The following is a 57671-nucleotide window of genomic DNA, read 5'->3' as shown; positions in this document are numbered from 1 at the left end:
ATTCACACGGAAGAGATTTTGGGGAATATATTTAGTAAGTTTTGTATCGGAAAGTAATAAATTTATACAAATTCACAAAAACATATGATAATTTTAGCTGAATGTTGATTTTAATGGCCTAGTTGGCTATGAACAAGCTTAATTTGTCTAAATTCGAATGGAGACATAATTCCAATTTTAACATTAGAGTCTCTCGATGTTCGAATGAATGATTCTCAGTAAATCATCAAAATCAGGTTGTCCTGAATAGTAAAGACTTTTCGTAGATTCATATCTTTCTTTAAATTTATCTCTAACTCGCGATTTGCCAATAGAAAGGCTTCGTTTTCCTTAATTGGGATATCAAAATCAGTTTTGGGGAACCTTAATTTTTTATGTTCTTGATACTGAGGAGTACCAATAAATTCTTAACTGTTCGTGTTGCAAAAGCATTGCTACATCATAGTATTGTCTAAGAAAATTTTGCTTGATTTCCCCGGATTCCAATTCATTTCTAAATTTTGTTGCTATTGTTTGAAGCTTTTCGATAAAGGTATATCTGGGTGATAGCAGGGTATATCAATTGCTCTATTATCAATTATCTCGGACTGAATTTGCGATATAGCCCTATCATAAGTCCAGGAAGAAATAGTAATCTTTTTATTGGGAGCCGCTTTATCAAATCCGACCTCGAGGAGAACTCCTTCTTTTGCTCCTGCTGTTGATGGAAAATAATTTTTATATAATAACCTTATTCCCCACTTAAATAAGTTTTATCATTATCAAATTCGTGATCCTAATTATTTTAGAAATACCCTCGATTTCAAACTCCTCGGACAAGTCATCATAAAATTTAATTCTCTTTGCTAATGTAGCTGGATTGGTATTATTGGGATTTAAATTTAATTCCAAACCCGTTGGCGGATGAATGTGAATATCAATGTCCTCTGAAAATCTTTCTATGATTTTATATCCTTTCGATAGGGATGTTCCTCCCTTCAATTCATATTCATATCCGTTTACTTTTAAAGCGTATAATACGTGCATAATCCAATAATCCTTTTCAATTAGTCCAGCATCTATATTCATTTCATCACTAAGAATACGGATAATATTTTTCAAATTCGGCATGATTATGTAAGTAAACCTTTTTCATGTAATATAAATTAAGCAAATGCAGCAGTAAGAAGTTTTTTTGTTCTTACATTACCATAAAGATTGAGATTGCGGTTCAGATTTCGTTTATTCATTTGCTGAGCCTTTAGCTTTACCTTTGTCAATACCATTTCCTGATCTTCTGCTAAATGGTCAAGATTATTTACTAATTCAACTATTAAATATTCTTCTGTTGCTTTTTTTGGAAAGGCAAACTTTTATGAAAATGAAAGAACGTTACCCAATTTTACTACGCCATGACGTTTCCGGTTATAAACTATTCGTTCATTGTACAATTGTGTAGTTCCTAAACCAAGGCTATTGTAGGCATTAAACGAGGTTATTAAAATGATCCTCTTTAAGAAAGGGCGCTTACAAGTTTTTTTCATCTGGAGGTACATTGCCAAAGACACTCTTTTCAGGAACATAGTAAAGCCCTTGAGATAATTTTTCTACGATGCCATCATCATGAAGTTGCTCCAAATGTCTATCTATCAATTTAGACCAAAGTAATAGATCTTCCCTCGGTAAACTGTACCTGGTTTAAGTTTTGCTTTTAATTCAAGTATTTTGCGTTCCATGTTTCTATGATTCACAAATTTACAGTATTTAAACCAAAATATATAAAATATAGTTCATAATTCATGCAAAAAATATTATAAATAACAGATAAACAAGCAAATATAATTATGTAGTGTTTCTTTATATAGAGAAGAAAGCTTGACCTTTCAGTAAAGAAATACAAAATTGTGCCTTATTTATACTAGTATAAAATGTTGATTATCAATATGTATTACTTTCTGTATCAGAAAGTCACTATACATTTGAAGTTTGAGGACGCAATTAGCGACCTCAGAAAGAGGTGGAATTGAGATGCTTCCCCCAAATATTTGATGAATCATAATATTTGAATCATTAGTTATACCCTAAATAACCTAAATTCAGGCATAATTGTAAACCCTACAATTTATATTTTAAAATTGCTTGATTGACTAGGGAGGGATGATATCACAATTTGTGATATCATCCTTGGGTAAACGTTCTAAATCTGATTCGTCTGAAGCTTTTGCTGAATTCGAGCTTTCGACGTTGGTGAATGTATTGAAATAAAAAAGCAAAGATTCACCTGTATTTAAAATATACAAGCATTTATATCGCTTTAGCAATTTCCATTGAATGCTTACCTGCATTTATTTGGTAAAAACGGTACATTCTTCACCATCGTTCGAATCTAGCCGAAAAATTTTATTTTATCGTATTTAAGAACGATATTGTGAAATATCGTCTATAAAGCGATATTTGCATAGACAAATATGATCTATGATTGCAGTCTTAACTGGAGATATTGTGTCCTCCCAGCCAGACCACAGCGCGTTTGGTTACCCCAGCTTAAGGGATCCTGAGCCAATATGGAACGGAGGGCAAGAACTGGGAAGTTTACAGAGGCGATAGTTTTTCAGATCGCGGTAAAAGCGAACTTGGCTTTGAAATTGGCTATTCACATCAAAGCGGGGATCAGGCTAAAGCCCGGATTGGATGTGCGCATAGGTATCGGTCTGGAAAGCAATCCTCGAAAATCGTTAAAATCACTGAAGCCTCCGGAGAGGCATTTATCAAATCCGGTCAATGTTTTGATAGCTTAAAAAAGCAAAATTTGGCTATTTTGTCGGGAGAAACGGATTTGGACAGGAGTTTGAATGTGATGTTCTCATTGGCTTTACTTACTATGAATGAATGGAGTGTTGCCGTAAGTAAAGTCATCGTCCAGAATCTGGAAAATCCCGGAAAGAGTCAATTAGAAATCGCTAAAAAAATGAAAAAATCTCAAAGCACGGTGAGTGAAGCTTTAAAAAGGGGAGGCTTTGACGAGGTGATGCAGATGGAAATTTATTTTCAGGAACAAATGGAACGCTTACCATGAACATATTACTCTTATTAATATTGGCGCATTTGCTTGGAGATTTCGTGCTGCAACCTGAGAAGTGGGTTAAAGACAAGGCAGCGCATCGGGGAAGATCTGTTTATTTGTATGTGCATATACTGGTCCATGCGCTATTGTTGCTAATCGTGCTTCAATTTAACTTCGATTATTGGCCGGTCATAGCCATCGTTGCAGGAACTCATTACCTGATCGATTTGATGAAGGTAACTTTAAGCGGAAAGTGGGGTGGCCAATTCTTATTTTTTGCTGACCAGATCCTGCATTTTGCTGTATTGTTTGCAGTTGCACATTATTATTTCTCAGTAAGTTTCTCAAATGATTTCTTGTTTGAAGATGCGACGATCTTGCTCATACTTGCCTTGGTTTGTATAACGCGGGTTTCCGCTGTGATCATGATGTTTTTGCTGGCTTCCTGGAAATTTGAAGACGCCGGTGCAGATGATCCCTCAAAAATGCAGGCAAGTACATAGGGATGTTGGAACGTTTATTTGTTTTTGGGTTTATTGTTTTAAATCAATGGCCTGCGATCGGATGGCTGATGGCTGCAAAATCGGTTTTCAGATTTAATGATCTCTCGCGGGCAAAGGACCGGAAACTCACCGAATATTTTCTGATAGGCACTTTGGTTAGTTTTGGATTGGCTATTGCATTTGCATTGTTGTATCAGTATTTTTTAAAGGAGATCTCATCACCTATAAACTGATATTTTTCAGCATTGATTTTATCAACAACTTAGATACAAATTTCATACACTCGCTCATCCTGGAAAAATTAAACTGGCTTGTGTTAGAGTAAGCGCGGGACCGAAAAATTATTTTAGTGGTTGATTTATTTATCTCGGATGATCCTGTATTCCAGTACTTTCGCTACTGCTTCCGTCCCAGAAGAGACATGTAATTTCTCATAGATATGGCAGATATGTGAATTCACTGTTGCATAAGATACGTTACATTCTTCTGCAATCTTTTTATAACTATAGCCTTCTACCAGGAATTTCAGTATTTCTGATTCGCGTGCAGTAAGGTTAAAGTCATTTTTTGGAATGTGATGGTGTTTATTGTTAAACAAGGTAAGGACCTGCTTGGCTACAGTAGGCGTCATCGGAGCTCCTCCTTCAAGGAAATTGGCTCTTTATCAATTTCAATCCTTCAATACCATCTACATGCGGCATATTAATATCCATGAGAATAATATCCGGTGTATTTGCTGCAATTTCTTTTAGTACATTGCGACAGTCATTATAGACATTTTTACAACTAAAGCCTGTCGTTGAATTGATTAACAATTGCAATAAATCCCTTCTGGGTTTGTTATCATCAAAAATGGATATTTTTAGATTTTGCACAAGACAAATTTAAGATGACAATCTGAGATGAACATCAATGATTTCATTGATTTATTTTTAAACTGAATAAATTATAAAATCGAATTCGATCAGTGTGCCTTTATTTGGAGTTGAGCTAATACTAAATTTGCCATTCAAATCTTCAGCCCGTTTCTGCATATTGTAAAGTCCGTTGCCACTAAAATTCTTTATGATGTCTTCATCGGGTTTATGCAATTGATTCCTTCAACATTCTGGCTGTATTCAAAACCCTTACCATCGTCTTTTTTATACTTATACTCAATCTTCTATTTAAATAGGCTATGTTGAGCCAGAAGTTCTTGCAGTTTGAGAATTTTGCAACATTGTTGATAGCTTCTTTTACAATAAGATAGACATTTTTTCGCTGCTGCATATTCAACTCGAGTAGATTGACCTGTGGCTGAATATCAAAATGAATCTGGATATTCTGAGGTTCAGGATTTCGAATGCGAAGGCCAGTGCGGTTGACGACACTATCGAAACGATCATTTTTCACATTTACGGCCCACACAATATCACTCATAGATTCCATAATATTCTCAGAATTATGATTGATGTTATTGAGTAATACATTTACTTCTGGTTCATTCGATTTAATTTTTTGCTGAATTAATGAACTGGCCAAAGAAATACTACTTAGTGTACTCCCGATTTCGTCGTGCAAATCTGCTGCAATGGATTTCGTATGGCTTGGATTTTAAAGCCTGGCGCAATCGGTATTGATAAAACAAATAAATTCCGCCCATAACAGTGATCAAAATGCAAATTCGGAACCACCAACTAGCCCACCAGGAGGGATGAATGATAATTTCTATACTTGCAGGTAATTCACTCCAAACGTTCGAACTATTCGCGGCCGAATACTCAAAGTATATTGGCCAGAACTGAGATTCGTATAGGTTGCTTCATTCGTTGTTCCTCATCAATCAGTCCTATTAAATCCATCCATTTTGTATTTATAGCGATTTCCAGAAGGATTGGTTAGGTCCAATACCGAGAACCCAAAACTTATCATCCTGTGATTGTATTGAAATTCGAGTCGCTTACAATGTTCAATAGGCAAAGGGAGTTTATAAGTTTCTATCGATTCTGATGAGTCACCCGTATTATAAAATATTTCTTTGTTTAATAATTTAATTCTATTGATTACTATTCGTGAAGGTTTCTTATTTTTATAATAGTTCTCCGGGTCAATACTTGTCCAGCCATTCACTCCTCCAAAAATCAATTTACCTTCATCAGAATTGAAATACTGTGTTCTGTTAAATTCATTTCCGGGAAGTCCATCTTTTGAAGTAAAATTTTGAATTTCTAAATTACGAGGATTAAATTGACAAAGTCCGTAATTTGTGCTTATCCAAAAGATTGCCATGCTGATCACTTTGAATGCCGTAAATGACATTATTAGGTAATCCATCCATTATCGAATATCTTGTGAATCGTTCGGATTGGATATCAAACTTATGCAACCCTCCTCCATCAGTTCCTACCCATAAATACCGTGTAGGTTCAACAGGATCAAAACAAAGTGACAATACATAATTAGAAGCAAGGCTGCTTTGATTATTCTTTTCAGCTTGAAATTTTTTTCCATGTTTCAGTTTTGGGATTAAAATTAAAGAGGCCATGTATTGTCGCAAGCCAAAATTGATTTCCTTCAGTAAATTTCCAATCACAAATAAAATTACGATCTCCCTGGTATTGGTTTATAGGAAAGTAAAGAAACTTAATATTATTAATGTTTTGTTCTTGACGATAAATTCTAGGCAACGTGTTTTCTTCAACAGAACACAACCATATATCTCCATTGAGATCCGAAAAAAGGACTGGATATGCATCTTTAGGATTAATTGCTTTCTTAACGTAACTATGATCATCAGGATCTATTTTTAGGGTATAATATTTTAACAGATGATCGGCGATGCACCAAAGTGAATTATGTCTATCAAGTGCAAATCTCCTATGCACCCAATTTTTTAGAAGACCTTCATTCTCCAGATTTAATTGATTGATAAAGTTTAAATCAAAATTCTTGAATTTGTTTCTGTATAATTTTCTTTCATTTTTATCATACAAAATAAATTGAGGCTCCCCTGTAATTAAAATTGACTGGAGCAGAACAAGTCATTTCGGGCACTCAATTTTATCAACCCATACCCATTCGTTCCACACCATATGTTATCATGCTTATCCTGGCATAAAAATTTCAAAGATAAATTATCCCATTTATTTTGAAATATTGGATTGATTTTTACAGTATCCAAGATTCCCTTCTCGGAATTAATACGAAGAAAATTCAAGAGCACCTTGGTTTTATCCAAATGCGATTGTTTCGATCGAAAAATAATTGATTTACTCTAGTCTCTGAACAGACAGAGACCTGAAAGTCAGGCATTAAGGATTGAGTGCAAAGGTCTATTTTCGAAATACAATTTTGAATCCAGGAAATAGAGATTTTGAAGTAATTGATATTTATCAACAGAAGTCTGCACATAAGGTGCAGCAGTTGGATGCAAAAGAATACTTTTTGCATCGATCAGATAAGATTCTTTATCAGTAGAAAAATTATAGCCATACACTACTTTATTTTCTGCATACCACAATGTACCATCTTTTGTAATAGCAAGTAGATTAAAACCATTTAAAGGGAGGTCAAGATTTTTTAATCCGGGATACAATTCAAGCAACTTCGTCTGAGGCAAGTAGGATAAAGTATTGTTGATGTTTTCGAAGAAATGACTTGTATTTTACTTCCTGTCAAATCATGAATAATAATTTGCCGGAAAAATCTTCAATGATCCTTGAAACATTATGAACCTGGTCATTTGATTGAATCGCTTTGTCATTTGAAATATGAATAAATCGTTCATGCTTTCGATCAAAGAGCTCCAAGTCCGGAAAATTCGTTGCCAACCCAAAGCAAGTTCCTTGAATCAACATAAACAGCCGTGATAAAATTCTCCGATATCGAATAAAGATTATCAGGATCGTTGCGAAAGACACGAAATGAATGTCCATCATAGCGGTTTAATCCATCTTTTGTTGCAATCCAAAGATATCCTTCCTGATCTTCGGCGATCCCATTAATCTGTCCTTGTGAAAGCCCTTGCTCCGGGCCAATCAACTCTATGTTTAGTTCGAGAGAATCTCTTATACTTAATAGTTTCTGAGCGGGTAAGCATTCAGTTAATATTAAACATAAGAAAAGACAATAAATTAAACGCATAGAATTTATTCATACAAAGATACATGATTATAGAATCAATGGTTAAGGTCTTAACTCAATGGAATCATTGATAAATATCGCAATTGATCTTGAACTTCAATGATTTCAATAATAGACTGCATACTGAATGCAAAGCAACTTTGTGACAACAAGTAAAATATCTATTTTTTAACTACATAAAAAATTTCAATATGAAAATGAAACTTTTGCACTTAGCAAATTTGATTGCTATTTTATGCTCAGTGATTCCTGTGACAGCGGAAAGCGTCAATCCTGTCGCAACACATAAAATGAGCTTGATAGCACCTCCTTACTATGGAGAACTATCTGTGAGTGTTGGGACTGCATCGCAAACGCTGACTACTCAAAATGTTTGGTATAAGCTCACTGGTTTTACAACCAATGGGGAGAGTTCTGAAACTACTCCGGATCATATCAATGATAAAATTACTGTAACCAATGGCGATTATTATCAGGTCAGCTTATCTGGAAATATTGTTGTAACAAAAAGCGAAGTGTTCAAACTGGCTATCTATGTTGATGGAGTTGCGCTTCCAGAAGCTACTCAACAATTTTTAGATAAAGACAATGATAATGAAAATGCATTATCAATTAAAGCCATTGCGTACATCGGTGCAGGAAAGGCCGTGGAGGTTTATGCTACATGTACATCAAAAATGGTAAGAATGTAATGATGCGGTACGCAACTTTAATCGTATCATCGGTTAAGGGTGAAACAGGTGCCCAAGGTCCACAAGGCGCAACCAAACCCAGGCGAACAGGGACCACAAGGTGAGCAAGGAATACAAGGCGAACAAGGAATCCAAGGCGAGCAAGGAGAGCAAGGCCCAACAGGCCCAGAAGGTCCAGCAGGCCCCCAAGGAGAACAAGGCGAGCAAGGAATCCAAGGCCCAACAGGCCCAGAAGGTCCAGCAGGGCCTCAAGGAGAACAAGGCGAGCAAGGTGAAACAGGTCCAGCGGGTCCACAAGGCCCCGCCGGTCCACAAGGTCCACAAGGAGATCTTGGTGCGACTGGCCCAGAAGGTCCAATTGGCCAGGAGGCCCCGGGGACTGGTGAATAGTGCCGGAGGGGGGGGCGGCCCCCCCCCCTCCCAACCGGGCCCCCGGGGAAATGTTGGTGCAACAGGCCCACAAGGTCCAATGGGTCCACAAGGTCCTCAAGGACCAGCTGGTTTACTCACTCCAGGTACAGCAGCAGGAAATACACCATACTGGAATGGTTCACAGTGGGTAGTCAATTCCAGTAATATTTTTACCAATGGAGGGAATGTTGGAATCGGAACATCTACACCTGGAGCAAAGCTGGAAGTAGCTGGAGCGGATGCCTTGATTAATGGTCTAAGAGTAGGAAAAGGCGGTGGTACAGGAAATGAAAATACTGCTGTTGGTAATGCCGCTTTACAAAATAACACAACAGGAAGCAGGAATACTACATTAGGTTCTGCATGTCTTTTAAATAACACAACAGGTTCTGATAATGTCGGGATTGGAAGAATGGCATTGCTTAGTAATACCATAGGGTCTTCCAATGTTGGAATTGGAGGTAATGCAATGCTATCCAACACGACCGGTAGTTTCAATATTGCAATAGGGAGTCAACCTCTTCCAGCAAACACTACTGGAAGCGCAAACATAGCAATGGGAAATGGTGCATTATATCGAAATACCACAGGTGGTGATAATATTGCTTTAGGATATTTTACCCTTTGGAACAATACAACAGGCAATAGCAATGTCGGCTTAGGTGCTTCTGTTCTTAATGCCAATACAACCGGAAGTCAAAATACCGGGACAGGTATTTTATCACTTGAAAGTAATACAACAGGTTATAATAATACAGCTAATGGTATTTTTTCATTGCAAAGTAATACAACAGGATTTAACAACACTGCTGTCGGTATTAACTCTTTGCGGTCAAACACCACTGGAAACAATAATACTGCTTTGGGTTCTGGAGCTAATGTTGCATCGGGCAATTTGAGCAATGCCACCGCTATAGGTGCTAATGCTGTGGTCAGTGCAAGCAACAGTCTAGTGCTTGGATCTGGTGCTAATGTAGGCATCGGTACAACATCACCTACTGCAAAATTTGAAGTAGTTGGAGGTGATGCATTAATTAATAGCGTTCGGGTTGGCAGAGGAAATGGAAATCTTATTGAAAATACTGCAGTGGGATACGAAGCTTTGCAAAATAGTGCCAGTGGAGAAACACTGCGATAGGTAAGCACACTTAAATCACTTACCACTGGATTTGGCAATACAGCTGTTGGATCAAGTTCGATGTCTGGTGCCGTTTCAGGTCATCAAAATACAGCATTAGGTTGGAGTCCCTCGAGGTAATGCAACAGGCGGTGCAAATACCGCAATCGGAAGCTGGACCCTATTAAGAAATACCTCAGGCGTAGGTAATATAGGTTTAGGAAACTATGCATTGATAAATAATGATAATGGAAATTGGAATGTTGCAGTTGGTTATGAGTCACTAGGAGGTAATACAAGTGGCACCGATAATGTGGCCGTAGGTAGAGCATCGCTATATAGCAATACAACAGGACAAAATAACTCTGTTTTAGGGGCAAGAGCTATGAGTTTTAATGAAACAGGCATTCTCAATACCGCCTGTGGTACACAGGCTCTGCAAGATAACGTTTCAGGAAGCAGAAACTCAGCCTTTGGATTCAGGGCTAATGTAGGAGCAGGTGATCTAACCGATGCAACTGCAATTGGTGCTGATGCAATTGTCGATGCTAGCAACAAAGTTCGCATTGGTAGTGGATATGTCACCAGTATCGGTGGTCAAGTTGGCTGGACTATTTACAGCGATGTAAGGGTAAAAGATCGGGTTAAGGAAAACGTTCCGGGGTTGAAATTTATTAATGCCTTGAAACCTGTGACCTTCCATTACAATATTGCTAAGCAGAATAAATTGATGGGAATTGAATCGAAGATTGAAAGTAGAGATCGCAGTGAAATTGAAGAAATTCCATTTACAGGATTCCTTGCTCAGGATGTCGATGCAGCAGCTCAAAGAATTGGATATAACTTTAGCGGTATAGACAGAACCGGAAAAATTATGGGTTTACGTTATGCTGATTTCGTAGTACCAATTGTAAAAGCGGTGCAAGAACTTTCCGATAAAGTAGAAACTATGAATGCTCCCGCAGTAGCTGATCAGGTAAAAATGACAGCTTTGGAAAATCAGGTCAATGATCAAAAACAAATCATCGGTGATCAACAAAAACAAATCGATGATTTGAATTCAAACTGGATCAAGTGCTCAATAAGTTGAACGCATTTGATGAATCTTTATCAAAATGTTGTACACAGGCCGAAGATCATCATAAAGTTCATGAAAGCGATGCACCAAGACTGGAGCAAAATGTTCCTAATCCATTTGGTCATTCTACTTACATCAAATTTTATATACCCAAAGCTTCTAAATCTGCGAAGTTGATGATTACGGATGAACGCGGAAGTGTGGTGATGGAATTTGATCAACTTGAAAAAGGTTTCGGTACGGTTAATATCCAATCTTCCAGCTTTGCAAGCGGTACGTACTATTATTCTTTGGTTATCGACGATAGAAAGGTTGAAACGAAGAGTATGATCTTTAATTATTAATAAGAGTTTTAACCTACTTCTTATAATCCTTTGAAACAAGCCGACTGAGTTCAGCCGGCTTGTTTTATTAAGTGCGTTAAGCGACTCTCTCGAATCTGACTGAAAGCATTAATACCAACTAATGTAGTTACTAAATACCGAAACAAGCCCTCTTCAAGGTGGCGAATTTTGGCATTAAAAATGTATATTTACAGATTATACAAGATAAAAATCGGGTGATAAGCAATTGTAGTCTGTGTTGGAGGATGTTTGTATCCTTTGCTTGAGTGTTATTTGGAGTCACTCTGCATTTGCACAATATTACAATGAACACCATATTGCTCCTGCACCCTGGCTGTACTGGCATGATGCAAATGAAATCATACTAGCCACACCTTCTGATACCAACATCAATATCGAAGTCCGTAAAAGTGATGGGTCTTATCTCGCGACACTCACTGCAAAAGAAGGTATGCCGGCAGTTTACAGACCGACAGGTAATTTCAGAGACTTTAACCGCCATACTTTAAATACCAAAATCACAGGGGCCGGAATTCATTTAAAAAGCGATCAGATCTTCTCGGTAAACCTTAGAAATGTAGCTTCTGACCAATTGGGTACAGATGCTTACATCAAAGGAAATGCTTCTTTAACCAGCCTTGGGAATCCGGGTATCGGACTTGCATTTAGGGTAGGTTATTATCGCGACGGACCCTTGTCATCGGAATTGCCGGTCTATACGATCATGGCAATTTATGACCAAACCCAAGTCTCGATTAACGGGGTGTCAACAATAGAATTGAATGCAGGGGAGAGTTACTTATTCAGAAGTGCTATCGGCTCGCTGGTAGAAGCTAGTAAACCTTGCGTCATGAATACCAGTGCATTTATGGACGCACCCGGAGGTTGTGGTGATGGTACTTTTGATCAGATTCCTCCTGTGAATAGTTTGGGGAATCGCTATTTTATCGTGCGCACTCAGGGAAATTCCATCAGCGAGCAATCTACCATAGTTGCTACAGAAGACAGCACGGTTGTAACAATCAATCGATATAATGCAAGCGGTGGTTTTTTAACATCAACAATGAATATCCTAGCATCTGCCGGAAATTTTTTGACGATCGCGAATGGCGATGGAACAACACCTTTTTCCGTGGCCGAAATTGTAAGTGATCAAAAACTGGCTGTATTTACCGGTTCAGCTCAATCTTGTGAAGTGGATATATCAACAAGCTTTCCAGTTTCTTCTCCCTGTAATGGATCTAATTTTATAGAAACAACCCAATTCAAAGCATATAGAGGAAATGACCTGCCTTATTTTTGTTATATCCTGCTCGAAGATGCGAATGCACAAGTCGATTTTAATGGCTCAGATTTAGAGATCGATTGTTGCGAACCGCAAACAAATCGGAAGAACCAACTGGTATATGATCAATTTCAACAGCAACCAGGTAGGCAATCCAAAAACTATTTCCATTTCGAGTTCCATAAAATTATATGTAGCCATCATACAAATTGGTGGTGGCTTTTCAATGTCGGCTACTTTTTCCAATCTCATTGACCAGCCAGCTCTGCCAAATGTTTTGTACCTGAAGCAAGGTGATTGTCCAACGGGTTCTGCTCTGCTTACGGCAGGCAGTAATGGCGCACAATATCAATGGTATCTGGATGGAAAGCTTATTTCCGGAGCCATCGATAGTTTCTTTCTGGCTACGCAAGCCGGCGTTTATCACATAAGCGAACTTTTACCTTGTGGCGAATATCAGGAATCGGCTCCGGTATCTGTTGTGTTTGACAGCATTCCTAACGGACGTTCGTATGTTGAAACTTGTGGTGTTTATACATGGCATGATTCTACTTATACGGAAAGTGGAACATATACGATCCTGACACAAAATGTCAAAGGTTGTGATAGCTTGGCAAATCTTGATTTGTTGATCCATAAAACTTCACAAACACCTTTATATGAAGTTTCTTGCGAAAAATTTACCTGGCCAGCCCAGGGTGAAACTTATGACCAAAGTGGAATCTATCGCGATACCCTTGTCAATCAATTTGGATGTGATAGTATTCTCATTTTGAATTTGAATATTCTTCAATCCAGCTTCGAAGTTCTCCATACAGAAGCCTGTAAATCTTATTATTGGCCCGTCTCCGGACTTCAATATGATCAAACGGGTGTTTACCGCGATACCCTGGTCAATAGTGTAGGTTGTGATTCAATTCTGGAATTGCAATTGGAAATATCGAAGCCATCTTTTCAAAACTTATCAATTCGATCATGCAAAGACTATACCTGGCCCGTCAATGGAAAAAAGTACGATCAAAGTGGGGCCTATACAGATACACTTTTGACAGTCGATGGCTGTGATTCCATTTTAATGCTTGATTTGGTGATCCTGAGTGAAAATAGAATTGAAGACACGATTCGAACTTGCGGTTCTTTCCGATGGCATGCTAACGATCGTGTGTATTCCAAAAGCGGAACTTATACCGAATTTTTTAAAAATACAAATGGTTGTGATTCCATGCGCGTCCTGCATTTGAATATACTGGAAATGAGCAGTGAAACCTTGCGGATCGGTCAATGTAATTATTACCAGTGGCCCCTCAATGGCCGCGATTTTTATAAAAGCGGGCTCTATAGGGATACCCTTCAAAATCATTTAGGTTGCGATTCTATAGTCTTGTTAGATCTGGCGATTTATCCGGATTATCAAAGGAGAGATACGCAAAGGCAATGTGGTGAATATTATTGGTATGCAGCAGATACATTTTTAAATACAAGTGGCGATTACCAACTCCGTCTAAAGACGCAACATGCTTGTGACTCTTTAATCGAGCTGCGCTTACAAATCGATCCACATTATTTATTCACCGATACCATCAGTGCATTGGACCGATATTTTTGGCCAGTTACGAAAACGCTCTATGAAAAAGAGGGTTTATATGAATCCAATTCCCAGACGGTAGATGGGTGTGATTCGCTACATGTCTTGATTTTAAAAATCAGAAAGCGCGGCGATGTTTTTATCCCCAATGTGTTTACACCCAATGGCGATGGGGTCAATGACCGGTTCATTGTTTTTGCAACGCCGGAGATCAAAGAAATTGAGCGTTTGCGCATTTTCGATCGTTGGGGGCAAATGGTTTTTGAGCAACTTGATTTTCCACCAAATGAATATGCTTATGGCTGGGACGGCTTGTTCCGAGGCCAAAAGTCTAATCCTGCCGTATTTGTTTGTACGGTAGAGTGGAAAGATAACGAAGGAGGATTTCACCTAATATCGGGAGATGTAACGCTCATTCGTTAAAATTATATTTTTTTATTTGTGATTTAGTAGGATTGACTTTTTGATAAAATGAGTGCCCGCAGGGCTGCCTAGCCATTAAGGCACTTAGACACTAAGGATAACAAAGAGAAATTCTTAGTGGTCCTTAGTGCCTTCGAGCCTTAGTGGCAGAAAATCGGAATTCAATTTGAAAATCAATTATAATTTTTATCCTTTAATAATTCCCAATGCACATTTATTTCCCGTTATCTTCAAGTTTATTATTAATAAGTGCTTTCTTTATTGCAGGATAATAATAAATAACTAACAACCATCAACTAACGACTAACAACCAACAACTTCCAACTATTCTATTTTACATAAACAGAGCGTTGAGCTTTTGAGTTTGTAGTATGTGAATTCCTTCTGAATCTATCTGGATAATTTTTTCGTCTTTGAGCTCCGTAAGATTGCGGATGAGTGTTTCTTTCGCTATTCCGCAATAGGAGGCAAAATCTTCGCGACTTAAATGTATTGTTGACTGGTTAAGTTTTAAATGTAAAGTATAAAGATGGTATGCAACTTTTTCTCGGACATTACCAAATGAATTGACAGCGAGCCTTGCCAAATGTTGCTGGCATTGCGCGGAGAAGTAATTTTGAAAGGAAGTCCACAAATTTTCAGAGAGTATCAATTCTTCCAGCGTTTTCCTGGAAATCGTTTTTATCAATGAGGGCTCTATGACTTCGCAATAACTGTGGTAATTATTTTGAAATAGGTGTGTGATACCTGCAAATCCGGGACCTGTATGAAAATCAAATATAAATTCTTTACCACCCACAGTTTCAATACCTTCTTTGACCATTCCGCTTTCTAGGAAATAGATGGTATTTACTTTTTCATCTGTGACCCATATTTTACTTTTCTTGCCGTATTCTTTTGGTTCAATACTTTCAATAAGAACTTTGACTTTTGAATAATTTTCAAGTTTTTCGAATGGAATAAGGCCTGCCAGACTTCTGGTTGTTCTGTTTTTGGAAAGTTCCTGATATTTAAGTAATTTTTTTTCAATAACTTCTAATAAATCTACATCATCAAAAGGTTTGATCAAATAATCTTCAGCGCCCAGATTCATTCCTTTTCGAAAATCTTCTTTCTCTGCTTTTGCGGTGAGAAATATCAGTGGGACGGATTGCAAAATAGGATCCTGTTGTAAAATTTTGAGAACTCCAAAACCATCAAGGTTGGGCATCATGATATCACACAGAATAATGTCAGGTTTAACTTTGCGCGCTTCCTGTACACCTAATAAGCCATCAGCTGCAGCGTATACTTCGTAATTTGATAATTCCAGAATCTCTGAAATGTTTTCGCGCATTTCATGATTATCTTCGATGATGAGTATTTTTCGTTTATTGTTCATGTTCTTTAAGTCTGATGGTGATTAGTGTGCCTTTATTTTCAGATGATTCAAACTGAAGTGTCCCTCCGATAGAGTCCAGGTATTTTCGAACGATGTTTAATCCCAAACCGGTGCCCTGAATATTTAAAACATTTGATGCCCTGTAGAATATATCAAAAATAAACTTTTGTTCCTCAAGGGGTATGCCGATTCCGTTATCTTGTACATCAATCTTGTAATAGGAACCTTCTTTGGAGAGAAACACTTTTATTTCTGCATTATCGCCGCTGTATTTGATGGCATTTGATATGAGATTGCTCATGATATGTCTTATGCATGCCTTGTCTGAATGAATTATATAATCGTTCTCTTCAATTTTAGAAGAAAATATTAGAATTTGGTCTGCCTTTTTTAGATAGTTAAAATCTTCAATTAATTCTTGTATAAATTCCCGGAGTGAAAAGTCTTCAAGTTTTAATAAAAACTTACCTTCTTCGATTCTCGTTAAGCTGAGAAATTCATTAAGGATTCCATTCAAATAATGAATATTGCTTTTAATTTTTTGAATATGCCTGTTGCGTTGTTCGAGCTGTGATTCTTGATGGTATTTATCAATTAAGCTCAGGGAACTTAGAATATTAGCCAGTGGAGTTCTGAATTCATGCGAGGCAACAGAAATAAACCGGGACTTGAGGAGATGAAGATTCATTTCTTTTTCCAAAGCATTCACCAATTCTTTTTCGCGGGCAATTAATTTATTTTCTGCCTGGGTCCGGTGAGTAATTTCGGATTCTAGATTTCGATTGATTTCATTGAGCTGATTTAGGCTTTCCTGCAACTGGCTGGTCCTGGACTCAACCATTTTTCAAGATTTTTATTGAGAAACCACAGATTTTTTTCGGCTTCTTTTTGTGCAGATAAGTCATGTATGATCCCTGTAAAGTAAATGTCTTCACCTATGGTAAAACGACTTACAGCAAGACGTAATGGAAATAGATTTCCATCTTTTCTTAGCCCCAGTACTTCTCTTCCAATTCCGATAATTTTTTTTTCACCTGTTTCAAGGTGATTTTTAATATATTGATGATGTTGACCGCTGTGTGGCTCAGGCATAAGCATATTTACGTTTTTCCCAACGAGTTCTTCTTCTTGAAACCCAAAAAGTGCAGCAGCGCTTGGGTTTAATAAAAGAATCACACCAAGCTTGTTGATGATGATGACACCATCGATAGCTGTTTCAAAAATGGAACGAAAAAAGTCACTATTTTGAAAGTGGTCGTGAAAATTAAATGGCGATTCTGAAGCTGACAAGGATCACAGTTTGAATTGACAAAGATCATTAAATTTCAGCTAACTATTGCTGAATTTTGCATAAAAAGAAGTATGAAGTTAAGAGAACATGTAAGTTTAATTATGTCAACCGATCTTATCACCCTTACTCCGGAGGATAATTTGCTATCTGTTAAGAATATATTTGACAAGCACGATTTTCACCACATTCCTGTCGTTCATTTTAAAGATTTGGTTGGACTCGTTTCTAAATCAGATTTTTTACTGTATTGCAATGCATTCCTGATGAATGAGAACTTAAACATCCTCGAAGACCAAAAATTGGCCTTTACAAAAGTAAAGCAGATTATGGTAAGTCGTTTAGGGAAATTGGAACCGGAGGATCGCATTGAAGTCGCAATTGATGTTTTTTTGACCAATTATTTGCATTGTTTGCCGGTAGTAAAAGGGAAAGAGCTCATGGGTTTAATTACGCCTTTTGATATTTTAAGATATATTTCAAAATGATTGTGAGTTTATATGGTTTGCCTGATGAGAAGTATTTCGAATGGAGAAAAATGGTATTGGAATACATGTCTGAATTAGATGTAGATTTTCAGTTTGAAGAGTGTACTTCATTGGAGAATATTCTTGGAAAGGGGATAAAAGATGTACCTTGTATGATGATTGGAAATACCATTGTTGATTACAAAAAATTAGCTACTTACAATTATGAAAACTTTTAAACACATTATTTGTCCTTTTGATTTTTCAAATTTTTCTGAAAAAGCCTTAGATTATGCAATCAAACTTACCAAATGCAGCGGTGAAAAATTGAGTATTGTGCATGTTATGGTCAACCCTTTTTTATTCGAAGGTGGAAATCCCTTATTACAAAGTAATGTCCTTGCCCAGGATCTTTTGGAAAAAATCAGACTAGATGAGCAATCTAAATTAGATGCGCTTAAACGAAAGATCTTAGCTGAATATCCCGAAATGGATGTTGACTTAATCATTGAGGAAGAAAATGATATTGGTGAGGCTATTATAGCTGCCCAACAAAGGTTAGGAGCTGATCTTATCGTAATTGGTTCCCATGGAAGAAAGGGAATTAAGCGCGTTTTTTTGGGAAGCGTGGCAGAATCTGTTCTTAGAGATTCGAGTTGTCCGGTTTTGGTTGTAAAATAATTTTATAACAATAAATATTAAGTCATGAGTTATTTAAGCAGATTTAACAGAGATTTTCCTGTTTTTAGTCCAATGACGAACTGGATCGATGATTTTTTTAGCGATGAAGCATTCAAATCATCTGAATTGACCGTACCTGCTGTAAATATCCTCGAAGGTATCAAACATTATACCCTCGAAATGGCAGTTCCGGGTATGGAGAAATCCGATTTTAAAATTTCGGTTGATGATCGCACAATGACGATTTCTGCTGAAAAGAAATCCGAGACTAAGGAAGATGAAAATGGTAAAATGAAGAGAGAGAATACAATTTCTCTAAATTTTCAAGAAGTTTTACATTGCCTTCAGTTGCCGATGTACAAAAAGTAGGCGCTGCTTACAACAATGGAGTATTAAGTATCCACATTCCAAAGTTGGATGTTGAAATTTCCGGAAATAGCAAAGAAATTGCAGTGCATTGATTTTAAAAATGATTTGTAGTAGGAAATATTTTCTGAAAGGGCCGTTAGTTTTACTGATGGCCTTTTTTATTTTTAAAAACCGCAAGGAGTGATATACAACAGATCTGTTGATTTCCAAATACTTCTGCCTGCTGCTGAAACTGTATTGTGAGAAAAGGCTAACACTTGGGTGTTGTTATTTATCAAGTACAATGCTTAGTCAATGTGGTTTTTAGTTTATTAAAATTTAAGCTGTAGAATTTTGACGGGACCCGAATGTGTAATTAATATTAAGTGTAATAAGAAAGTATACGTGACGAGGTCGCGATGATCAATACCATTTAAAGTAATCTAATAAAATAGGGTCTCCGAATATTTGAGATCAGGGCTATATTAATCTATTGGAGGATTGCATCTCTATCATAACCTCCGCGCTCAGTTATATCTTCATAAAACAACTCCGCTTCCGTATTTTGTTTTTCTAATGTCCAATCATCTGTTACTGTAGTTTCTATCCACAATTCGCCGGATTTGCGAAAGACTTGCGCATAAAGTCCAAAAATTTCTTCAAAACTTTTCTCCAGATGTGCAACAGAGTTGTAAGGATGAATTTCCAAATTCCCTTGTGTATGTTTGGTCCGGCAATCTTTAATCAATGTTTCTTTGGCTATCATGTGTTCCTTCCTGGAGCCACCGTGAATGGAATGAGGATGACTAAAAAATTCAAGTTTCAAAAATGGATATCTTAGATTGAATTTGTTTTGAACTTGTTCTAAAGTCATGGAATTTTCGACTTGTATTAACATAATGGTATTTTTATTCGTGAATTGCGAGTATCGGAATTTTTATATGATATGCAACTTGTTTACTGATACTTTCTGATGAGATTCTTTCCAGGATATTGTGTTTTTTGGGTATAAGTGTAAGGAGGTCAATGTCATTGTTTTCACAATATTCCTGAATTCCTTCCAGGATATCATTCTTCTGAATAATGTGGTAAGAAACGCTGTCTTGTGGAAGAGAAGGTGATAAGTCATTTTCGAATAACTTCTCTGCCAGGTCTGGAAATTCTGAAAGTTCTTCTACGACATTTAGTACATGAATTTTAGCATTGAATATTTTACTTAAATCAATCAAGGGTTCTAAAATATTTTTTTTAACCAACAGATCACCGTCATATGCGAATAGTATATTTTGAATCTGAACAAAATGAGATGATTTATGAATGCCTAAAATTGGTACAGGAGCATTGCGAAAGAGATGTGTAGTTGTGCTTCCCAAAATTCTTTCCGTTAAATATCCTGAGCCCTGTAGTCCCATGACAATGAGATTACAATTATTTTCTATAGCATAAGATTTAATCAAATCGGAAGGAATCCCATATTGGCACTCTATGGCAACTGAAATATCAGTCTTTAATTCAAATTTTACGTCTTTGATTAAATCAAACAATTGAGATATAAAGTTGGAACGTATTTTTTCCAGATTTTCAGGATCAGGTACATATACAAAAGCATCTAAAGAAACTACCGGAAGTTGATAAATGTGTAAAACGTGTATTTCCGCTTGAGCTTTGATTCCAAGACTGAGTCCATACTTCAACTGATTTTTGGAGCTCTCTGAAAAATCGATCGGTATAAGAATGCGGTTTATCATTTTGATTTATCTATATCATTCAAGGTCGGTCATAGAATTGACTGAATACAAAGTTAAGTTCTTTTCATGCATAAAGATTTGATTTTAGTCAGTTTTTTACATGATAGCCATCATGAAACAGGCCATTTATCTTTTGTAACTTTGATATAAATGAGGGTCATATTAAAAATGTCAACATATGAAGAATATACTCCTACCGATCGATTTTTCCAAAGGCGCTGAGATATCACTGCTTTTTGGATTACAACTTGCTCAAAAGGAAAAAGCGAAAGCAATTGTATTACATATAGTTTCACCTTATGGGGGATTGACTGAAGGGGTTTTTCAAATCTATGATTACGCGGTTTATCTCGATGAAAAGCGAAAAGCATTGCAGGATTATATTTCTAAATTTAGAACTAAAAATAACATTCAAAAAGTTGTTGTTGAAACCATTTGTGAAAGCGGAATAGCAGCTGAGGAGATTATTAATTATAGTATTAAAAATGATTCTTGCTTAATTGTTCTGGGGAGCAGAGGAACTGGTAATATTTCTAAAATATTATTAGGAAGCACCAGCCAGTCCGTGATGAGCATGTCAAAAACTCCGCTCATGATTATTCCTCAAGGTTTTAAATTCGAGTCTTTTAATAAGAAAGTATGTTTTGCTACCGATTTTCATTTAAAATTTAATAAAAAATCGTTACAGCTGTTTGATCAGTTTGATTTTCTAAATAAAGCAACAATTGAGTTTGTGCACGTGCACAGTGCGAAACAAGAAGTTTTTCGCGAAAAGCATGCCGAATTGGTGGCTTTGTTGTTTGGCAAACTGAAAATAATAATTAAATATATTTTATCTGATCAATTTGAGGAATCTATTGATGCCTATATGCAAGCTTCCGAATCAGGTCTGCTGGTCATGTTGCCGCATCAAAGGAATTTTTTGTATTATCTATTTTTTAGCGGACATACGCTCGCTGTTGTTAAAAAATTGCATTATCCGGTGCTGATATTGTATGAAGGATAGGGGAGGATGACTGCTTGACTTTTTGACTGCTTGGAAAAAGTTCAAGGGATTGTTTGATTGCTTGCGTTATAGAAAGTATTCTATTTACATAGATTAAAATAGTTTTCCTAAAAGTCAAATAGTCAAATAGTCAAAAAGTCAAGCAGTCAAGCAGTCAAAAAGTCAAGCAGTCAAAAAATCAAGTGGTCATTCCACCAAATTAGGCCTAAACAGTCCCGCTATTTCCCCAATTTATCCGATATTTGCCGCCCATGCATGAAGTATTAGCAGGTACGATCGTCATAAGTTTATTGCACGCATTGATCCCAAGCCATTGGATGCCCTTGGTGTCATTTGCCAGATTGCAAAAATGGACTGAAAGAGAAACCCTTAAAGTAAGTTTTTATTTAGCATTGTCACACGTGCTGAGCACTCTTTTGCTAGGACTGGCATTAGGTTTGTTGTTTTACCAATTGAGGTCTGATTTTGAATGGATCTTGCGTTGGTTGGGTCCTGGATTGTTGATCCTTTCGGGGATCTATTTTATTTATCGTCATCACACCCACCATCATTTTCATATAGACGATCATATGCTTGATCAAACCAAAACCAGGAAGCAAATAATTTATGCTTTACTGGCTTACATGTTTTTAGCACCTTGCCTGGAAGTTGAAGCTTATTTTGTAAATGCCGGATTACATAGTACCTGGTTACTTCTAACCTGCCTTTTGTGTTATTTTATCATTAGTATTTCCGGAATGATCGGATGGGTTTACATCGCATTAAAGGGATTTCAAAAATTTGACACCCATAAACTTGAACACAATGCAGGGATTATTACTGGTCTGACTATGGTCATTACTGGTCTTTTATCCATTTTTACGGGACATGGTTAATTAATGTAGTACAATTCTGAATCCAGATATTTTGTAAAATATGATTCTATTTGATCCATGGTTTTGGAAGAATGGATTTTTTAATCAAGATCATAAGATCTTTAAAAAAGTATAGATAAACAGCAAAATAAATAAAACAAGCAAGTGCATATGCATAGCTTGCACCAATGAGCCCTAATTCCTTTATTCCGAAATAAGAAAAGCAAAGCAGAAAGAAGTGGAAACTTATATCTGCTTTCAAGCCTGTTCTAAACATGGCTTTAGAAGCGATCAATAAGGCGAGAAGTCCCGCGCAAGTTTTGAAAAAATCACCTATCATTTGAAATGCAAATAGACTTTCCATAGGTCGAAAAGTATCTGCCAGAAAAATGCTGATGATTAAATTCCGGGATAGCCAAATGCCAAAACAAAGAATTAACATAATTCCTGCAATCCGAATAAATGCTTTTCGCATTTCCCTCACAAGTTCTGACCGCTCTGTAATTGCAGATAATTGAGGTATAAAATAGACAGACATCATTGTCGTTATTACCGTTAAGTACCGATCAGAAAGACTGAACATGGCTTGCCATAATCCGGCAGAATGGGTGTCTAATTCGTTTTCAACATTTTCGCGAATTAAAAACATAGATGACATCCAGGTAAATGAAGTGAGCGCAGCGAAGATTCCAAAGCGAATAAGTTTAAAGCTAATCTCGCGATCCACATGTAGTTTTAACCAGGAATTGTTCAGATATCCAGATTTTTTCAAACAAATATATCCAATGAATGTGACAAAGATGCCATAAAGTGAATTTGAAAACAAGGCAGCTGTTAGTTGGAATTTATAAACAAAGTAGGAAGTAAAAATCATGTTAAGCAATGCAGCTAAACAATTTACCAACGCCAGTTTTTTAATTTCACCGAGACCATTTAAAATGCCGGTGACCAATATTTGTGAAGAGATTAATATTAAAAAAACTCCGAATAAAATAAAAACCACCGAAACATTTAAACCATTAAATACTTTTTGTTCGATAAATGGAAACAAGAGAAGTATAAATAGCCCGCCGATGGCGCTCCCCATAAGGATTAGACTAAATGCAGTATTTATAATTTTGCGAAGCGCATCCGGATTATTTTTATTTTCGGAAATATATTTGATAATTCCGACAGAAATAGATGCAGTTGAAAATATGAGAACCATACCACTGATGTTTGCAAATTTTCCGATATATGCAGTTCCTTCCGGACCCAATAATTGAGCTGTTACTTTGGTGATGACCAAACCTGTAATGAGATTTATCATCGAAAAAATGCCACTGTATAAACTTGTTTTATAAAAATTCATTGGGTAATTACATGCGAGTTATCATTGTTAAGATTTTAAAGTGATTCATGATTTTGACTCAGTTTCATGGCAAGGAAAGGGGAGAGAGCTACATGGTCGTCGGGCAAGACATTTAAAATCTTATTCATCCATTTTGCGGCGGAATTATAGATGGATTTTGAATAATGGGTATTGTAAAATCCTTTGAGGGTCTCAAACTGAAAATCGGCATCCATTGCGGCTTTTTGATAATCTGAAACCGGCACCAGGCGTTCAACCCACACCCCGGTTATTGGATCGCAGGTATTTGTCGGGTGATCTATGGGACTGGGTAAGACCCCGGATTTTATAAAAGATTGAACTCTTTGTATAATTATGTCTTTTGTAAAGCCTCTGTTGTTTTTAGCGAGTAAGTTGAGTACATCATCATGCAGATCCGGGAATACTTCCTGTATGATTTCCTTGCGTAAGGCCATTCCACAATTTCGATTGTTTAAAGTGGGATTATCCATATCGCTGTTGCTTCCAAAATTTTCGTACTGTTTGTGTATTTTTTTATGGATGTATCTGACAATGGGATTATGAATATTTGCAGACGTAGTTATGAGAATGATAAATCCAGGTGTTGCTATTTGATGTAACTCTTTAAAGAATGTGCTGTAATCTGGGATATGTTCAATCACATTTCTAGATGCAAGGGCTGCTATTTGTAATTTTCGTTCTTTGCAAAATTCGACCAACTCATTGGTATCTCCAGTTACGAATTCGTCAGGCATGGCATTCAAAACAAAACCTAAATGTTTTATACCATCAATGTATTCAGGAGAAATGTCATGACAAAGGCAGGACAGTCCCAATCTTTTGACCAACATAGCAAATAAGCCTATACCAGCCCCATGATCGACAATCAGCGTTTGCGGTTGAAGGTTTTGCCGGCCATATAGTATATGGTAGAGCATAAAAGCATTACATTCACTGACATATTGGAGTTTTTTGAGATCAAAGCGTAGATAACTTTTTACAGCTTCATGTACATCCAATTGCAATATGTCTAATTGGCGAATATCCTTTTCCAACTGCCTTGCAACTTCTAAAATTTCTTGATATGAAAAATATTTTTTCAACAGCAGACTTAATGTTTATCAATAAAGGTTCTGTGCCATAATTCTGCAGTCATAATCCGCCACAATTCATTTTCACCAAAGAGTCTTGGATTCTTGTCGTACAGACTTTGAACTTTTTTTCCGTGGATCCAGGTCCGGCTTAAGAATGAATTTGAATGTAAAAGTTCTTGAATTGGTTTTTGCAAGTGTTTAAGTGTCCATTCCACAGTTGGGGTTCCAAATCCGATTTTATCTTTTCTATTTAATATGCTTTCAGGAACGATGTTTCGCATGGCTTTACGGAGTATATATTTTTGAACTCCATTGTGAATTTTGAACTCAGATGGAATGGCAAAGGATTGTTCTACCAACCGGTGATCTAAAAATGGTACGCGACTTTCAATAGAATTGGCCATTGAATTCCGGTCTTCCCAACGCAACATGTGTGGCAAATGACTGCGCGTAATAGCTGCTAATAAGGACTGTTCAAGAGAAATAGCTGTTGGATCAACCGTTTGTATAGCGATAAGTTTGGATTTATTTTTTTGTTCAATAAATTCACCAGGATACAATTCGGAAGTTGCATATTTTTTGTATTCCAGTTTTCTAAGTTTTTCGGGGCTCCCTTTTAATACTTGACTAGCAAGATAAATTTGTTTAGTGCTTGCTAAAATACCCTGGTCTTTAAATAGTTGAAATATATTACTTGCTAAGTGAGTCCATTGTCCGGTTTGGTAGAGTTGTGCTATATAGTATTTTAAAAAATATGGGTAACCGGCAAATAATTCGTCGCCTCCTTGTCCATTCAATAAAACGCTTATCCCCGCAGCTTTGACATTTTTGTAATTTTGAAATGCAGAAAAAGGGCTGGCCCCGCTGGTGGGAGCATCCTGGTAGTATATCCATTTTGCAATTTCTTCAAAACTCAAATCAGTACTTCCCGTAAAGTAGCTGGGTTTGAATCCTCCCTGGTCTATGACAGCTTTAATATATTTTCGTTCATCATACTTCGGACCTTCATAAAACACAGAAAAAGTATTGATCTCGCTATAGGTCATCTGTCTTGCAAGACAAGCAATCGAAGAAGAATCAATGCCACCGCTTAAAGCAATACCCAAAGGAACATCCGATCGCAATCGCAATCGGATCGCATCATTTAGCAATTCTTTGACTTTGTGGCTGCTATCTTCCAATGAACCATTTGACATTCCGAGCTGTAAAGTCCAATATTTTTTGACGGTGATTCCATTGGCGTCAACGAAAGCATAGGATCCTGCAGGTAACTGCTGAATTTCGGAAAAGAAACTTTCCGGGCGTTCAAATAATTTTACCTCCCTGAGAAACGCAGACATGACTTCCTCGTTGACCAGAGGTGAAACGAGTCCGCTAAGAATTAATTGTTTTTCTTCAGATGCCCATAAAAAGCGAGTTCCGTTAAAATGATACATCAGCGGCTTAATACCTAAACGGTCTCGAGCAACGAACAAACGTTTGTTCGTTTTATCGAATATGACCAGGGCAAACATACCAATGAATTTTTGAAGACAATGCTCGCCCCATTGTAGATATGATTTGAGCAGGACTTCCGTATCGCTTTGTGAGCGGAAAGTATGCCCCAAACTTTTAAGCTCTTCTTTAATTTCGAGGTAATTATATATTTGTCCATTAAAGCATATAAAGCAGGATTCGCTCTCTTCTGTCATCGGTTGGTGCCCTGCTGCCGATAAATCGATGATGGACAATCTCCTGAACCCCATACCGAGATTGCAAGTGGTTTCAGTTGGGATCATTGCATGTTGCCGGCGAATTTCATCGATACTATGTTCACTGCTGTGAAGTGACACTTCATGAGTGCTAAGATTCGCCACTAAAAATCCTTCATCGTCGGGACCTCTATGCTGTATGATCCGGGTCATCGAACTGAGTTGCCGGGTGTTGATGGGAGCTCCATCCAGATTATAAATTCCTGCTAATCCGCACATAGTGAATGGGCAAAGTTAATCAATCAAAAATTTCCTCCCGAAGCAAGAGTTCAAAGCATAGCTAAATTTGCTCCGGATTGCATTAATTTTAGCCTTCATTTGTGAAAAAGCTACTGATTATCAGTTATTACTGGCCACCTTCCGGTGGTTCCGGCGTGCAACGCTGGTTGTATTTCGTTAAATACTTAAGAAGCTTCGGGTGGGAGCCCATCATCTATACCGTAGAAAAGGGAGAATATCCATATCTGGACCCTGAATTGGGAAAACTCATACCGGAGGGTATTGAAGTCATAAGGAAGCCTATTTGGGAACCTTATTTTATTTTTAAAAAAATAAGAGGCGGAAATAAAGCTGTTGACCCCACGATTATGAGTGTTGGAAAGAAACAATCCATTTTTCACAAATTGGCGTTTTGGATCAGAGGTAATCTTTTCATTCCAGATCCACGAATATTTTGGTTGAAACCATCGGTTTCCTATTTATGCGATTATTTACAACAACATCCTGTTGATTTATTGGTAAGCACCGGGCCACCGCATAGCATGCATTTAATTGCGCAAAAGCTTAAAAGAAAACTTCAAATTCCATGGATTGCGGATTTTAGAGACCCATGGACCCAAATTTTTTATTTTGATACCTTGCGCTTGAGCAGTTTTGCCCGATATATACACCAACATTTGGAACGATCTGTGTTAAAAAATGCAGACGCAATTATCACGGTCAGTCCATCTTGTAAAGAAGGCTTAGAGCTCATCTGTAACAGAAATGTTGAAGTGATCACAAATGGTTATGAACCATTTGAAAAAATCGACTTAATAAAAAATGAAAAAGATAAGATCATTTTATTGTATTCGGGAGTCCTTACATTAGACCGAAATCCGGAATTGTTTTGGATAAAACTAAAGGAATATGTAGACCAACATCCTGAGCTCAAAGATCGTTTGGAATTGCAGTTCATAGGAAATGTCGATCCGGCTATTATTGAATACATCAAAAAATTTGGAATTTTTCATTTGGACCATTTTTCTCCTATGCCCCACAAGCAGCTGGAGCATTATTTGTGGAAAGCTGATTTACTTTTACTCATAGGGGTACCAGGTAACAATGGAGTGGTGACAGGTAAATTTTTTGAATATCTATTTTTGAATAAACCGATTTTATCTGTGGCTCCTGAGGAAAGTGATTTGGCAAGTTTATTAAACCAAACGCAATCGGGTTTTAATGCCGATTTTGAGGATCCTGTAAGGATGCAGGAAATGATTGAAAGCGCTTTCTGCGCATTACTAAATGATAGCTACAAGCCTGATGTAAAATCAGTTGCAGCGTATTCCAGAAAAAATCTGACTTCTCAATTGGCTGATTTGATGAATACCGTATTAATGGAGAAACAACAAGACTAATTTAGTTTTCAAATGATGTTTTTGTTCTGAAAACTGAAAATATTCTTTTAGTTTTATTTTTCTGCCAAAGCTTCAGACCGATATTCCTTGTAGGCCACAAACCCCATAAAAAGTATAAGTATCAAAGAGCAAATCATGGATAGTGTTTTACCCAGCATAAATGATTGTGGTTTGAATTCCAGGACAATTTCGTGATTTCCGGAAGGGATCATTGCAGCGCGTAAAATGTAATTCGCCCGGAGCAAAGTTGTTTCTTTTCCATCAATAAAAAGATTCCAACCTAAATCCGGTCCGTACCACACTTCAGAAAACACGGCCAATTGATCTGTAGGAGACGAAGATTTATAAACCAGTTTATTTGGCGAATAACTATTTAAACTAATGGTTGCAGATGGATCAGCACGGTGGTTGGTCAACTTCTCTTTAAATTCTTCGTGCACGACTGCAGTTTGCTTAGGATCGATTGCACTTACAGCCTGAATTTCTTCATCAGGCGTTTTTACCAATTTTAAATCATTTACAAACCATACCGGACCATTTGCATTTGGATTTGGAAAACTTATCTCTTTTCCAGGCTGGCCTAAAATAAAATACTTGGTGTTGAGCATGTTCATCACCTTGAGATTTGCCATGGCTTGTATGACTGCTGAATCTGATTGTGCTGTTTGCAACTGACTTGTCAATTGCTGGATCTCGCGATCCAGATGATGATCGATGATATCCTGGTAGCGTTGCAATTTAGCAGGATGGTAACCACCAACATGTTTATGATGGAATGAAGGAATTGAACTGTTAAAAGTATTGACCGTCAGATCTAAAACCCTGTGATAACTTTTGTCATTCAATATTTGCTGATCGACAGCACGAGGCTTATGTGTAGCTTCTTTTTTGGATTTACTAACAAAATCATCTTTGTGTACATATCGCGTGGCTACCCCTCCGAAGTCAATCAGTATGAATACGGCAATCGAGATGGCCAGGTATTTTATATTCAATTTATTTTTTAAGTTGAACCATAATGCAAGAGCAGTCAATGTTATAAAAATAAAGGAACGCAAAGCATCTGTTTGCAATAAACTTTTTCGATCTTCAATCATGGCAGGAAGGCTTAAACCCTGATTCACGTAGGTGGAATCTGTTGGATGTTCAAATCCAAATAAACTTCCTCCAATAAATGCCAATATCAAACACAATCCTGCTGTAATACCCGCACTGTAGTATAGACTTTTTTGATAGTGTTCAACAGGTTCATTCTTTTTGCTCCACTCATATAGTACAAGCATTCCTAAAACAGGAACAAAATAAGAAACAACAGAGAGCACACTGCTGGGAGCTCTGAATTTGCTGTAGAGCGGAATGAAGTCAAACATGAATTTGTTTAAGATCTCGAAGTGTTTTCCCATCGATAACAAGATTCCAAAAATCACGGTGGAAGCAATCCACCATTTGAGGGGTCCTTTTACAATGAACAAACCGAGAACAAATAAGAAACAGATGATGGCTCCAAAATAAAATGGACCGCTGGTAAAAGGAAGGGCTCCCCAATACAAAGGTGCTTGAAATCTCTTGGGGGCCTGATATCCTTTTTTACGCAAATCTTTAGCGGTAGCAGAATTTGCACCAGCTGGTTCAGAAGTTCCTCCACCAGCTGCTCCCGGAATGATGCAAGCCAAAATATCTTGGGAGCCATTACTCCAGTTCATTGCATAGTCCCATTGCAAGCCTTCTTTATTTACATCGGCCTGGTTGTTATCAGCCCTTTCAGACAAGATATGCCCGCCGCGCATAGTTTCTTTTGCATATTCATAGGTAGGTAATATAGAACTCGCTGAAGAAAGAAATGCAAGTACTAAAATGCCCAACATCATAAAGGAAGGAAGGAGAAAATCCTTGTATTTGCCTGCTTTGAAATGAAAAAATGCAAATGATACAATCAGCGGCAAGGTTAAAAGAAATAGATAATAACTCATCTGTACGTGATTGTTCAGAATGTTGATGCCCATGCCTAGAGCGAACAATGCACAGCCTCTTAAATACTTACCTCTGTAAGCTAAAATAATTCCAGCCAAAATAAAACCTGCCATAGCCAATACCACAAGTTTTGGAAGATGCCCTGCTTCCCAAACGATGAAATTACCTGTAACCATGAAAGTGGCTAAACTCCCTGTAAATGCAAGTGGTACAGACAAACCAAGCACCAGGTAGAGGATATAAAAAGAAATGGCGCATAAAAAAAAGATGGCTATGGGACCGGTTAAAAATCCTAGGCTAAGTATTGTTTGTACGTAATTTAAAAGATTGTAGTCTGTAGGTGTTGAAATTTGGTAAGCCGGCATTCCACTGAACATACTCCCTGTCCATAAAGCGGGATCTTCGGGATGTTTTTTATTGTGATCCATAATTTCGGCCGCAGAGCCTTGCCATGAAGTCACATCACCTTGTTGAAATACTTTTCCTTGCCAATGGGGCATAAAAAAATAAGAAATGATGAGTATAAAAAGGACGACACAAGTTATATGTGGTACTAATTTTTTTAAAACCTGGGTTAACATGTTATCTTTTTTAAAAGCCTTTATTCTGATTTCGCAAATTTGCAATGGTCAAAAATACAAATTACCAGCATTCAATCTTTACTATATTGAAAGCTTTTCCTACAGCTGAAGTTTGTTTAAATCAAAACCTTGACTAGCTTTTAAATTATTTGATGGAGAGTTGTCAAATAAGTGAAGTGAAATTATCTAAAACTTGCGTTTAAATCATTCAAAACTGAAGAATTTGGTACAAGTTCCTTTTCTTGAAGTTTATTCAAGGGAGTTTCAGTTGTATTTAGGAGGGCGTGTAGGTCTTCTTGATTTTCATCTATGTAAATGAGACCAGTGAGAATTTCAGCTTTTGCATAGGCTTCATGTAATGCCCGTACAGCTGAATCTTTTTTCGTTGGATCCCATCCTGTTTGAATTTTCCTTAAATGCAAAAGAGATCCGTCGTGCATCGCCAATTGAAGGCTTGAACCATCTGCATATTGAGCCGTAATTTCCTCTGCTGGAGGGGTGAAATCAATGGTAGAAGTCGCATCAATGTGTTCGCGAACATAATCATATGATTTCGTTGACCCTACATTATTATTAAAAGTCACACAAGGAGAAATTACATCTATCAATGCGAACCCGGGGTGTGCCATTGCAGCTTTGATGAGCGGAATCAATTGAGTTTTATCACCTGAAAAACTTCTGGCCACAAATCCTGCACCCAATTCTATTGCTAAACCCGGCAGATCAATATTTTGGAATTCATTGACACTTCCTGCTTTGCTTTTCGATCCTTTATCGGCAGTTGCTGAATCCTGGCCCTTGGTTAAGCCATAGCAACCATTGTTCATGACGATATACGTGATGTTCAAATTTCTTCTGATGAGGTGTACAAATTGACCCATACCTATGGATGCAGTGTCGTCATCTCCGGAGACCCCTAAATACATCAGATCTCTATTGGCAAGATTTGCCCCGGTTGCTACGGAAGGCATTCTTCCATGCACTGAATTGAAGCCATGTGAATTGCCCAGGAAATAAGCTGGTGTTTTGGAGCTGCAACCGATGCCCGATAATTTTGCAAGTTTATGAGGTTCAATATTTAACTCGAAACAAGCTTGAATCAATGCGCCTCCGATAGAATCATGTCCACATCCCGCGCATAAAGTAGAGAGAGAACCTTCATAATCTTTCTTCCTGTAACCCAATTCGTTTACGGGCAATTCGGGATGTCTGAAATTAGGTCTTTGAAAACTCATATTATAGATATTATGATGCGGAGATTGATGTTGATTCTAAATTTGATTTGGATGCATTGGGCTGAACATCCAGATGTTTTGAAATGATGGATTCAATATGATGTGCTGTAATGGGCAAACCATCGTAATTCAGCACCCGGATCAGTTTATCTGGGTTGATATCCATTTCATTAATGAGCAGACTGCGCATTTGAGCATCCCTGTTTTGTTCAATAACAAAAATCTTTCGATGGGCTGATATAAAATCACTTACCTCTTCATTAAATGGGAAGGATCTGATGCGCATCGCATCCATATGAATGCCTTGAGATGCCAGATCATCTTTTGCTTCCAAAGCAGAATAAACTGAAGTACCATAAAAGATTACGCCAAGATCTGATGTTTGTTCGTTTTGATAAAATTCGGGTTGGGGCACATAGGATTTAATGGTTTCCCATTTTTTATTCAGGCGATCCATATTTCGTTTATATGCAGCGCCGTCTTCGGTATAAATTGCATATTCATCTCTTGAAGAGCCTCTTGTAAAATACATGCCTCTTGTTGGATGGGTGCCGGGTATGGTGCGATAACAAATGCCATCTTTGTCTGAATCTAAATACCTCCCGAATCGATCCATATTTTCCAATTCTTCGGCTGTTAATACTTTGCCTCGCTTGAATTTTATGTCTTCGTTAATCGCAAGCGGATCACTGATGTGATCATTCATACCTAAATCTAAATCCGACATTACAATAATGGGAGTCTGCAATTGATCTGCCAGATCAAAAGCCTGTCTGGTGAATTCAAAACATTCACTTGGCGTGGAAGGAATGACTAACACATGTTTGGTATCTCCGTGAGAAGCATAAGCTGCACAAAGGATATCAGATTGTTGCGTTCTTGTTGGCATTCCCGTTGATGGTCCGGTCCGTTGAACATCAATTAACACAGCAGGAACTTCTGCAAAATACGCCAGCCCTAAAAATTCCTGCATCAGTGAAACCCCCGGTCCGCTGGTTGCTGTAAAAGCACGGGCACCATTCCACATTGCACCAATCACCATTCCGATCGCAGATAATTCATCTTCTGCCTGGACAATAGCATAATTATTTTTTCCTGATTCCGGGTCAACTCTGAATTTCTCAGCATATTCGCTAAAGGCATCAACAACAGATGTGGAGGGTGTGATGGGATACCATGCCGCAACCGTAGCTCCTCCAAACACGGCGCCTAGAGCACAAGCTGCATTACCCTCAAATAGTATTTTATCTTTCAGAAGATCTCTGCGTTCCAACTTGAATTTTAATGGAAACGAATAATGCTCTTTAACATATTGACTTCCCAATTCCAAAGCATGATGATTGGGAGCGATGAGTTTTTCTTTTCCCTGAAACTGCTCAGATATGATTTGTTTGAGGATATCCATATCTAAATTGATCAAGGCAGACATTGCACCTACGTAAATTATATTCTTGAACAACATCCGCTGTCTGGGGTCAGTATATTCGCGAAGTGTAATTTCAGTAAGCGGAATACCAATATAATTGATGTCCTCCCGGATAAATTCTTTGTGCAGAGGTTTTGTATTGTCGTATACAAAATAAGACCCTGATTTTAAACCGGCGATATCTGCTTTCATACTTTGCGGATTTACGCAAATCATGATATCAACACCTTCTCTTCTCCCAAGGTATCCTTTGTCACTCACTCTCACTTCATACCATGTTGGCAGACCCTGGATATTAGAGGGAAAGATATTTTTGGGAGTTACCGGAATCCCCATTCTGAAAATCGCTTTTGCAAACATGTTATTGGCACTGGCGCTTCCGGTACCGTTCACGTTTGCAAAACGAACTACGAAATCATTAATTACAGGATGTGTTTGCATGAACCTGCTTTTGTAACTTGATATAAATATTTTTGCATGTCCCATGCTGATGTAGGGCATCTTTCGGCACACAATCCGCAGTGCAGGCAAACATCTTCATCTTTTACCATAATACGGCTTGTGGGCAATTGATCGGAAATATATAAGTCTTGCGAACGGTTGTTAGCAGGAGCCATTAAACGATTACGCAAATCATCTTCTTCACCATTTGTAACAAATGAAATACAGGACGTCGGACACACGTCCATGCATGCATCGCATTCAATGCATTTGGAAGTCGTAAAAACAGTCTGGATATCGCAATTGAGACAACGTTGTGCCTCGCGGAAAGCGATATCAGGATCAAATCCGAGTTCCACCTCTTTTTTGCGGTCTCTTAAAGTCAGACTCTTATCTGCTTGGGGCACCGCAAACCTCAAATCATCTACAACGGAACTGTCATATGCCCATTCATGGATACCCATCTTTTGAGAAACCAAATTCACCATAGGATCCAGGCGCTCATTTAAATCTTTACCCTGACAAAACAGGTCTATGGAGACTGCTGCCTGATGCCCTTGTGCTACTGCTGTTATTACGTTTTTGGGTCCAAGTGCAGCATCACCTCCGAAAAATACCTTGGGCAAGGAAGACTGAAAAGTAGTTTCGTTGACTTGCGGCATTTCCCATTGGTTGAATTCAATACCCAAATCCCGCTCGATCCAAGGAAAACTGTTTTCTTGTCCGATGGCCAATAAGACATCATCTGCTTCTATAAATACCTCGGGTTCGCCCGTTGGCAATAATTTTCTTTTACCGTTTTCATAACTCACTGCAACCTTGTCGAAAGTCATTCCTTTGAGTTTGCCGTTTTCAACGACAAAAGTTTTGGGTACATGACAATCGAGGATAGGGATGTCTTCATGCATGGCATCTTCCTTTTCCCAGGGCGAAGCTTTCATCTCAGCGAATGGACTTCTAACTACAACTTTTACATCTTCGCCACCTACTCTTCTGGAAGTGCGGCAACAGTCCATTGCAGTATTTCCGCCACCAACAACGATGACTTTTTTTCCAATTGCGTGTGTATGTTCGAATGCAACGCTTGCCAGCCATTCAATTCCAATGTAAATATTGGATTTAGCTTCCCAACGACCAGGAAGATCAGGTAAATCTTTGCCTCGTGGGGCACCGGTTCCTACAAATACGGCATCATAATCCTGATTTACCAGCTCTTTTAAGCTGTTGATGTATTGCTTGAAATGTGTGTGGATGCCAAGATCCAGGATGTAGCCTACTTCTTCATTTAACACTTTTTCCGGCAAGCGAAAAGAAGGGATTTGGCTGCGCATCATGCCTCCGCCCAGATCTTGTTCGTCAAACAAATGAATTTCATATCCGAGGGGTGCAAGATCCCGGGCTACTGTCAGCGATGCTGGTCCTGCCCCTACGAGCGCTATTTTTTTTCCATTGGGTTTGAAAGGACCTTTTGGCATGAATTGCTTCACATCACCTTTAAAATCAGCGGCTACGCGCTTTAATCGGCAAATGGCAACGGGCTCTTCTTCGATCCTGCCCCTTCTGCAGGCAGGCTCGCAAGGTCGGTCACAGGTTCTGCCGAGCACACCTGGGAACACATTGGATTCCCAGTTGATCATATATGCTTCACTGTATTTTTCAGCCGCAATCAGGCGGATATATTCAGGTACAGGTGTGTGTGCCGGACATGCATATTGGCAGTCGACAACTTTGTGAAAATATTCAGGGTTCTTAATATCGGTAGCTTGCAAAGTGTACTGTGTTTTTAAAAAGTCCACAAAGATATAACCTGCTTCGAAAAGACCAAGATTTGATTCAACCAGCTTTTACGCATTTCAAAGACCCATTCATCAATGAATTAGGTTTTATATGAACAAAAAAAGAGCTGCCGGTTTTTTCAAACAGGCAGCTCTTTTTAAAATCTTAACAAGCGTACTTTAATTTTCTGCTTAAACCATAAGCTGTTTAATTATCTCCAAACAGGATTAAATTCAGTTCTTCTATTGCTTTGGCGGCCTTCTTTAGTTTTATTATCGCCAATTGGTTTAGATTCTCCATAACCGGAAGACATTAATCTTTCAGCATTGATGCCTTTTTTAACCAAATAAGCTTTGCAGGCTTCAGACCTTCTGATCGATAATTTGAGATTCTTCATGTCTTCACCTTTGTCATCTGTATGTCCCTCAATGCTTAGATTCATCTCAGGGTATTTCTTCAAAACATTGACTACTTCATTGAGAATTTTAGAAGAACTGCCTGTCAATTGGGCTGTTCCCGTTTTAAATTCAACAGCCCTCATGGCTACATCCAGAGTCTTTTTGTCTTCAACTTTGATTTCAGGACAACCATTATTGGACGCCGGACCTTTGGTGTTTATACATTTATCTACGTTGTCTGTAACTCCGTCGCCATCAGTATCTGGACAACCATTAATACTTCCAGCTAAATCTGGACATGGATCGGTGGCATCAGGGAAACCGTCGTTGTCTCTATCCGGCGGACAACCATTATTGGAAGCGGGACCGGGCACTTTAGGGCATTTGTCGTCGATATCGGCCACCGTATCATTATCAGAATCCGGACAACCCTTTAGTTTGCCCGCATCTTTAGGGCAACGGTCGTCTTTATCGGCGAAACCATCTTTGTCTGCATCCGGGCAGCCTTTTACCGTTCCGGCTACATCCGGACAGTCATCATCGCGGTCGTACACTCCATCTTTATCTCTATCGGCTGGGCAACCCTGGTTTTCAGGAACACCAGCTTCATTCACACAACGATCACTTTTATTGGCGATGCCATCTCCATCGTTATCCGGGCAACCGTTGACGGTACCATATTCTGTAGGACATTCGTCAATTTTATCAGGTAGCCCATCATTGTCAGTGTCTTTGCTTGCAAGGACAAATTTAAAACCCACGGCATGTTGCCAGCTGTCGCGGCCATCTTCAAAGGCGAAGCGGTAATCCGATTGAGCTGTCAAAAAAGCTTTAGGAGTTAACCTGATTTCAAAACCAAGTCCCAGAGGTGCCTGCGCAAACAATTGATCGAAATCAAAATTAGGAGCCACTACGCCCACTCCTCCATAGATAAAAGGAGAAATGGCCTTGCCTTTGAAAAAATGCAAATTGAGGAGTGCATCTAAGCCCACATAAAGTCTGTCTTTACGATACGAAGTCACTTTTTTTGTGGCATCGTCATAATTGGGTAAATCAACCAGTCCGACTCTTAAAGGTAAAGTCGAAGAGAATAAGTTGCTGTATTGTCTGTGGAAGCCCAATTCAACGCCATTGGAGAGATCCGAAAAGATCTGTTTATCATCCTCATTGGGAGCTGTGTAATTGAACCAAACGTGTTTAATGGATATCGCGTTTTTATCATAATCCGTTTGGCTCGTGCCTAGTTGAAAACTTAGGAGTACAACCAGGGCCATTAGTAAAATTGGTTTTTTCATAAAATGGTTTTTATAAAATGAATTTAATAGTCCAAAAATAATACAACATTAGCCAGTATAATAATTAATTTGAACTTGGTTAAATAGTATATATTAGTTTGATAGGTACAATAAAGTCAAATACAGTTCATTTAATATTGAATCGTTAAGTGAGAAACTGGTTGTGATGATGTGTTTATTTTAATCAGGAAACGCGATCTTCGCGGCAACTAAAGAAATGAAGCTTCATAAAAATTTATTACAGGCCGTTTACCAGATCATTCACGCGGTGATGTTTGAATCTGGATATGCCGACAGAACCATCGAACGTACATTAAAGGCGAATCCCAAATGGGGGTCAAGGGATCGCTCTTTTATCGCGGAGACAAGTTATGATATCATTCGCCATTATCGTTTATTAAACCAAGTTTCAGGAAACAGAAATGATTTATGGAATGTGATCGCAGCTTATTTGATTTATAAAAATTGGAATCTTCCGGTTTATGAGGAGTTTTCAAAAGTTGATCGATCGGAGTATTTGACGCATTTCAAAGCTGCGGAGACAAATATTGGACTTAGTCAATCCTACACGGATGATTGGGTAGCGTGGTTCAAAAGAGATTATCCGGATACTTATGAACAAGAACTCAAGGCGCTCAATGAGCCGGCGAAATTGGTATTGCGTGTCAATAGTTTAAAAATAAATAAAGCCAAATTAAAAGGATTATGCGACCAGGCTGGAAATGAATTGCAAGCATTGGAAGAATACGAAGATGCATTGCTTGCTACCCGTAAATGGAATGTATTTCAAGACCCTTTGTTTAAATCCGGGTATTTCGAAATACAGGATGCTTCATCCCAATGTGTTGCAGCTTTTATGGATTTGAAGCCCGGAATGCGGGTCATAGACGCATGTGCAGGTGCCGGTGGGAAAACCTTGCATATGGCCGCATTGATGAAAAACAAAGGGCATATCATTGCTCTGGATACTGAAGGATGGAAATTGGAGGAGTTGCGCAAACGTGCAAGACGTGCAGGTGCCCAGATCATCGAAACGCGAACGATCGATAGTACGAAAGTCATTAAACGCTTGCATGAAGGCTGTGATCGTTTATTATTGGATGTCCCTTGCAGTGGTACCGGCGTAATCCGCCGCAATCCCGATGCCAAATGGAAAATCGACCAGGCCTATGTAGAAAGGATGTTGGCTGTACAAAGAGACCTTCTGAATCGATATAGCCTGATGTTGAGGCCCGGTGGAAAATTGGTTTACGCAACTTGCAGTGTTTTGCATTTGGAAAATTCAGAACAAATTGCGTATTTTTGCAACGAGCACCCGGGTTTTCAGTTAGAAGAAGAGATCAAAATTAGTCCCTTTTCAAGTGGATTTGATGGCTTTTATATGGCCAGGCTGAAGAAAATTTAATCCAAAAATCGATATATGAGAAAGTGTTACATTTTTTTACTGGTTGGCCTATGGCTGCAAGCGGAATCTAAAACATGGTTTGTGGGTCCGCTATCCAATTTCAAAGTTCCAAGTGCTGTTGCTTCGTTAGTCAACGATGGCGACAGCGTGTGGATCGAAGCTGGCGAATACACCAAAGATGTGTGTTTGTGGAAGGCAAATAATTTATTTATTTCGGGTAATGGCGGTTATGCTAAGCTCAATGCTGAACGCACTGCCTATGGAGGCAAGGCCATCTGGGTCATCTCCGGAAATAATATGCGCGTAGAATTTATTGAATTTTCAAACTGCGAGGTAGTGGATCGGAATGGAGCCGGTATCCGACTTGAAGGCAAAAACCTGGTCGTTAGGCATTGTTATTTTCATCACAATCAAAATGGAATTTTAGCAGGCAATAATCCTGAAAGCGATGTACTCATCGAACATTCTGAGTTTTCAACCAACGGTGCCGGCGATGGCTTCTCGCACAATATTTACATCAACCACCTGCGAAGTCTGACCATACGTTACAGTTATTTTCACCATGCGTATTACGGCCATGAAATCAAAACCAGAGCTGATCGCAATGTTATTTTGTACAACCGAATCACAAATGAGGAAGGTGATGCCAGCTATGAAATAGATATTCCTAACGGAGGTCCTTCCCTAGTCATGGGGAATGTAATCCAACAAAGTAAATTCTCCGATAATAACACCATCATTTCCTACGGCCGTGAAGGTCTCACCAATACAGGACCGCATAATTTTTATTTTATTCACAATACAGTGGTTAATAATGAAGACAAAGGCATCTTGTTCAATATCCAGTCGAAAACAGATACTTTATTATCCATAAATAATATTATCTCCGGAAAACTTACAATTCTTTCCGGAATTCCCAACACTACCATTCAAAGCAATAATGTGGTTCGAATGAATATTGTAGATATGGCTTTTAAAGATCCAGCCAACTACAATTATTATCTGACATCAATTTCACCGGGGATCGATAGTGGAATAATTATCAACAATGCTTTTTTAGGATATGAACTGATGGCTGATAAAGAATACCTGCATCCTGTAGATTGGAAGAGTCGGTATAATGACCAAATTCCAGATGTAGGCGCACATGAAAATCAACAAATCACAAAATCCAGGGATGAAAAAACTAACAAACGTTCGTTCGTATGGTTTTACGATGCATTTACTGAACAATTATATTTGAATGCAAAGGAGAGTGGACCAGTTGAGACCTCAGTGAATTTATTGGATCTACATGGAAATCTTAGATCACAACAGCAATTTAATGGGGAGCTTACCATTTCCTTAAATGGAATGCCGGTTGGAATTTACTTACTCAGCATTCTACAGAATAATAAGGTAATTACGCAGAAATTTGTAAAGTCCAACTAGGAAATCGGATTATAAACAAGGACTTTTATTGAAAGAGTTCTTTTTCACAAGAAAAAACTAAGCTATAAGCTGTTCGTTGATTCAATAGAAAAATATAATTCATACATTTCCTCTTTGTGAAAATTCGAGACTTCGTGTCTTTGTAGCTGTCCATCATGTTCTCTAATGGCCACGAAGAGACGAATGATTGTTGATTAAAATATATGGAGATAAGTCCAAATTTGGATAATAAAGACTTCCATTAAGCTGTTGAATTTCAACTTTTCCCTTTAGCCTTTCTCCCTTTAGCCTTTTTTACTAATTTTGCCCTTCAATTTTCGTAAAAGTGAAACAAGCCCCCCTCATCGACCGTGAAATATTTTTTGGAGACCCGGAAATATCCGGTGCAAAAATTTCTCCCAATGGAAAATGGATTAGCTTTATTAAACCTTTAAATGGCATTCGCAATATTTGGGTCAAAAAATGGAATCAATCTTTTGCAAAAGCAGTCCCTCTCACAGCCGATGAAATCAGACCGATCACCAGTTATTTCTGGAGTAGAGATAGCAAGTCTATTTTGTATGTCCAGGATAAAGCTGGCGATGAAAATTTTAAAGTATATGCTGTGCAACCCAAGCGCAATGCATCGGACAAGAATATGCCTGAATCTAAATCACTCACCAATTTTGAACATATTCGCGTTAATATTTATGGGGTAGCCAGTAATAAAAAGAATGTCATTTTTATTGGTATCAATGATCGCGATGCTGCTTGGCATGATTTGTATGCCCTCAACATTTCTAATGGCAAACTCAAATTGATTCGTAAGAATACCACGAGAATCGTGCAATGGATTTTCGATCGCGAAGATCAGCTCCGGTTGGCTGTTCGATCCAATCCAGATGGCTCTTCTGATTTTTTGAGAATTGAAAAATCTAAATTTATTCCCATTTATACATGCGGAGTTTTAGATACGGCTTATGTAGATAATTTTCATGAAGATGGCAGACGTGTATATTTTATTACGAACAAAGGAGAAGATACGGATCTCTCTCGCTTGATTTTACTTGATATTTACAATGCTAACGAAGAAAATGTAGAAGCTGATCCGGAAAAGAAAGTTGATTTTGGAAGCGCGCATTTTTCAGATCGGGACAATCGATTGATCGCGACGTATTACACAGATGATAAAACCAGAATCTATTGGAGAGATCAGGAATTTAAGAGAATGTTTGAGCAACTCCAATCACAATTGCCCGGAAAGGAATTGGCGATCACTTCCATTACGGAAGACGAATCGAAATGTTTAATACATGTGAGTAGCGATGTCGACTGTGGATCCGTATATGCTTTAGACCGAAATTCCAACAAACTTAAATTGCAATATCGGCTTAGACCTTTACTAAATTCAAAGTTTTTATCTGAGATGCATCCTGTGCGTTATGCATCTTCTGATGGATTGGAAATTCCTGCATACCTCAGCTTGCCAAAAGGAGTAAAACCTAAAAAGCTGCCTTTGGTTGTCCATCCGCATGGAGGTCCCTGGGTACGTGATTACTGGGGTTACCACTCGTTAGCGCAATTCTTATCTAATAGAGGTTATGCAGTCTTGCAAATGAATTACCGGGGCTCGACGGGATTCGGTAAAAGATTTTTAGATGCCGGAAATAAGGAGTGGGGAAGTAAGATGCAGGATGATATCACCTGGGGTGTAAAATATTTAGTAGATCAAGGTATTGTGGATTCTAAGCGGGTTGCCATCATGGGCGGTAGTTATGGAGGTTATGCAAGCCTTGCAGGTGCTGCTTTTACGCCCGACGTATATGCCTGTGCCATTTCTAAAGTAGGACCTTCGAGTTTACTCACTTTACTGGCTTCCATTCCACCATATTGGGAAGCTGGACGAACGATGTTTCATGTGAGAATGGGAGATCCTACCACGCCGGAAGGAAAGGAATTGATGATTCAAAAATCGCCCTTGTATGCAGCAGATAAAATCCGTTGTCCACTAATGATCGTTCAGGGGGCCAATGATCCACGCGTAAAAAAGGCCGAGTCCGATCAAATAGTTGATGTTCTGCATCGGGCTGGAAAACCTTTTATGTATTTGTGTGCAGAGGACGAAGGCCATGGATTTATACATCCGGAAAACAACATGGCTTTTTTAGCGGCAGCAGAAGCTTTTTTAGCGAAATATCTGGGTGGTAGATTTCAGGAATCGATGCCGGATGGTGTTCGTACTCGTTTGAATAAAATGGATGTGACGCCTAAGTAAGCTTAAATCGTAATATCGAAATCTGAGGATTATTTCCCGCAGATTTCGCAGATTTAACGCAGAGAGATTGTTTTTCAGGAAAGCGAATTTTTTACTTAAACGAAATTAAAAATAGAGCTTCAAGCTTTAAACTATTTTAACTTGATATAGGACTCAAAAAATTTTTATGGAATTATTATTCTACCAATGTTTGGCATTTCTGACTTAGAACGCCAAAAAACAAATTCCATGGCTCTTTATCCAATGGCGGGCAACAAACGAAATTTCTTTGTTCGCCGGTTTGAACATCTTTGAATTGAATGGAATAACTGAAAAGTCCGATTTTCATTTCAGCACTATACTTTTTTGCACCGTACCATTCATCATTCCATATGGGATAAGATTTTTGAGATAGCTGAAACCGGATCTGGTGAAATTTTCCGGTTCGCAGTTCAATTTGCAATAAACTAAAACCTTCTTGGTGATCCAGAAGCTGATAATGCAAGATCGCCTCTTTGGCTTCGGGATCATTTGCTGTTGCCGCAACTGCACGAAAGGCATGTTGAACTTTTTTCAAATGCGATTTGATGGTGGCTTTGATGGGTTCGGGTTTTCCTTCAACAATGGCAAAGTAATTTTTCCGAACAGTACGTTCATAAAATTGCTGCTGCAGACCTTTTAAGATGCTTTGTTTTTTAGCACAGATCAATAATCCTTCAACGGGTTTGTCGAGCCGGTTGACCAGTTGGCAAATTCCTCTTTTCTTCCACGGATAGGTTTCTGATAAATACTTTTCTAATAGGCTTCTTAAATTGACACTTCCTGCCGGATCTTCTTCTGACAAAAAACCTGCGGGTTTTCGGGCAATTATAAAATCATTGTTTTCATAAAAAAGCAAATCCTTTATATCATACTGAGGTATCAATGGTTTGAGAAATTGTGTTTAACGGATGAGTGTAAGATCTCCCGAAAATACTTGCAGTTCTCCGTTTTTCCATTCCAGTTGTATGACATAGATATAAACACCCGGCATAACTTTATCTCCCTGATGCGATCCATCCCAGCCCATTCGAATTTGATCAGGAGCGATCGATGTTTTTTCAAATAACATATTTCCCCATCGGTCGAATATCTGAAATAATTTGATTTGGTTGAAAGATTCTTCTTCAATGTGTGGGTAAAAGAAATCATTGATCTGATCGCCATTCGGACTGAAGACATTTGGAATCCATATATTTCTTTTGATGACCTCAATTTTTATTCTCGCGGAAGTTGTACATCCTTTTTTATCCGTAACCGTACAGAAATATTCGATATCGTTGGTCACATTTTGTGCAATGGGATTCAGACAATCGGTGCAACTTAAAAATTGTGCAGGACTCCAGTTGATGGATCCTATGGAATCATTCGGAATAGAAAACACAGGTTGGAGCAGATACGATTCTCCGGAATTAATTTTTACAAAAGGGGTCAAATTCATTGAGATCCCCAATGCTGGCAGAATGTTGAAATCTTTTCTGAGTTCGCAGCCATTGTTATCGGTTATGAGAATTTGATAGGTTCCGGGCTGACTTCCCTGAAGGGTCTGTCCAAAAATTTGCCGGCCTTCGAATTCTATTATTAATGGGGACTCACCTCCGGAAATGGAGTTTATATTCACCGTCCACAAATCTCCGGGACATCTCAAGGGTTCAATGAGAAGATCAGCGGCTGTAGGGTAATTGGTATTTTCTGTAATTACCACAGAGTCTAAGGCATCGCAGCCATTGTTTGGATTGTATGCTCTGAAATAATAAGTTCCAGGTTTATCGATGCGGATATTCGCATTTTGAGGATTGCCTGAAATATTTCCATTAGCGGTCGTCCAAATAATTTGTTCTGTTCCGGATCCTGAGAAAATAGCTCCCATTAGATCAATGCTTTGGATTTTACAAGTTAAAGTTGAAGTCAGTCCAGCGTCCACTCTTAAATCGTTGATCTGTGTGACCAAAATGGAATCCTTATTCGAACAACCATTTTCGAGATTGGTGACCTGAACAAAATACCAACCCGGACGACTTACCTGAACAGAATCATTTTTAGGATTTCCGTTGATCTGCCCCATAGGTGTTGTCCAACTGAAATCATCAAAACCTGAAGGATTTTGAATGCTTGCGAGAAGTTGGGTGCTGAGTGAAGAACAGTTCAGTTGAGTGTTGCCCGATTTGGATAGGATCGGTTTTATTTTGTTTTCAATTACTGTTATACTTTGGGTATCTGCACAAAAATTGAGCGTGTCCCGAATGATTAAGGTGTAGGTTCCTGTTTTAGCTGCGGTACTTGTATTTAAATCACTTGGACCTGATAATTGTCCATTTGACGTAAACCAATTGAAATTTAAGCGGGAGCCTGAACTGGATAGACTTCCATCTAGAATGACATCCGATTGCAGACAAGTAAGGGTATCGGGTAAGGATATAAATGCAACAGGTTTAATTGTATCTGCAACGATATTTAAAGTATCAAAATTCTGGCAATGGCTTACACTGTCGATGATAAACAGGATATACTTACCTGGGGCACTCGTAGTAATTTGCGCTCTATTTCTGTTGGTGGTGATCATCCCATCTTGTGTACTCCATTGAAAGAGTAGCGGATGATTTCCTGTTGATTGACCCCCATTGAGTTGGAGGCTTGTGCTGGCGCAATTCCAAACGAGATCCGGGCCTGCAATTGCGGTGGGTGCCAGGGTGTCTATGGGTACGACAACACTCACCCGTGTACTACAGCCGTTCACCTCGTCGAAAATGATCAATGTATAGGTCCCGGGTTCTTGTACTTCCGGACCCAGGGTATTTGATAGATTAATATTTTGACCTGCATCTGCGATCCATTGATATCTGATAGCATTGCCTACGGGTGATGATGCATTGGCAGTGAGTCGCACATTGTTGCGCAGACAGGTGAGGGTATCGGCCTGAAGTATATTGCCGGAGGGTGCGCTAAAATCGGGCTTGACTTCTATTGATGCCGTATCCGAACAACCGTTAGTTGTATCAATGACGTTGAGGGTGTAGGTCCCGGGTGCATTTACAGTCAACATTAATGATCCCTGTCCCGATAAAATGGAACCACTTCCGGTGGACCAATTGTATAGGAATTTGAAACCTTGAGATGAAGCGCTCCCATCGAGAACTTTTAAAGTATCCGCACAAGTAAAAATGAGATCGGGTCCAAGGCTTATAAAAGGTTTCATAAAGTCAGAAAGCACGAAAACAGAATCCAATGCCATACAGTGATTGGTAGTATCTGTGATGCTCAGATAATACCATCCCGATGAATCAACAAGGGGAGTGAGCGATCCGGAGCCCATGAGAATATTTCCATTTTGAGTGGTCCAAATAATTGTTGTCGAATCTGTTTTTCCGATGCCACCTAATTGAATTTGTGTTTGAGTACAATTTAAGGTATCGTCAGGTCCTGCATTGACAAAAGGTAAAACCCGAAGATCACTTACGTAAAGACTGTCTGCAGCGGTGCAACCATTCATTCGGTTCAGGATATTTAAAACGACCCAGCCTGAATCTCGAATTTGTTTCGATACAAACAAACGTTCGTTAACTTGCATACCACCTGGAATTTTCCAGGTATAATCGGAAGAGTCTGGAAATTGATTGCCTGCTCGTGTAATCGTGAATTCCGGTAAAGAGCAGTCGATGATTCCATCTGCACCCAATTCGAAACGCGGCTGTGAAGTATCGAGTTGAATCAACCAAAATTTTTCCGAAAAACATTTATTGGCTTTGTCGTAAACTTTGAGCGTATACAAACCTGAATCAGGCGTTTGTATTTGATTTTTATTTTTCAAGCTGCTCAAATCCGGAAAGATCCATTCGTAGCTGAATCGCGTTGTATCGTAAGGGCTGCTTGTGAGTTGGGCAGTATCCACAATACAATTGATCAGAGTGTCACCTTGTAAACTGAATTGAGGCTTGAGCGTATCAGAAACCACGACCTCCTGGATTTCCGTTTCGCAACCGGAGTCTTTGTCTTTGATCACGACTTTATAGATTCCCGATTCAACAACATAGGCTGTTGATTCATTCTGACCTTTAATGATTTTATTGGACGGAATCCAGAAATAACTAAAATTGTTTCCACCATTGAAGACGGTAGTTTTTAGACTTATGGTATCCAAATTGCAATTGGCAATGCCCTCCACCTCGAGTATCGCTTCCAAATCTTCTGAAGGATCTACTTCAATTTCAGCTTCCTGTTCACACATTACATTTCCATTCCTGTAGATCACTTTTAATTTGTAGGTGCCGCCACCCTGAGCTTTGGCAGTTAAACCATTGGATGAAACTATTTTTCCCCCAATGCTTGTCCATTCGTACGAAATATTGGGGCCAACGGAAGATCCTATTGCATTCAAATCAAAAATATCAGAAGCACATTTGGGTAACACGGGTATATTGATGACAGCTTTAAGATCGACGATCTCAACTACGACTTCATCTTCATCCATGCATTTTTCAAAAAGAGAAATATCATCAATTGCAAAATCATTTCCGAAGCCAACACCTGTCGTTTCGCGAATACAGATTTCGACACTGGAGCTGGTAGCCGTAAAACATTCTTCAAACATTTGCCAGTCGCATACGCCGGCACCTTGAATATTTCCAAAAGATGCATTATTAGCAGATGCACTGAGATTAGGAGGATTTGAAGGAAAGACGCTTTGAACAAAAAATCTAAAAGCATAACTCCTTCCAACGGTGAGATTCACGGTCTGACACCAAACTTTTGCATTGGCATTGGTATGCCCATCGACGATAAGTTGATTGCCTGATCCTGAAGTATGATCACCACATGGACCCCAGCTTCCGTTGTAGCCCAAAGGGTTCGTTCCAACGCTGAGCCATCCGGGACCAAAAGTCCCACCCGGTACTCCATAATTGTATTCATGTGTAAACCCGGAATTGCCAGATTCAAAATTTCCGTTGTTAATAAAATCCATGGTACCAATTGACTCCACTTTCAGCGTGTAGGTGTATTTTCCTGCAGGAGCATTTACAAATGGATCCAGAGCATTGGGATCACTGAGGTAAGTTGTTGGCATCCAGGAGAATTTATCCGGCACACCCGTATAGCTCCCCTGTAATTGAGGGGGCATGGATGGGTCACAGCTGAATACATCGGGACCTGCATCTGCTGTCAGACCGGCACAACCCTGACTAAAAGCTAATGTAATACACTGAGTTGCAAGACAAATAATTAGAAGAATTCTCATCATACCCCGATCGGTTTTAGGACTCTAAATTAGTTTAAAACCATGAAATCTTCGAACTTCAATCCACATTTGCCAATATTAAGGAAATCAGCATGTTCTGATTCACCCGGCACTCCTTGCATCCCTCATTTTTGCTTTAGCAAAAGAAGGAATATATAGTCCCCTCTTTGATCTTGAAAAGATCAGAGAGGGGTGGGGGTGAGTCCACGAAGCCCCAACCCCCCAATCAAAAAACGCTAACCCCCAATAATTGTAATCACACCCCCAATAAATCCATCTTTCCAAACCTCTTCCCAATAAACTCCAGGAATTATTTTTAAACATGAAAACTCGCAAACTACATGCAATAATTATAGCCAGAAAACTTCGTCGTACTTTAACTCATTCTGAAAGGACACTATGGAATCACCTTCGGAACAGGAAATTTAGAAACCTAAAATTTCTAAGGCAGCACCCCATCATTTATGGAAGTGTAAATGGGCGGGCACAATTTTTTGTAGCAGATTTTTATTGCGATGAACTGAAACTAGTACTCGAATTGGATGGGCCCATTCATGAGACACAAAAAGAATACGATGAAGTTCGCGATCAGATAATACAAGAATTGGGATTGCACGTACTTAGAATAAAGAATGAAGAACTAAGTGATATGGAGTGGTTTTTCAATAAATTGAAAGAATATTTTGTCGAGTAATAAAGTATAATCCCCTCTTTGATCTTGAAAAGATCAGAGAGGGGTGGCGCGCAGCGCCGGGGTGAGTCCCAAATCGCCCTACGAAGTACTAAACACCCAATCAAAAAACGCAATCCTCTTACTTATTTACTATGCTCATCATTAATTATTATTCCAATCAGTTAAAAGTGAATTGAGAACTCGATGGTTTCATGCACAAAAGACAATTAGTATATGGATTTATCCGAGGCCAAATTATGGAGGACTTAGCTTTAAAAATCCTCATAATTAAGAAGGTGGAATTCTTGGATATAGAAATGAGTTATAATAACTTGAGAGCTCATTTTGTCAAGATGTTTGCATTGAAAAGATTTGTTGGTTTGGGATTTGCTTTCAGTTTATGCGTTGGTAAAATGGAAGTCCAAATATTTTTTCATCTACCCTCATTTGGTTAAAATTATGTTAAAGTTCATTCTTAATCATGCTCCATGTATATATATATATATATATATTGCATTGGCAGGGATTGATTTATACATCCTTGACTTTTAGAAGTGCAGGAATGTAGAGAGATTCATTAACCACAAAACCCCCATCGATATGGAGAACACAACATTGACACCACCTGACAAGATTTGACCGGATGATTCTTGTTTAGAATTTAATCTCATTAGAAAGTAAAGATCTGGATTCTAAATAAAAAATATTGAACGATAGAATTGTCCGGTAATGAATTCAATTTCATGCCCTTAAGATTTTAAGGAGTTGTTTTTAATATTTTTTTTACTATAAAACGTTATAAAATGAAACTCAATAATTGCTACTATATTTTAATTTTCACGGTAGGATTTTTCTCCTGTGAAGTAAGCAACCCCGAAGACTCCCGTTTTACGGATGAAAAATCGAATTCCAATCTTACCTTAAGATCTGATGAATTCTGTTTTGACGAAGAAGAGCAGGACGACTGCGAGAAGGTTGCAACAGCCGCGGTCCAATTGCTCAATGTAGAAGGGTATTCTCCCTGTCAGGTTTATGCGACTTATGATTTATGGAGATGTCGCGTATTAGGACAATTATCAAAATATGTCATAACGAATTTCGAAATATCTTTACTTACCAATGGCTGCGACTCCCTGTTGGACAGGTGGGACTCCATCGCCGCAGTTCCGGATTATGCCACACTGGTAGCCGAGATGGATTTGTTTTATGCTAAGGCCAAAAAATCCCTGGAAAGATATCTGGTAGGACAATTATTTGCAAATACTGCTTACAGAGACACATTTCCATGCAGTGGTGGAAGTTTTGGTGTGTTTGCCGTAGAATATTATTCAGCACTTTGTTATATTTGGTGTGTAATAGAATATCCGAACGAGGAGCCACCTCGCACGGCATGGAGCCAATTGATCTGTGGCACCGCTTGTTGCAAAAAGGAAACACCCTGGTGTTGGACGGGTACTACTTATCAGGAAGGAACTCCCTCCTTTACTGATTTTGGAGATTGTGCCGAGGATACCCTGGATCCGTGTTATGGTGGTACGGAATACGGCGATTGCGATGACCATAGCTGTCAGTGACAAATGAAATTAGTTTTAATTATAAACGAATTATTATGTACGATTCCAAAGTTAAATATGTAAGTTTTATAGTCCATTTACTTTCATTCACCAGCCTTTTTGGTCAAAGAGATCCATTAGCTGATATTTTTTCAAATAAACAACCGATATGGGCGCATGCGGCCATGGACTCTTCTGCTATTGGTTATAAAGGCCGGACTGGTATGGATTATTTTTGGGTTCCTGCAGAACGGAAAATTCTCGTCCATAATGGAGCCTTGTATTTGGTTTATTTAAATATTTTTGAAACCGAATCTGGAAATTTTATTGAAAAACTAGACTTAAAAACGGGAAAATCATTGTGGAGCAATGCCTATGATTTAAGACACTCTCCTAAACGGGAATACACCAACCGATATTTTATCAATGAAGAAAATCAACTGGAATTATTGAATTTCCGGTACAATTATGATACCGTCTTTTGGTTGTACCCTATGTGGGATAATGGCAAACTTAGCATACGTAAATATGATCTGGAAACAGGCAGGGAAATTTATAAGTTTCATTCCCCCATTGAGGACTCTACCTACCCATCATTTAAGGTTCAGTTCAATTTGCATTCTTATTTGCATAAGGATACCAATGGTGATTATCTAGTATATACCACAAGAGAAAATGTGAAAATTCCGGCATTTGACATTGCCAGAACACGGTTGGACTCAATTGGAAGATATAAGAAGCTTGAGTATGTTCACACGATGACCGGAACCTATAAAAACCTGATCCCATATACAGAAGCACCTATTTTAAACAACCAGCAATTTGATACTATAGTTAGATTGCTTCATACTTTTAAAAATAATCCATATCTGACCGGAGATACTATGGAGTTTAAAATATTTCTGCTGGATCAAAATTTAAAAGAATTGGCTTCTTTTGATGTTACTGATCAAATGTCAAATATTAAGGAATATAATTTGATTAAAGTAGAAGACGGTATTATAGGAGTGATTGGAAAGGAGTATATCAAGAATGAGTATCCTTTGCAACACATTTTTATTTTTGACTATGAAGGAAATTTGAAGGAAGAAATTCTTTTGCCAACAAGAACAAATGAAGGATTTGGATTATGTAGTGGGGTTCTTAAATTTAAAAATGAGCCTGGCGTGTTGTTGATATGCAGAGAGACCGGCGATAAGACCAAAACGGGATTTGCATTTTATAAATCCGATGGAAATGGAAATATTAAGCTGCATTCAGAAATCATAACAAAAGACAGTTTTAACATTGGAGATTTTGTATGTATGTATGAAATTGAACCCAATAAAATATTAACGGGAACCAGATATCGACAAGCACATTTAAAAGTAGGTGAGTATGAGCAAACGGAACGATACATTACAGCCTTATGGGATCTTGATGCATTGACAAAAACACAGCAGGGAACTGAATTAAAAAAGTCGATGATTCTAATGCCAAATCCAGCAACAGATTGGATCAAAGTTGAAATTGAGGAAGAGGGCCTTTTCAAATTAAATCTTTATGATTTGAAAGGACATTTGATTTTGCAAAAGGACTTATCCTTCCAAAACAATATTTTAAATATCAAAGAGTTGCCCGAAGCAAGCTATATTGTGGAATTGAGGAATGAATTGAATGTGTTGATTTACGCTGGCAAACTAATAAAGACAAAATGAACAAGTTAGTTCTTATTCTGGCTCCATGTACGTACATGTTTTTGCTAAATTTAATGCAAGCCCAACAATTTCGGAACGGAGATTTTGAAAATGTAAATGCTCAATCATGCGTATTTAATTTGTCGGATAAAGATTTCAATAAACGTATGGCTTATGTGTATGCATTTGGAAAAAACAATACAGGTAGGATGGATCCCGGTCAAATTGATATCCATACGTTTGATTGCTTCGTGGATCCTCAAAGCAATAAGTTTTGTATAGGATTGGCCGGTGAGAGTTATACCGGTCTCACATCGGATGCTGTGGCCCTTGAATTGGATAAAGAACTGGAGCCGGGCGAAATGTATTCCCTCCGTTTTTATTCATTCGGTAACGCTACGAATCACGATACAATTGCCGAAGTTTATATTGGGGAATCTTTATCAGACACCGTATTTGGCAGATTTATAGATACCGCATTTCCTCAGCGTATGACATGGGTAGAAGTGCATAAAATATTCAAGGCAACGCAGAATTCGAAGTATATAACGATCAAAAACAAAGTAGGCCACCGAAGCTGGAATCAAATTGACAATTTTAGTCTAAGCTATATTTCTAGCGTCGATGATAATTCAAAAAAAGATTTGGGGGATGTCTATTTAACTCCTAATCCCGCTTTTGGAATGGTGCAAATTGGAGGTGCAAATTTAAATAAACATTTTCTGGTAGAAATATTCGACTCTAAAGGAAAAAGCCGAGGTAATTATAATTCAATGGATATTGACATTAGAGATTTAAAAAGGGGCTTGTATTTTTTAAGGATTTACAATGGGGCTACACTATACCTTAAAAAACTCATTGTTCAATAAGTGGTTAATGATTTGTAGTAAATGGAAAATCATATAAACCGTGTCTGCATCACCAACTTCTCCGTCCACTCCGGTAGATATTGATGTTCGAGTTCCTGGACTTTTTTGCTGAGTTTGTCTGCACTGTCTTTTCGTTCTACTTTGCACTTGGCCTGGAAAATAATTTTACCGCGATCATACATTTCGTTGACGTAGTGTATGGTCATGCCGGATTCAGTATCACCTTCATTAATTACTGCCTGATGCACATTCAAACCGTACATTCCTTTGCCACCGAATTTTGGAAGGAGGGCCGGATGGATATTGATCATCTTCTGATCGAATAATTTGATCAGAAATGGGGGCATCAGCAAAAGGAATCCTGCCAAAACAATAAAATCGATGTCGTAAAGATTGAGCATGGCCGTCATGAAACTGTTATTGGCAAGCAGTGATTTGTTGATGACAGAAACCGGAATGTTGTGTTCTTTTGCGATATCAATCACGCCTGCTTTATTTGAGTTGGTGACGATCAATCCAATCTGAATATGATCGTGATTCTTAAAGTGTTTGATCAGTTGTAAGGCATTGGTTCCATTACCGGACGCGAAAATGGCAATTTTCCTTTTTTTCATAAATCAGGGATTGGATAGGGGATCAGGATTTTAAAAAACTATTGTATTGACTTGTGTTGGCAGGATCCAACTGGCTCATCACTTCTCGCACTTGCTGTTTTTCCTGCGGTGTTCCTTGTTTGAAAATTTCGATAATTTCCTGTTGCTTGGTGAAACTAAATATTTTCATAAAATGCGTATCCGGATAATTTCCATTGGCGCGGCCAATATCTTTAATCACATTACTCAGTGTAGCACGTGCAGTCGTTGGGTCTTTGGAAAATAAATCTAAAGCCTGGCGATGGTATTCATAAAAAGCTCTTCTGAATAATTTCATCCGGGGGTTGGTCAGATTTTCTACTATAAAGTATCGGTTGTTTCTTTTGTCTTTCGAAGGCGACCATGCATCATCCATTCCTCTTACATTTGATGGCAGACTATTCATCATGTTATTCAACAATTGAAAATACGGTTCTCCACCTTCCAGACTAAAGCTGTCGTAATCCAATGCTAATATTAAATAGGCATAGAATGTAAGCACTGAAGATAGGTTATCGTAATACGTTTCCTTCGAATTTTCCAGATTCTTGAAAGGATCAAAAACGATGGGTATTCCTTTATCAATAACATTGAGTAAAGGAGTTTCATAATTGGAATTATGCAAAGGTCTTGATGCTTGAACTGAAATATCGACCAATAAATTATTATCACCTCTGTCGGCACTGATCACGATTTGAAAATTGCATTTGATGCGTTCTTCCGGATTGAAGGCATCGGCTGTCCATTTTTGATTATTTAGAAAATCTTTGATGTTGCGCTCCATTTGTGCTACAATGGATTTATCACTAAGTCCGAGATTGGGAGCTATCACACGGACGGTTGCGTTGAGTTCTTGCGACAAACAAGCAAAGCTGGCAAAAAGAATGAGAATTAAAGATGCGAAGATGTTTCTGATCATGTACGGATACTTGTGATGATGGCTTTTAAAATGCTTGTTGCAGCTTCTTTTTTCGTTTGTAATTCAAAGGAAACCAATTTTCCCGAATTATCCAATATGGAAATTTTATTCGTATCAAATCCAAAAGCAGATAACTCGTCGTTGGGCGAATTGATAACGATCATATCCATGTTTTTCTTGTTTAACTTGGATTTGGCGTTCTCTATTATATTTTCCGTCTCCAGAGCAAACCCACAAATGAACTGATCCGGCCTTTTTTGTTCGCCCAGGAATTTTGCAATATCAGTTGTAGGGATGAGCTTTAGTTCCAGTATATCCTTTTGTTCTTTTTTGAGTTTTTGCGAAGCAACAGATTCGGGCTTGAAATCGGCAACTGCAGCAGCCAAAATGAAAATATCAGTTTGAGTTGAATGTTTATTTACTTCTTCAAACATCTCTTCTGCGGAGCAAATGCGATGTATATGAAGATTGGGATGCGATGAAATAACTTCTGAACTGGGGCCTAAAATCAACTGGACCTCAGCCCCTAATTGTGCTGCCTGTTCGGCAAGTCGGATTCCCATTTTACCAGAGGAGTGATTTCCAATAAAACGCACCGGATCGATAGCTTCATAGCTTGGTCCGGCTGTGATCAGTACTTTTTTTTTAAGAAACGCCTGATCAGGATCAAAAAATTGCTGAACTGCGGCAAAGATATTTTCCGGTTCCGCAAGACGGCCTTTGCCTTCGAGGCCACTTGCTAGCGGACCTTCTTCGACGGGTACAATAATATTGCCGTAAGATTCAAGCGTTTGGATGTTATTTTGTGTAGAAGGATGATGCCACATATCAACGTCCATGGCCGGAGCTAACATTACAGGACATTTGGCTGAAAGGTAAACTGCACATAGCAGGTTATCTGCAAGTCCGTTGGCCAATTTGGCAAGTGTATGGGCACTGGCTGGTGCAATGATGAGTAAGTCAGCCCAAAGTCCTAATTGTACGTGTTGCGACCATTGCTGATCATGAACCATTGAATGTAAGACTGGCTTATTGCTTAAAGTGGCCAGTGTAAGCGGTCCGACAAATTCTTTGGCCGCATCGGTCATAATGACCTGGACTTCAGCACCACTTTTAGTTAATAAGCGCAATAAAATGGCGGCTTTGTACGCAGAGATGCTCCCGGTAATTCCTAGAATGATTTTGCGTCCTCCCAAAATATTTTCCCGGTTGTCCAAATGAATAGATTTAAAATTTGGATTTAAATAAAGCTAATTTGATCAATAAATCTGACATCCCTCAGTTTTTCAAAATGGATGAAAATGTTTGATCGACTCAAATCGCAAAAAACCTAGACTTCAGGTTCTGGATTGGTGTTGCGATAACTTGAAACCAATTTACCTTCGAGATATTCTTCTGTTGCGATGATCGCCGGATTCGGTAATTTTTCATAAAACTTTGAAATCTCTATTTGCTCTTTGTTTTCCTGTACTTCTTCAATGGTATCAGAATGTGTGGCAAATTCTTCCAGTTTTTCTACCAGTTCATTTTTAATGTCATTTGTCAATTGATTGGCACGTTTGGCCAATACGTTGATAGTTTCATAAATATTAGCAGTTTCACTGGTGAACTCTGAAATATTTCTTGCTTTGACGTTTGGATTAATTCCTTGAACTCGTGTTTTGATATCTGTCATATGGTTCGGATTTTAATTTTCGATTAATTTTTTGTGCAAGGGCTTTAACTTCTGCACTCTGCTTGCCACTCGGATATTTATTTAAAAATTGTTGAGTAAATTCTAAAGCTTCTAAATAGCGCTCTTTTTGTTTTTCGTAAATACTGTTTTCAGCCAATAGAAAAGATGCACGACAAATCATGAGTCTTACTTCCCGATCATTTTTTGTTTCCGGAAAATCGAGTAATAAATTTTGAAAACTCGTTACAGATGACTGGTAACTATCCATTTCAAAATAAAGTTTTCCGGCTTCAAAGGCTTTGAGTTCTAATTTTGATCGACATTCATCGATGAGTCGGTTGCAGTCGGCAACTTTTGGCGAATTCGGATAACTATTGATAAACAATTGAAAACCTTCAATCGCTTTTTGAGTAGCAGTTTGATCCAATTTATATGCAGGTGCTGTTTTATAAAGGGAATAAACAGAAAAATAATCTGCTTCTTCCTTGCGAGAACTATTGATAAAAGTATTCGCAAAATTCTTAAACAGGTAGGAAGCAAGATCGTATTCCTTTAAGTAAAAATGGGTTTGCGCATAATTGAAATAAATTTCTTCAGCTTCCTTTTGGCCCCGGAATGAAGTGAGCACCAATTCATACAATGTTTGTGCTTTAAAATATTCCTTTTCCAGATAGTGTTGATTCGCAGATTTTAAGATGAGCTGAGGATCCCCGCTATTGCGTATCTTCTCATAACCTGACTTACAGCCCGAAACTACGAACAAAGCCAATACGATGATTCCCAATCCTATTTTTCTCATGAAGGGCGCAAATTTAAGAAATTATTGCAATTCTGATGGAATTAATTTAAGTGAATAGCTTTAAAAGCCATTGATATTCAGGCTTTTTTGAAAATTTAAGATCCAATTTTAGGCTGTCAACTCATCAATTTTTAAAAACACAAAAAGTTAGGCGGCTGTTAAATGTGGTATGTAGTAAGATAAACGCAAAATCTGATGGCTAAGTATTACATTTGAAATCTAAAACGGACTACTTTCCTACAATGTCTTTATACAAAACATCAACCACTTTGCGGTCGTTGCTCAGTCTGTGTACCTTAAATTGTTCACCCAGACGACCAATACTTCGCATATAGTTCAGAAAAGCATTCCTGCGAACGGGCCTGATTTTTAGGGTGTCCAGCAGTTTGCCATCGATGAGATCCTTATAATAAGCATTGAGTTCGCAAAGCCGGCTATTGATGGTGAGCGCAATTTCATTTAGATTTTTAGGGATCTCAGAAAATTCTATCAACCATTCGTGATATGGATTTTTGTTATCTGTAGGGCTTACTTGTGGTGCAACCGTAAACTCCACCACATTAAAACTATGGGCTTTTTGAGCAAAACTTATGGCCTGGTCTATTTCACTACCAATGACATGTTCCCCAAAAGCTGAAATGAATTGGCTAATCCGGCCTGTAACTCTTATTTTATAAGGATTTAGCGATACAAACCGCACCAAATCACCAATAAGGTAAGACCAAAGTCCGGCATTGGTGCTTAAAATCACAGCGTAATCCTGATGAAGTTGAACTTTATCCAAAAGCAGCCTGCTTGGATTTGGATGTTTAATTTCAGATTTTGGGATAAATTCAAAGAAGATTCCGTCGTTGATGATCAACTGTAATCCGGGATCATTTGAGTCATCCTGAAAAGCTATAAATCCTTCACTTGCAGGATAAGTTTCAATCAAAGTCAGGGGTTTTCCAAATAACTCATTGAGTTTCTTTTCATAAGGACCGTAATTGACACCGCCATGTAGGTATAATTCCAGATTCGGAAAAACATCAATAACCGTTTGTTTTCCGGTATATTCCAATAATCGTTCGCTAAACATTTGAATCCATGGAGGTATTCCACTAAAAACTCTGATATCCTGATCAGCGATCGACGCTACCAATTGGTCAATTTTTTTCTCCCAGGGCTCAATGCAATTGACTTCAAAACTTGGTAGTTTATTTTTTTGAAACCATGCCGGT

At 38.3% G+C, this 57671-nt stretch carries 47 protein-coding genes and 5 pseudogenes (2 of these 52 running past the window's edge); 24 read left to right on the top strand and 28 right to left on the bottom strand.

Features of this window, described 5'->3' with window-relative positions; all coding sequences use genetic code 11:
• Positions 1–57, top strand: a pseudogene (mnmE, locus tag IPM92_08780) (tRNA uridine-5-carboxymethylaminomethyl(34) synthesis GTPase MnmE); it begins 1270 nt to the left of the window's first position.
• A gap of 126 nt (positions 58–183) precedes the next feature.
• On the opposite strand, the pseudogene IPM92_08775 reads toward mnmE, so the two are convergent.
• Positions 184–1135 (bottom strand): annotated as a pseudogene (locus tag IPM92_08775) (nucleotidyl transferase AbiEii/AbiGii toxin family protein).
• Positions 1136–2543: 1408 nt separating this feature from the next.
• Here IPM92_08775 and IPM92_08770 point away from each other — a divergent pair.
• The 3 genes and pseudogenes from IPM92_08770 to IPM92_08760 all read left to right on the top strand — a co-directional run bounded on the left by IPM92_08770 (position 2544) and on the right by IPM92_08760 (position 3779).
• Entirely contained in the window at positions 2544–2777 is a 234-nt protein-coding gene (locus tag IPM92_08770) for a hypothetical protein (protein MBK9108449.1), read from the top strand.
• A gap of 11 nt (positions 2778–2788) precedes the next feature.
• Positions 2789–3055, top strand: a complete 267-nt coding sequence (locus IPM92_08765; protein ID MBK9108448.1) for a helix-turn-helix domain-containing protein — start codon at positions 2789–2791, stop codon at positions 3053–3055.
• Positions 3052–3779, top strand: a pseudogene (locus IPM92_08760) (DUF3307 domain-containing protein). The gene IPM92_08765 and the pseudogene IPM92_08760 overlap by 4 nt, the downstream one beginning before the upstream one ends.
• Before the next feature lie 125 nt (positions 3780–3904).
• Here IPM92_08760 and IPM92_08755 read toward each other — a convergent pair.
• From IPM92_08755 to IPM92_08730, 6 genes and pseudogenes are all read right to left on the bottom strand, one after another.
• Positions 3905–4361, bottom strand: a pseudogene (locus IPM92_08755) (response regulator transcription factor).
• 268 nt (positions 4362–4629) lie between these two features.
• Positions 4630–5106: a hypothetical protein gene (locus IPM92_08750; GenBank protein MBK9108447.1), complete on the bottom strand. Its 477-nt coding sequence runs from the start codon at positions 5104–5106 to the stop codon at positions 4630–4632.
• Between the two features lie 258 nt (positions 5107–5364).
• On the bottom strand, positions 5365–5859 hold the full coding sequence (locus IPM92_08745) for a hypothetical protein (protein ID MBK9108446.1): 495 nt from the start codon (positions 5857–5859) through the stop codon (positions 5365–5367).
• Between the two features lie 155 nt (positions 5860–6014).
• The gene (locus tag IPM92_08740; protein ID MBK9108445.1) at positions 6015–6518 is read right to left on the bottom strand and encodes a hypothetical protein; all 504 of its coding nucleotides are present in this window, start codon (positions 6516–6518) and stop codon (positions 6015–6017) included.
• A 311-nt stretch (positions 6519–6829) separates the two neighbouring features.
• Complete coding sequence (locus tag IPM92_08735) at positions 6830–7144, bottom strand: hypothetical protein (protein ID MBK9108444.1); 315 nt, start codon at positions 7142–7144, stop codon at positions 6830–6832.
• Between the two features lie 176 nt (positions 7145–7320).
• Positions 7321–7668, bottom strand: a complete 348-nt coding sequence (locus IPM92_08730; GenBank protein MBK9108443.1) for a hypothetical protein — start codon at positions 7666–7668, stop codon at positions 7321–7323.
• A gap of 191 nt (positions 7669–7859) precedes the next feature.
• On the opposite strand from IPM92_08730, the gene IPM92_08725 reads away from it, so the two are divergent.
• The 5 genes and pseudogenes from IPM92_08725 (at position 7860) to IPM92_08705 (ending at position 14603) form a co-directional block, all read left to right on the top strand.
• Positions 7860–8360, top strand: a complete 501-nt coding sequence (locus IPM92_08725) for a hypothetical protein (GenBank protein MBK9108442.1) — start codon at positions 7860–7862, stop codon at positions 8358–8360.
• A gap of 39 nt (positions 8361–8399) precedes the next feature.
• Positions 8400–9909 (top strand): annotated as a pseudogene (locus tag IPM92_08720) (hypothetical protein).
• 211 nt (positions 9910–10120) lie between these two features.
• Positions 10121–10978, top strand: coding sequence for a tail fiber domain-containing protein (locus IPM92_08715; protein ID MBK9108441.1), 858 nt, complete (start codon positions 10121–10123; stop codon positions 10976–10978).
• A complete protein-coding gene (locus IPM92_08710) occupies positions 10963–11310 on the top strand; it encodes a T9SS type A sorting domain-containing protein (protein MBK9108440.1) in 348 nt (115 codons plus the stop codon). Before IPM92_08715 ends, IPM92_08710 begins: the two co-directional genes overlap by 16 nt.
• 1406 nt (positions 11311–12716) lie before the next feature.
• Entirely contained in the window at positions 12717–14603 is a 1887-nt protein-coding gene (locus IPM92_08705) for a gliding motility-associated C-terminal domain-containing protein (protein ID MBK9108439.1), read from the top strand.
• 334 nt (positions 14604–14937) lie between these two features.
• On the opposite strand, the gene IPM92_08700 is transcribed toward IPM92_08705, so the two are convergent.
• Genes IPM92_08700 through IPM92_08690 form a run of 3 tightly spaced genes read right to left on the bottom strand, consistent with a single transcriptional unit; the run spans position 14938 to position 17274 of the window.
• Positions 14938–15984, bottom strand: coding sequence for a response regulator (locus IPM92_08700; GenBank protein ID MBK9108438.1), 1047 nt, complete (start codon positions 15982–15984; stop codon positions 14938–14940).
• Positions 15974–16825, bottom strand: a complete 852-nt coding sequence (locus IPM92_08695; protein MBK9108437.1) for a HAMP domain-containing histidine kinase — start codon at positions 16823–16825, stop codon at positions 15974–15976. The genes IPM92_08700 and IPM92_08695 overlap by 11 nt, the downstream gene beginning before the upstream one ends.
• Positions 16786–17274 carry a PAS domain S-box protein gene (locus IPM92_08690; GenBank protein MBK9108436.1) on the bottom strand — a complete coding sequence of 163 codons (489 nt, stop codon included), beginning with the start codon at positions 17272–17274 and terminating at the stop codon, positions 16786–16788. The genes IPM92_08695 and IPM92_08690 overlap by 40 nt, the downstream gene beginning before the upstream one ends.
• A gap of 102 nt (positions 17275–17376) precedes the next feature.
• Here IPM92_08690 and IPM92_08685 point away from each other — a divergent pair, with 102 nt between their 5' ends.
• Genes IPM92_08685 through IPM92_08665 form a run of 5 tightly spaced genes read left to right on the top strand, consistent with a single transcriptional unit; the run spans position 17377 to position 18881 of the window.
• Positions 17377–17760, top strand: a complete 384-nt coding sequence (locus IPM92_08685) for a CBS domain-containing protein (GenBank protein MBK9108435.1) — start codon at positions 17377–17379, stop codon at positions 17758–17760.
• Positions 17757–17978, top strand: a complete 222-nt coding sequence (locus IPM92_08680; GenBank protein MBK9108434.1) for a hypothetical protein — start codon at positions 17757–17759, stop codon at positions 17976–17978. Before IPM92_08685 ends, IPM92_08680 begins: the two co-directional genes overlap by 4 nt.
• Positions 17965–18420, top strand: a complete 456-nt coding sequence (locus IPM92_08675) for a universal stress protein (GenBank protein ID MBK9108433.1) — start codon at positions 17965–17967, stop codon at positions 18418–18420. The genes IPM92_08680 and IPM92_08675 overlap by 14 nt, the downstream gene beginning before the upstream one ends.
• Positions 18421–18444: 24 nt before the next feature.
• The gene (locus IPM92_08670; protein ID MBK9108432.1) at positions 18445–18789 is read left to right on the top strand and encodes an Hsp20/alpha crystallin family protein; all 345 of its coding nucleotides are present in this window, start codon (positions 18445–18447) and stop codon (positions 18787–18789) included.
• A complete protein-coding gene (locus IPM92_08665; protein MBK9108431.1) occupies positions 18759–18881 on the top strand; it encodes an Hsp20/alpha crystallin family protein in 123 nt (40 codons plus the stop codon). Before IPM92_08670 ends, IPM92_08665 begins: the two co-directional genes overlap by 31 nt.
• Before the next feature lie 377 nt (positions 18882–19258).
• Here IPM92_08665 and IPM92_08660 read toward each other — a convergent pair whose 3' ends face one another.
• Entirely contained in the window at positions 19259–19666 is a 408-nt protein-coding gene (locus IPM92_08660; protein ID MBK9108430.1) for a hypothetical protein, read from the bottom strand.
• A 10-nt stretch (positions 19667–19676) separates the two neighbouring features.
• Positions 19677–20516, bottom strand: a complete 840-nt coding sequence (locus IPM92_08655; protein MBK9108429.1) for a universal stress protein — start codon at positions 20514–20516, stop codon at positions 19677–19679.
• Positions 20517–20694: 178 nt separating this feature from the next.
• Between IPM92_08655 and IPM92_08650 the strand changes: the two genes are divergently transcribed.
• Positions 20695–21522 carry a universal stress protein gene (locus tag IPM92_08650; protein ID MBK9108428.1) on the top strand — a complete coding sequence of 276 codons (828 nt, stop codon included), beginning with the start codon at positions 20695–20697 and terminating at the stop codon, positions 21520–21522.
• Positions 21523–21773: 251 nt separating this feature from the next.
• Positions 21774–22397 (top strand): hypothetical protein, encoded by a 624-nt coding sequence (locus IPM92_08645; GenBank protein MBK9108427.1) that lies wholly within the window; start codon positions 21774–21776, stop codon positions 22395–22397.
• A gap of 46 nt (positions 22398–22443) precedes the next feature.
• Here IPM92_08645 and IPM92_08640 read toward each other — a convergent pair whose 3' ends face one another.
• Genes IPM92_08640 through asnB form a run of 3 tightly spaced genes read right to left on the bottom strand, consistent with a single transcriptional unit; the run spans position 22444 to position 26791 of the window.
• Positions 22444–23727 carry an O-antigen translocase gene (locus IPM92_08640; protein MBK9108426.1) on the bottom strand — a complete coding sequence of 428 codons (1284 nt, stop codon included), beginning with the start codon at positions 23725–23727 and terminating at the stop codon, positions 22444–22446.
• Between the two features lie 35 nt (positions 23728–23762).
• Positions 23763–24830 carry a methyltransferase domain-containing protein gene (locus tag IPM92_08635; GenBank protein MBK9108425.1) on the bottom strand — a complete coding sequence of 356 codons (1068 nt, stop codon included), beginning with the start codon at positions 24828–24830 and terminating at the stop codon, positions 23763–23765.
• Positions 24831–24838: 8 nt separating this feature from the next.
• On the bottom strand, positions 24839–26791 hold the full coding sequence (gene asnB, locus IPM92_08630) for an asparagine synthase (glutamine-hydrolyzing) (GenBank protein MBK9108424.1): 1953 nt from the start codon (positions 26789–26791) through the stop codon (positions 24839–24841).
• 101 nt (positions 26792–26892) lie between these two features.
• On the opposite strand from asnB, the gene IPM92_08625 reads away from it, so the two are divergent.
• Positions 26893–28191 (top strand): glycosyltransferase family 4 protein, encoded by a 1299-nt coding sequence (locus IPM92_08625; protein ID MBK9108423.1) that lies wholly within the window; start codon positions 26893–26895, stop codon positions 28189–28191.
• Between the two features lie 53 nt (positions 28192–28244).
• Here the strand turns inward: IPM92_08625 and IPM92_08620 are convergent, their stop codons facing one another.
• The 5 genes from IPM92_08620 to IPM92_08600 all read right to left on the bottom strand — a co-directional run bounded on the left by IPM92_08620 (position 28245) and on the right by IPM92_08600 (position 37314).
• A complete protein-coding gene (locus IPM92_08620) occupies positions 28245–30743 on the bottom strand; it encodes a hypothetical protein (protein ID MBK9108422.1) in 2499 nt (832 codons plus the stop codon).
• Between the two features lie 182 nt (positions 30744–30925).
• Positions 30926–31978 carry a 2-oxoacid:ferredoxin oxidoreductase subunit beta gene (locus IPM92_08615; protein MBK9108421.1) on the bottom strand — a complete coding sequence of 351 codons (1053 nt, stop codon included), beginning with the start codon at positions 31976–31978 and terminating at the stop codon, positions 30926–30928.
• A gap of 10 nt (positions 31979–31988) precedes the next feature.
• A complete protein-coding gene (locus IPM92_08610) occupies positions 31989–33845 on the bottom strand; it encodes a 2-oxoacid:acceptor oxidoreductase subunit alpha (protein MBK9108420.1) in 1857 nt (618 codons plus the stop codon).
• A complete protein-coding gene (locus tag IPM92_08605; GenBank protein ID MBK9108419.1) occupies positions 33827–35614 on the bottom strand; it encodes an FAD-dependent oxidoreductase in 1788 nt (595 codons plus the stop codon). Before IPM92_08605 ends, IPM92_08610 begins: the two co-directional genes overlap by 19 nt.
• 218 nt (positions 35615–35832) lie before the next feature.
• On the bottom strand, positions 35833–37314 hold the full coding sequence (locus IPM92_08600) for an OmpA family protein (protein MBK9108418.1): 1482 nt from the start codon (positions 37312–37314) through the stop codon (positions 35833–35835).
• A 217-nt stretch (positions 37315–37531) separates the two neighbouring features.
• Between IPM92_08600 and IPM92_08595 the strand changes: the two genes are divergently transcribed.
• The 3 genes from IPM92_08595 (at position 37532) to IPM92_08585 (ending at position 42404) form a co-directional block, all read left to right on the top strand.
• Complete coding sequence (locus tag IPM92_08595; protein ID MBK9108417.1) at positions 37532–38719, top strand: RsmB/NOP family class I SAM-dependent RNA methyltransferase; 1188 nt, start codon at positions 37532–37534, stop codon at positions 38717–38719.
• A gap of 15 nt (positions 38720–38734) precedes the next feature.
• Complete coding sequence (locus IPM92_08590) at positions 38735–40150, top strand: right-handed parallel beta-helix repeat-containing protein (GenBank protein ID MBK9108416.1); 1416 nt, start codon at positions 38735–38737, stop codon at positions 40148–40150.
• A 313-nt stretch (positions 40151–40463) separates the two neighbouring features.
• Complete coding sequence (locus IPM92_08585; GenBank protein ID MBK9108415.1) at positions 40464–42404, top strand: S9 family peptidase; 1941 nt, start codon at positions 40464–40466, stop codon at positions 42402–42404.
• A 175-nt stretch (positions 42405–42579) separates the two neighbouring features.
• On the opposite strand, the gene IPM92_08580 is transcribed toward IPM92_08585, so the two are convergent.
• Positions 42580–43281: an RNA pseudouridine synthase gene (locus IPM92_08580; GenBank protein ID MBK9108414.1), complete on the bottom strand. Its 702-nt coding sequence runs from the start codon at positions 43279–43281 to the stop codon at positions 42580–42582.
• 45 nt (positions 43282–43326) lie between these two features.
• The gene (locus IPM92_08575; protein ID MBK9108413.1) at positions 43327–47658 is read right to left on the bottom strand and encodes a gliding motility-associated C-terminal domain-containing protein; all 4332 of its coding nucleotides are present in this window, start codon (positions 47656–47658) and stop codon (positions 43327–43329) included.
• 319 nt (positions 47659–47977) lie between these two features.
• On the opposite strand from IPM92_08575, the gene IPM92_08570 reads away from it, so the two are divergent.
• From IPM92_08570 to IPM92_08555, 4 genes are all read left to right on the top strand, one after another.
• Entirely contained in the window at positions 47978–48349 is a 372-nt protein-coding gene (locus tag IPM92_08570) for an endonuclease domain-containing protein (GenBank protein ID MBK9108412.1), read from the top strand.
• Positions 48350–49131: 782 nt separating this feature from the next.
• Positions 49132–49902, top strand: coding sequence for a hypothetical protein (locus IPM92_08565; GenBank protein MBK9108411.1), 771 nt, complete (start codon positions 49132–49134; stop codon positions 49900–49902).
• Positions 49903–49937: 35 nt separating this feature from the next.
• Entirely contained in the window at positions 49938–51578 is a 1641-nt protein-coding gene (locus tag IPM92_08560) for a T9SS type A sorting domain-containing protein (GenBank protein ID MBK9108410.1), read from the top strand.
• Positions 51575–52426 carry a T9SS type A sorting domain-containing protein gene (locus IPM92_08555; protein ID MBK9108409.1) on the top strand — a complete coding sequence of 284 codons (852 nt, stop codon included), beginning with the start codon at positions 51575–51577 and terminating at the stop codon, positions 52424–52426. The genes IPM92_08560 and IPM92_08555 overlap by 4 nt, the downstream gene beginning before the upstream one ends.
• Positions 52427–52455: 29 nt before the next feature.
• On the opposite strand, the gene IPM92_08550 is transcribed toward IPM92_08555, so the two are convergent.
• From IPM92_08550 to IPM92_08525, 6 genes are all read right to left on the bottom strand, one after another.
• Positions 52456–53040: a phosphoribosylglycinamide formyltransferase gene (locus IPM92_08550; protein ID MBK9108408.1), complete on the bottom strand. Its 585-nt coding sequence runs from the start codon at positions 53038–53040 to the stop codon at positions 52456–52458.
• A 22-nt stretch (positions 53041–53062) separates the two neighbouring features.
• On the bottom strand, positions 53063–53977 hold the full coding sequence (locus IPM92_08545; GenBank protein ID MBK9108407.1) for a DUF4835 family protein: 915 nt from the start codon (positions 53975–53977) through the stop codon (positions 53063–53065).
• Positions 53974–55176: a bifunctional phosphopantothenoylcysteine decarboxylase/phosphopantothenate--cysteine ligase CoaBC gene (gene coaBC / locus IPM92_08540; GenBank protein MBK9108406.1), complete on the bottom strand. Its 1203-nt coding sequence runs from the start codon at positions 55174–55176 to the stop codon at positions 53974–53976. Before coaBC ends, IPM92_08545 begins: the two co-directional genes overlap by 4 nt.
• 131 nt (positions 55177–55307) lie before the next feature.
• Positions 55308–55652 carry a DNA-directed RNA polymerase subunit omega gene (locus IPM92_08535; GenBank protein MBK9108405.1) on the bottom strand — a complete coding sequence of 115 codons (345 nt, stop codon included), beginning with the start codon at positions 55650–55652 and terminating at the stop codon, positions 55308–55310.
• Positions 55618–56451, bottom strand: a complete 834-nt coding sequence (gene bamD, locus IPM92_08530; GenBank protein ID MBK9108404.1) for an outer membrane protein assembly factor BamD — start codon at positions 56449–56451, stop codon at positions 55618–55620. Before bamD ends, IPM92_08535 begins: the two co-directional genes overlap by 35 nt.
• A 229-nt stretch (positions 56452–56680) precedes the next feature.
• Positions 56681–57671 carry the 3' portion of a GH3 auxin-responsive promoter family protein gene (locus tag IPM92_08525; protein ID MBK9108403.1) on the bottom strand. Its footprint extends 515 nt past the window's final position, so the window shows 991 of its 1506 coding nt (coding positions 516–1506); its start codon lies off the right edge, out of view; the stop codon is at positions 56681–56683.

Source organism: Saprospiraceae bacterium (assembly GCA_016719615.1).
Classification (GTDB): domain Bacteria; phylum Bacteroidota; class Bacteroidia; order Chitinophagales; family Saprospiraceae; genus Vicinibacter.
Note: the sequence above shows the minus strand (reverse complement) of the source record. Positions and strands in the feature narration are given on the sequence as shown.

What these genes read in the sequence shown, in the direction of transcription:
- IPM92_08670 (MBK9108432.1), top strand. Translation starts at nt 18,445, where the DNA reads ATGAGTTATTTAAGCAGATTTAACAGAGATTTTCCTGTTTTTAGTCCA.
- IPM92_08770 (MBK9108449.1), top strand. Translation starts at nt 2,544, where the DNA reads ATGGAACGGAGGGCAAGAACTGGGAAGTTTACAGAGGCGATAGTTTTT.
- IPM92_08700 (MBK9108438.1), bottom strand. Translation starts at nt 15,984, where the DNA reads ATGAACAATAAACGAAAAATACTCATCATCGAAGATAATCATGAAATG.
- IPM92_08545 (MBK9108407.1), bottom strand. Translation starts at nt 53,977, where the DNA reads ATGATCAGAAACATCTTCGCATCTTTAATTCTCATTCTTTTTGCCAGC.
- IPM92_08655 (MBK9108429.1), bottom strand. Translation starts at nt 20,516, where the DNA reads ATGATAAACCGCATTCTTATACCGATCGATTTTTCAGAGAGCTCCAAA.
- IPM92_08550 (MBK9108408.1), bottom strand. Translation starts at nt 53,040, where the DNA reads ATGAAAAAAAGGAAAATTGCCATTTTCGCGTCCGGTAATGGAACCAAT.
- IPM92_08675 (MBK9108433.1), top strand. Translation starts at nt 17,965, where the DNA reads ATGAAAACTTTTAAACACATTATTTGTCCTTTTGATTTTTCAAATTTT.
- IPM92_08640 (MBK9108426.1), bottom strand. Translation starts at nt 23,727, where the DNA reads ATGAATTTTTATAAAACAAGTTTATACAGTGGCATTTTTTCGATGATA.
- IPM92_08685 (MBK9108435.1), top strand. Translation starts at nt 17,377, where the DNA reads ATGTCAACCGATCTTATCACCCTTACTCCGGAGGATAATTTGCTATCT.
- IPM92_08695 (MBK9108437.1), bottom strand. Translation starts at nt 16,825, where the DNA reads ATGGTTGAGTCCAGGACCAGCCAGTTGCAGGAAAGCCTAAATCAGCTC.
- IPM92_08575 (MBK9108413.1), bottom strand. Translation starts at nt 47,658, where the DNA reads ATGATGAGAATTCTTCTAATTATTTGTCTTGCAACTCAGTGTATTACA.
- IPM92_08725 (MBK9108442.1), top strand. Translation starts at nt 7,860, where the DNA reads ATGAAAATGAAACTTTTGCACTTAGCAAATTTGATTGCTATTTTATGC.
- IPM92_08600 (MBK9108418.1), bottom strand. Translation starts at nt 37,314, where the DNA reads ATGAAAAAACCAATTTTACTAATGGCCCTGGTTGTACTCCTAAGTTTT.
- IPM92_08680 (MBK9108434.1), top strand. Translation starts at nt 17,757, where the DNA reads ATGATTGTGAGTTTATATGGTTTGCCTGATGAGAAGTATTTCGAATGG.
- bamD (MBK9108404.1), bottom strand. Translation starts at nt 56,451, where the DNA reads ATGAGAAAAATAGGATTGGGAATCATCGTATTGGCTTTGTTCGTAGTT.
- IPM92_08595 (MBK9108417.1), top strand. Translation starts at nt 37,532, where the DNA reads ATGAAGCTTCATAAAAATTTATTACAGGCCGTTTACCAGATCATTCAC.
- IPM92_08560 (MBK9108410.1), top strand. Translation starts at nt 49,938, where the DNA reads ATGTACGATTCCAAAGTTAAATATGTAAGTTTTATAGTCCATTTACTT.
- asnB (MBK9108424.1), bottom strand. Translation starts at nt 26,791, where the DNA reads ATGTGCGGATTAGCAGGAATTTATAATCTGGATGGAGCTCCCATCAAC.
- IPM92_08660 (MBK9108430.1), bottom strand. Translation starts at nt 19,666, where the DNA reads ATGTTAATACAAGTCGAAAATTCCATGACTTTAGAACAAGTTCAAAAC.
- IPM92_08590 (MBK9108416.1), top strand. Translation starts at nt 38,735, where the DNA reads ATGAGAAAGTGTTACATTTTTTTACTGGTTGGCCTATGGCTGCAAGCG.
- IPM92_08645 (MBK9108427.1), top strand. Translation starts at nt 21,774, where the DNA reads ATGCATGAAGTATTAGCAGGTACGATCGTCATAAGTTTATTGCACGCA.
- IPM92_08615 (MBK9108421.1), bottom strand. Translation starts at nt 31,978, where the DNA reads ATGAGTTTTCAAAGACCTAATTTCAGACATCCCGAATTGCCCGTAAAC.
- IPM92_08555 (MBK9108409.1), top strand. Translation starts at nt 51,575, where the DNA reads ATGAACAAGTTAGTTCTTATTCTGGCTCCATGTACGTACATGTTTTTG.
- IPM92_08535 (MBK9108405.1), bottom strand. Translation starts at nt 55,652, where the DNA reads ATGACAGATATCAAAACACGAGTTCAAGGAATTAATCCAAACGTCAAA.
- IPM92_08620 (MBK9108422.1), bottom strand. Translation starts at nt 30,743, where the DNA reads ATGTTAACCCAGGTTTTAAAAAAATTAGTACCACATATAACTTGTGTC.
- IPM92_08745 (MBK9108446.1), bottom strand. Translation starts at nt 5,859, where the DNA reads ATGGATTACCTAATAATGTCATTTACGGCATTCAAAGTGATCAGCATG.
- IPM92_08570 (MBK9108412.1), top strand. Translation starts at nt 47,978, where the DNA reads ATGAAAACTCGCAAACTACATGCAATAATTATAGCCAGAAAACTTCGT.
- IPM92_08565 (MBK9108411.1), top strand. Translation starts at nt 49,132, where the DNA reads ATGAAACTCAATAATTGCTACTATATTTTAATTTTCACGGTAGGATTT.
- IPM92_08650 (MBK9108428.1), top strand. Translation starts at nt 20,695, where the DNA reads ATGAAGAATATACTCCTACCGATCGATTTTTCCAAAGGCGCTGAGATA.
- IPM92_08730 (MBK9108443.1), bottom strand. Translation starts at nt 7,668, where the DNA reads ATGCGTTTAATTTATTGTCTTTTCTTATGTTTAATATTAACTGAATGC.
- IPM92_08705 (MBK9108439.1), top strand. Translation starts at nt 12,717, where the DNA reads ATGATCAATTTCAACAGCAACCAGGTAGGCAATCCAAAAACTATTTCC.
- IPM92_08610 (MBK9108420.1), bottom strand. Translation starts at nt 33,845, where the DNA reads ATGCAAACACATCCTGTAATTAATGATTTCGTAGTTCGTTTTGCAAAC.